The organism is Nonomuraea diastatica (genome assembly GCF_004349015.1).
Classification (GTDB): Bacteria; Actinomycetota; Actinomycetes; order Streptosporangiales; family Streptosporangiaceae; genus Nonomuraea; species Nonomuraea diastatica.
In genome coordinates this window covers 1-57,375 of record NZ_SMKP01000043.1, presented here as the reverse complement: position 1 = coordinate 57,375, position 57,375 = coordinate 1, and the positions used below count along the sequence as shown (strand labels likewise).

General features: G+C 70.2%; 51 protein-coding genes and 3 pseudogenes (1 of these 54 only partly in view). 31 read left to right on the top strand and 23 right to left on the bottom strand.

The annotated features are described in order from the left end of the window. The 5 genes from E1294_RS17320 to E1294_RS17300 form a co-directional block, all read left to right on the top strand. Positions 1-14, top strand: the end of a protein-coding gene (locus tag E1294_RS17320; RefSeq protein WP_246083070.1) for a glutamate ABC transporter substrate-binding protein. It extends 823 nt beyond the left edge of the window; only the last 14 of its 837 coding nucleotides appear in the window; its start codon lies off the left edge, out of view; it ends in the stop codon at positions 12-14. Between the two features lie 58 nt (positions 15-72). Further along, positions 73-741, top strand: coding sequence for an amino acid ABC transporter permease (locus tag E1294_RS17315; RefSeq protein WP_132509551.1), 669 nt, complete (start codon positions 73-75; stop codon positions 739-741). Then, positions 738-1,607 (top strand): amino acid ABC transporter permease, encoded by an 870-nt coding sequence (locus E1294_RS17310; protein ID WP_132509550.1) that lies wholly within the window; start codon positions 738-740, stop codon positions 1,605-1,607. The genes E1294_RS17315 and E1294_RS17310 overlap by 4 nt, the downstream gene beginning before the upstream one ends. 143 nt (positions 1,608-1,750) lie before the next feature. Continuing rightward, positions 1,751-2,596, top strand: a complete 846-nt coding sequence (locus tag E1294_RS17305) for a glutamate ABC transporter substrate-binding protein (RefSeq protein ID WP_132509562.1) — start codon at positions 1,751-1,753, stop codon at positions 2,594-2,596. 84 nt (positions 2,597-2,680) lie between these two features. After that, positions 2,681-4,453: a S9 family peptidase gene (locus E1294_RS17300; RefSeq protein ID WP_246083069.1), complete on the top strand. Its 1,773-nt coding sequence runs from the start codon at positions 2,681-2,683 to the stop codon at positions 4,451-4,453. Here the strand turns inward: E1294_RS17300 and rny are convergent. From rny to E1294_RS17280, 6 genes and pseudogenes are all read right to left on the bottom strand, one after another. Continuing rightward, positions 4,450-6,066, bottom strand: coding sequence for a ribonuclease Y (gene rny, locus E1294_RS17295; protein ID WP_132509549.1), 1,617 nt, complete (start codon positions 6,064-6,066; stop codon positions 4,450-4,452). The genes E1294_RS17300 and rny overlap by 4 nt on opposite strands. A gap of 592 nt (positions 6,067-6,658) precedes the next feature. Next, positions 6,659-7,387 carry a recombination regulator RecX gene (gene recX / locus E1294_RS57755; protein WP_342775059.1) on the bottom strand — a complete coding sequence of 243 codons (729 nt, stop codon included), beginning with the start codon at positions 7,385-7,387 and terminating at the stop codon, positions 6,659-6,661. Positions 7,388-7,769: 382 nt separating this feature from the next. Further along, positions 7,770-8,270: pseudogene (locus E1294_RS57215) on the bottom strand (recombinase RecA family protein); the annotation flags it as partial. A gap of 6 nt (positions 8,271-8,276) precedes the next feature. Then, positions 8,277-9,341, bottom strand: a pseudogene (locus E1294_RS57210) (LAGLIDADG endonuclease); the annotation flags it as partial. A gap of 3 nt (positions 9,342-9,344) precedes the next feature. Continuing rightward, a pseudogene (gene recA, locus E1294_RS57205) lies at positions 9,345-9,956 on the bottom strand (recombinase RecA); the annotation flags it as partial. A 398-nt stretch (positions 9,957-10,354) separates the two neighbouring features. Then, positions 10,355-10,972 (bottom strand): TetR/AcrR family transcriptional regulator, encoded by a 618-nt coding sequence (locus E1294_RS17280; protein ID WP_132509547.1) that lies wholly within the window; start codon positions 10,970-10,972, stop codon positions 10,355-10,357. Between the two features lie 83 nt (positions 10,973-11,055). Here E1294_RS17280 and E1294_RS17275 point away from each other — a divergent pair, with 83 nt between their 5' ends. Both E1294_RS17275 and E1294_RS17270 read left to right on the top strand, forming a co-directional pair. Beyond that, a complete protein-coding gene (locus E1294_RS17275) occupies positions 11,056-12,366 on the top strand; it encodes an aspartyl protease family protein (RefSeq protein ID WP_165977334.1) in 1,311 nt (436 codons plus the stop codon). Between the two features lie 125 nt (positions 12,367-12,491). Next, a complete protein-coding gene (locus E1294_RS17270; protein WP_132509545.1) occupies positions 12,492-12,764 on the top strand; it encodes a hypothetical protein in 273 nt (90 codons plus the stop codon). A gap of 5 nt (positions 12,765-12,769) precedes the next feature. On the opposite strand, the gene E1294_RS17265 is transcribed toward E1294_RS17270, so the two are convergent. Continuing rightward, positions 12,770-12,964 carry a DUF3046 domain-containing protein gene (locus tag E1294_RS17265; RefSeq protein ID WP_132509544.1) on the bottom strand — a complete coding sequence of 65 codons (195 nt, stop codon included), beginning with the start codon at positions 12,962-12,964 and terminating at the stop codon, positions 12,770-12,772. A 44-nt stretch (positions 12,965-13,008) separates the two neighbouring features. Between E1294_RS17265 and E1294_RS17260 the strand changes: the two genes are divergently transcribed. After that, on the top strand, positions 13,009-13,203 hold the full coding sequence (locus tag E1294_RS17260) for a hypothetical protein (protein WP_132509543.1): 195 nt from the start codon (positions 13,009-13,011) through the stop codon (positions 13,201-13,203). A 1-nt stretch (position 13,204) separates the two neighbouring features. Here E1294_RS17260 and E1294_RS17255 read toward each other — a convergent pair whose 3' ends face one another. Continuing rightward, complete coding sequence (locus E1294_RS17255; RefSeq protein ID WP_132509542.1) at positions 13,205-13,693, bottom strand: VOC family protein; 489 nt, start codon at positions 13,691-13,693, stop codon at positions 13,205-13,207. An 86-nt stretch (positions 13,694-13,779) separates the two neighbouring features. Here E1294_RS17255 and E1294_RS17250 point away from each other — a divergent pair, with 86 nt between their 5' ends. From E1294_RS17250 to E1294_RS17205, 10 genes are all read left to right on the top strand, one after another. Beyond that, positions 13,780-18,456, top strand: coding sequence for an ATP-dependent helicase (locus E1294_RS17250; protein ID WP_425465210.1), 4,677 nt, complete (start codon positions 13,780-13,782; stop codon positions 18,454-18,456). A gap of 213 nt (positions 18,457-18,669) precedes the next feature. Beyond that, complete coding sequence (locus tag E1294_RS17245) at positions 18,670-18,996, top strand: hypothetical protein (RefSeq protein ID WP_132509541.1); 327 nt, start codon at positions 18,670-18,672, stop codon at positions 18,994-18,996. Continuing rightward, positions 18,993-19,166 (top strand): hypothetical protein, encoded by a 174-nt coding sequence (locus tag E1294_RS17240; RefSeq protein ID WP_165977332.1) that lies wholly within the window; start codon positions 18,993-18,995, stop codon positions 19,164-19,166. The genes E1294_RS17245 and E1294_RS17240 overlap by 4 nt, the downstream gene beginning before the upstream one ends. A gap of 34 nt (positions 19,167-19,200) precedes the next feature. Next, the gene (locus E1294_RS17235) at positions 19,201-19,878 is read left to right on the top strand and encodes a GntR family transcriptional regulator (RefSeq protein WP_132509539.1); all 678 of its coding nucleotides are present in this window, start codon (positions 19,201-19,203) and stop codon (positions 19,876-19,878) included. 90 nt (positions 19,879-19,968) lie between these two features. Continuing rightward, positions 19,969-21,585, top strand: coding sequence for an ABC transporter substrate-binding protein (locus E1294_RS17230; protein ID WP_132509538.1), 1,617 nt, complete (start codon positions 19,969-19,971; stop codon positions 21,583-21,585). Further along, entirely contained in the window at positions 21,585-22,544 is a 960-nt protein-coding gene (locus tag E1294_RS17225; RefSeq protein ID WP_132509537.1) for an ABC transporter permease, read from the top strand. The genes E1294_RS17230 and E1294_RS17225 overlap by 1 nt, the downstream gene beginning before the upstream one ends. After that, complete coding sequence (locus tag E1294_RS17220; RefSeq protein ID WP_220447787.1) at positions 22,537-23,406, top strand: ABC transporter permease; 870 nt, start codon at positions 22,537-22,539, stop codon at positions 23,404-23,406. The genes E1294_RS17225 and E1294_RS17220 overlap by 8 nt, the downstream gene beginning before the upstream one ends. Then, positions 23,403-24,368 carry an ABC transporter ATP-binding protein gene (locus E1294_RS55840; RefSeq protein WP_132509536.1) on the top strand — a complete coding sequence of 322 codons (966 nt, stop codon included), beginning with the start codon at positions 23,403-23,405 and terminating at the stop codon, positions 24,366-24,368. Before E1294_RS17220 ends, E1294_RS55840 begins: the two co-directional genes overlap by 4 nt. Next, entirely contained in the window at positions 24,365-25,333 is a 969-nt protein-coding gene (locus tag E1294_RS55835) for an ABC transporter ATP-binding protein (RefSeq protein ID WP_246083068.1), read from the top strand. Before E1294_RS55840 ends, E1294_RS55835 begins: the two co-directional genes overlap by 4 nt. A 51-nt stretch (positions 25,334-25,384) precedes the next feature. Continuing rightward, positions 25,385-27,169: a gamma-glutamyltransferase family protein gene (locus E1294_RS17205; protein ID WP_220447788.1), complete on the top strand. Its 1,785-nt coding sequence runs from the start codon at positions 25,385-25,387 to the stop codon at positions 27,167-27,169. 3 nt (positions 27,170-27,172) lie between these two features. Here E1294_RS17205 and E1294_RS17200 read toward each other — a convergent pair whose 3' ends face one another. From E1294_RS17200 to E1294_RS17190, 3 genes are all read right to left on the bottom strand, one after another. Then, complete coding sequence (locus tag E1294_RS17200) at positions 27,173-28,258, bottom strand: carboxylate-amine ligase (protein WP_132509534.1); 1,086 nt, start codon at positions 28,256-28,258, stop codon at positions 27,173-27,175. 88 nt (positions 28,259-28,346) lie between these two features. Beyond that, entirely contained in the window at positions 28,347-28,997 is a 651-nt protein-coding gene (locus E1294_RS17195; RefSeq protein ID WP_132509533.1) for a M15 family metallopeptidase, read from the bottom strand. Between the two features lie 12 nt (positions 28,998-29,009). After that, entirely contained in the window at positions 29,010-30,158 is a 1,149-nt protein-coding gene (locus E1294_RS17190; protein WP_132509532.1) for an ROK family transcriptional regulator, read from the bottom strand. A 137-nt stretch (positions 30,159-30,295) separates the two neighbouring features. On the opposite strand from E1294_RS17190, the gene E1294_RS17185 reads away from it, so the two are divergent. The 4 genes from E1294_RS17185 to E1294_RS17170 all read left to right on the top strand — a co-directional run bounded on the left by E1294_RS17185 (position 30,296) and on the right by E1294_RS17170 (position 35,158). Next, positions 30,296-31,615: an extracellular solute-binding protein gene (locus tag E1294_RS17185; RefSeq protein ID WP_132509531.1), complete on the top strand. Its 1,320-nt coding sequence runs from the start codon at positions 30,296-30,298 to the stop codon at positions 31,613-31,615. 4 nt (positions 31,616-31,619) lie between these two features. After that, the gene (locus tag E1294_RS17180; RefSeq protein ID WP_132509530.1) at positions 31,620-32,624 is read left to right on the top strand and encodes a carbohydrate ABC transporter permease; all 1,005 of its coding nucleotides are present in this window, start codon (positions 31,620-31,622) and stop codon (positions 32,622-32,624) included. After that, the gene (locus tag E1294_RS17175; protein ID WP_132509556.1) at positions 32,624-33,475 is read left to right on the top strand and encodes a carbohydrate ABC transporter permease; all 852 of its coding nucleotides are present in this window, start codon (positions 32,624-32,626) and stop codon (positions 33,473-33,475) included. Before E1294_RS17180 ends, E1294_RS17175 begins: the two co-directional genes overlap by 1 nt. Before the next feature lie 240 nt (positions 33,476-33,715). Beyond that, positions 33,716-35,158 carry a glycoside hydrolase family 3 protein gene (locus tag E1294_RS17170; RefSeq protein WP_132509529.1) on the top strand — a complete coding sequence of 481 codons (1,443 nt, stop codon included), beginning with the start codon at positions 33,716-33,718 and terminating at the stop codon, positions 35,156-35,158. Positions 35,159-35,230: 72 nt separating this feature from the next. On the opposite strand, the gene E1294_RS17165 is transcribed toward E1294_RS17170, so the two are convergent. Then, a complete protein-coding gene (locus E1294_RS17165; protein ID WP_132509528.1) occupies positions 35,231-36,412 on the bottom strand; it encodes an ROK family transcriptional regulator in 1,182 nt (393 codons plus the stop codon). A 109-nt stretch (positions 36,413-36,521) separates the two neighbouring features. On the opposite strand from E1294_RS17165, the gene E1294_RS17160 reads away from it, so the two are divergent. Continuing rightward, complete coding sequence (locus E1294_RS17160; RefSeq protein ID WP_132509527.1) at positions 36,522-36,971, top strand: RrF2 family transcriptional regulator; 450 nt, start codon at positions 36,522-36,524, stop codon at positions 36,969-36,971. 125 nt (positions 36,972-37,096) lie between these two features. Here the strand turns inward: E1294_RS17160 and E1294_RS17155 are convergent, their stop codons facing one another. Beyond that, positions 37,097-38,278 (bottom strand): MFS transporter, encoded by a 1,182-nt coding sequence (locus tag E1294_RS17155; protein WP_132509526.1) that lies wholly within the window; start codon positions 38,276-38,278, stop codon positions 37,097-37,099. A gap of 84 nt (positions 38,279-38,362) precedes the next feature. Between E1294_RS17155 and E1294_RS17150 the strand changes: the two genes are divergently transcribed. Continuing rightward, positions 38,363-38,944, top strand: coding sequence for a TetR/AcrR family transcriptional regulator (locus E1294_RS17150; RefSeq protein ID WP_132509525.1), 582 nt, complete (start codon positions 38,363-38,365; stop codon positions 38,942-38,944). On the opposite strand, the gene E1294_RS17145 is transcribed toward E1294_RS17150, so the two are convergent. Next, the gene (locus E1294_RS17145; protein ID WP_132509524.1) at positions 38,931-39,326 is read right to left on the bottom strand and encodes a hypothetical protein; all 396 of its coding nucleotides are present in this window, start codon (positions 39,324-39,326) and stop codon (positions 38,931-38,933) included. The genes E1294_RS17150 and E1294_RS17145 overlap by 14 nt on opposite strands. A gap of 235 nt (positions 39,327-39,561) precedes the next feature. Here E1294_RS17145 and E1294_RS17140 point away from each other — a divergent pair, with 235 nt between their 5' ends. Beyond that, complete coding sequence (locus E1294_RS17140) at positions 39,562-40,350, top strand: DNA-formamidopyrimidine glycosylase family protein (protein WP_132509523.1); 789 nt, start codon at positions 39,562-39,564, stop codon at positions 40,348-40,350. Here the strand turns inward: E1294_RS17140 and E1294_RS17135 are convergent. The 6 genes from E1294_RS17135 to E1294_RS17110 form a co-directional block, all read right to left on the bottom strand. Continuing rightward, complete coding sequence (locus E1294_RS17135; protein ID WP_132333609.1) at positions 40,347-40,703, bottom strand: helix-turn-helix domain-containing protein; 357 nt, start codon at positions 40,701-40,703, stop codon at positions 40,347-40,349. The two genes, E1294_RS17140 and E1294_RS17135, sit on opposite strands and share 4 nt — an antisense overlap. A gap of 286 nt (positions 40,704-40,989) precedes the next feature. Next, positions 40,990-41,481 carry a CinA family protein gene (locus E1294_RS17130; RefSeq protein WP_132509522.1) on the bottom strand — a complete coding sequence of 164 codons (492 nt, stop codon included), beginning with the start codon at positions 41,479-41,481 and terminating at the stop codon, positions 40,990-40,992. A 7-nt stretch (positions 41,482-41,488) separates the two neighbouring features. Then, positions 41,489-42,061, bottom strand: a complete 573-nt coding sequence (gene pgsA / locus E1294_RS17125) for a CDP-diacylglycerol--glycerol-3-phosphate 3-phosphatidyltransferase (protein ID WP_132509521.1) — start codon at positions 42,059-42,061, stop codon at positions 41,489-41,491. Beyond that, positions 42,058-43,467 carry a 30S ribosomal protein S12 methylthiotransferase RimO gene (rimO, locus tag E1294_RS17120; protein ID WP_132509520.1) on the bottom strand — a complete coding sequence of 470 codons (1,410 nt, stop codon included), beginning with the start codon at positions 43,465-43,467 and terminating at the stop codon, positions 42,058-42,060. Before rimO ends, pgsA begins: the two co-directional genes overlap by 4 nt. A gap of 70 nt (positions 43,468-43,537) precedes the next feature. Next, entirely contained in the window at positions 43,538-44,290 is a 753-nt protein-coding gene (locus E1294_RS17115) for a helix-turn-helix domain-containing protein (RefSeq protein ID WP_132509519.1), read from the bottom strand. A 95-nt stretch (positions 44,291-44,385) separates the two neighbouring features. Next, positions 44,386-46,908: a DNA translocase FtsK gene (locus E1294_RS17110; RefSeq protein WP_132509518.1), complete on the bottom strand. Its 2,523-nt coding sequence runs from the start codon at positions 46,906-46,908 to the stop codon at positions 44,386-44,388. Between the two features lie 203 nt (positions 46,909-47,111). On the opposite strand from E1294_RS17110, the gene E1294_RS17105 reads away from it, so the two are divergent. Then, entirely contained in the window at positions 47,112-49,589 is a 2,478-nt protein-coding gene (locus tag E1294_RS17105; RefSeq protein WP_165977331.1) for a SpoIIE family protein phosphatase, read from the top strand. Here the strand turns inward: E1294_RS17105 and E1294_RS17100 are convergent. From E1294_RS17100 to E1294_RS17090, 3 genes are all read right to left on the bottom strand, one after another. Beyond that, positions 49,574-50,506: an aldose epimerase family protein gene (locus E1294_RS17100; RefSeq protein WP_132509516.1), complete on the bottom strand. Its 933-nt coding sequence runs from the start codon at positions 50,504-50,506 to the stop codon at positions 49,574-49,576. The two genes, E1294_RS17105 and E1294_RS17100, sit on opposite strands and share 16 nt — an antisense overlap. Before the next feature lie 12 nt (positions 50,507-50,518). Beyond that, positions 50,519-51,478, bottom strand: a complete 960-nt coding sequence (locus E1294_RS17095) for a LacI family DNA-binding transcriptional regulator (protein WP_132509515.1) — start codon at positions 51,476-51,478, stop codon at positions 50,519-50,521. A gap of 97 nt (positions 51,479-51,575) precedes the next feature. Next, positions 51,576-52,370: an NAD-dependent epimerase/dehydratase family protein gene (locus tag E1294_RS17090; protein ID WP_165977330.1), complete on the bottom strand. Its 795-nt coding sequence runs from the start codon at positions 52,368-52,370 to the stop codon at positions 51,576-51,578. Between the two features lie 231 nt (positions 52,371-52,601). Between E1294_RS17090 and E1294_RS17085 the strand changes: the two genes are divergently transcribed. The 5 genes from E1294_RS17085 to E1294_RS17065 form a co-directional block, all read left to right on the top strand. Continuing rightward, complete coding sequence (locus E1294_RS17085; RefSeq protein WP_246083067.1) at positions 52,602-53,816, top strand: ABC transporter substrate-binding protein; 1,215 nt, start codon at positions 52,602-52,604, stop codon at positions 53,814-53,816. Next, on the top strand, positions 53,813-54,742 hold the full coding sequence (locus E1294_RS17080; RefSeq protein WP_132509513.1) for a carbohydrate ABC transporter permease: 930 nt from the start codon (positions 53,813-53,815) through the stop codon (positions 54,740-54,742). Before E1294_RS17085 ends, E1294_RS17080 begins: the two co-directional genes overlap by 4 nt. After that, a complete protein-coding gene (locus E1294_RS17075; RefSeq protein WP_132509512.1) occupies positions 54,739-55,599 on the top strand; it encodes a carbohydrate ABC transporter permease in 861 nt (286 codons plus the stop codon). Before E1294_RS17080 ends, E1294_RS17075 begins: the two co-directional genes overlap by 4 nt. Before the next feature lie 67 nt (positions 55,600-55,666). Beyond that, a complete protein-coding gene (locus tag E1294_RS17070; RefSeq protein ID WP_246083066.1) occupies positions 55,667-56,434 on the top strand; it encodes an IclR family transcriptional regulator in 768 nt (255 codons plus the stop codon). A gap of 12 nt (positions 56,435-56,446) precedes the next feature. Further along, positions 56,447-57,375: 5-dehydro-4-deoxyglucarate dehydratase (locus tag E1294_RS17065; RefSeq protein WP_132509511.1), on the top strand; the 929-nt coding region annotated here is incomplete at its 3' end.

Sequence of the window (57,375 nt, the reverse complement as noted above, 5' to 3'; positions counted from 1 at the left end):
AGGGCTGCAGCTGATCACGTCGGCGACGGCGGCCGGCCCCCCGGCCGCCTGTCGCCCTTGCGGTGGAGCACGATGGACGAACTAATCACATACGCCCCCGACCTCGGGCTGGGGTTCCTGGAGAACGTCAAGCTGGCGCTCGTGGCCATGGTCGCCTCCCTGATCATCGGTACGATCCTGGTGGCGATGCGGGTCTCCCCCACGCCGGTGCTGCGCGCGGCGGGCACGATCTACGTCAACGTTGTCCGGAACACCCCCCTGACCCTGGTGCTGGCGTTCTCGGCGCTGGGCCTGAGCGACCAGCTCGGCCTGATCTTCTCCGACGAGCCCCGGTCCAACTCGTTCTGGCTCGTCGCGATGGGCCTGTCGCTCTACACGGCGGCCTTCGTGTGCGAGGCGCTGCGCTCGGGTGTCAACACGGTGCCGATGGGGCAGGCCGAGGCGGCCAGGGCGATCGGCCTGACGTTCAGCCAGTCCCTGACGATGATCATCCTGCCTCAGGCGTTCCGCGCCGTGGTCGCCCCGCTGGGCAGCGTGATCATCGCCATGATCAAGAACACCACGGTCGCCACTGCCGGCGGGTTCCTCGCCGACGCGGCGGCCGTGATGAAAGAGACGTTCGACCAGACCGGCGCGTCGATTCCCATCTTTCTCGGCATCGTCGTCGCCTTCATGGTGCTGACCATGCCGATCGGGTTCTTCACCGGCTGGTTGTCGCGGCGCCTGGCGGTGGTCCGATGAGCACTTCTGTCCTGTTCGACGCTCCGGGACCGCGCGGGCGGGTGCGCAACCACCTGCTCACGGCGATCAGCGTCATCGCCGTCGCGGCGGTCATCTACGGCGTCTACACCGGCTTCGACGCCAAGGGCCAGTGGGAAGGCAAGATCTGGCAGCCGTTCCTGCAGTGGGAGACGTGGGAGTTCTACATCATCCCAGGTCTGATCGGCACCTTGCGGGCGGCGGCGGTGGCCGCGGTGCTCGCGCTCGCCTTCGGCGCGATCTTCGGCCTGGCCCGGCTGTCGGACCATGCCTGGATCAGGGTCCCGGCCGGCGTGGTGGTGGAGGTCTTCAGGGCCATCCCCCTGCTGCTGCTGATCTTCTTCATCTTCTACCTGGCCCCGGTGCTGATGGGCGGCGGCGACTACGCGTTCATGGCGGTGGTCGTCGGCTTGATGCTCTACAACGGCTCGGTGCTCGCCGAGGTCGTCAGGGCCGGCGTGCAGTCCGTACCCAAGGGGCAGTCGGAGGCCGCCTACGCGGTGGGCATGCGGAAGAACCAGGTGATGCGGCTGGTGCTGCTGCCGCAGGCCGTCACGGCGATGATGCCGGCGATCGTCAGCCAGCTCGTGGTGCTGCTGAAGGACACCGCGCTCGGCTACATCATCGCCTACGTCGACCTGCTCAACACCGGCTTCAAGATCCTTCCTGCCCGGTTCTTCGGCTCGTTGATCCCGGCGGCGATCGTCATCGGCATCATCTACGTCGCGCTCAACATGGCCCTGAGCTACCTGGCCACCTGGCTGGAGAGGCGTAGCAGGCGCAGCCGCAAGACCGCGGCCAAGCCGATCACACCGGCCGTCGCGGGCATGGGCGAAGGCGCCGCCTGACGGTGTACGGGCGGCGAACGCGCCGCCCGTACACCGATAAATCCCCAAGAAAGTCCCACTTCTCCGTTGGAGGCGTTGAAAGACCGGCCTGCGCGCGGTATCCAGCCGACAAGCTCCTCTTATAGGAGATGATCGGGGTGACCATGCGTGGGGCGGCGCTCGCAGGAGCGGCCATGGCCGTGTGCCTGGCGGCGTGCGGCGGAAACGGCACATACTCCACCGTCGCAGAGAAGATCAGAGAGGGCGGCACGGTCACCGTCGGCACCAAGTGGGACCAGCCAGGCGTGGGCCTGAAGACCGGGCCCGGCGCCCCCGAGGGTTTCGACGTCGACGTCGCCCGCTACATCGTCCGCCACCTCGCGGGCGGTGAGGACGTACGCATCACGTGGCGCGAGGCGCCCTCCTCCGCCCGCGAGGCGCTGCTCCAGAACGGCACGGTCGACATGGTCGTCGCCTCCTACTCCATCACCATGTCCCGCAGGCCCCGGGTGACGTTCGCGGGCCCGTACGTTTCCGCATACCAGGACACGATGGTCCGCTCCGACGACACCTCCATCCAGAAGACGAGCGATCTGGCGGGCCAGCGCATCTGCCTGGCCAGGGGGTCCAACTCGTACCGGCGCATCGTCGACCCGCCGCCGGACGGCAAGCTGGACCTGCCCGCCATCCTCGTGCCCGCGGCGAACTACTCCGAGTGCGTACGCAAGCTGCTCGACCGCCAGCTCGACGCGGTCAGCACCGAGGACCTGACCCTGGCCGGATACGTCGAGCAGGACCCCAAGAAGCTCAGGCTGCTCAACGACCCGATCAGCGAGGAGCAGTGGGCCGTCGGCCTCAAGGAAGGTGAGATCGCCACCTGCGAGGCCGTCAACGAGGCGATCACCACGATGTGGCGGGACGGCACGGCAACCCGGCTGCTGCACAAATGGTTCGGCAAGACAGGGCTCGACCTGCCCACGGCTCCACCGCCGCCCGCGGGGTGCCCCTGATCCAAGATCCGGCCAGCACGCTCACCGATCTTCCGGCAGGATGCGGGTATGCCTTTCCGGCCCTCCCCCATCACGACCAGAGACGTGGCGAACGCAGGCGTGCGCCCGAGCTGGCCCACGGTCAGGGACGGCAGGGTGTGGTGGACCGAGGACCGTCCCGGGCAAGGCGGACGCACCACGATCGTGTGCCGCGCCGCCGACGGCACCTACCGTGAGCTGCTGCGGGCCCCGTGGAGCGCGCGCACCCGGGTGCATGAGTACGGTGGCAGGCCCTACACCGTGACCCCCGGCGGCGAGGTCATCTTCGCCAACCTGAACGACCAGCGCCTCTACATCCTGGCGGACGACGGTGAGCCTGAGCCGCTCACCGCCGACGGCTGCCGCTACGCCGACCTGGTCGTGCACGACGGCCAGGTGTGGGGCGTGCGCGAGCGGCACGGCGACGACGGCAAGGTGACCCGGGCCATCGTGTCGATCCCGCTGGACGGCTGCAACCCTCGCACATGGGTCACGGGCTGCGATTTCTACACCTCTCCCGCCATCTCCCCTGACGGGCGGCATCTGGCCTACATCTGCTGGAACCATCCGCTCATGCCCTGGAACGGCACCGAGCTGCGGGTCGTCCGCCTCTCCAGCGGCGAGGAATGGACCGTGCGAGGCGGGCCCGCCGAATCCGTGCTCGCCCCTGCCTGGAAGGACGACGCCCACCTCTACCTGATCTCCGACTCCTCAGGATGGTGGAACCTCTACGAGACCGGTCTGCGGGGCGGTGGCACGCGGGCGGTCCATCCCGCCGAGGAGGAGTTCGCGGCGCCGCCGTGGCAACTGGGCGGGCGACCGTACACCGTGCTCGGCGACGGGCGCATCGCGGTCCTGCACGGGCGCGGCGACCTGCGGATGGGCGTGCTCGACCCCGAGTCGGGCACGCTCACCGACCTCGACGTGCCCTGTTCAGGGTGGGACGCGGCGCTGGCAGCCGAGGGCACGTCGGTGGTCGGGGTCGGCTACTCCGCCACGCTCCCCCGGTCGGTCGTCCAGGTCGACACGGCGGCGGGCACGCACGTCGCGCTCGGGCAGGACGTCGCACGCCTGCCCGACCCCGCCTGCCTGCCGCTTCCCCGGGCGGTGGAGACGCCCGCCCCCGCGTTCCTCTATCCGCCGGACGGACCGGCAACCACCGGCGTCCCCCCTTACGTGATCTTCGTGCACGGCGGACCGACTGCCTGCGCCGACAGCGCGCTCGATCTGGAGAAGGCGTTCCTGACCTCGCGCGGCATCGGTGTGCTCGACGTCAACTACGGCGGCTCCACCGGCTACGGCAGGCCCTACCGCGACCGGCTGAAAGGGCAGTGGGGCCTGGTGGACGTCGCCGACACGATCGCCGCCGCACGATGGCTGGCCGACGAGGGCCTGGCCGACCCCGCCAAGATCGCGGTACGCGGCAGCAGCGCGGGCGGCTGGACCGTGCTGGCCGCCTGCTGCCGGTCCGACGTGTTCGCGGGCGGCGTCTCCTACTACGGCATCAGCGCGCTCGCGCCCCTCTCGGAGCACACCCACGACTTCGAGTCACGCTACGTGGAGTGGCTGGTGGGGCCGGAAGACCCGCAGGTCTACGCCGCCCGCGAGCCGCTCGGCCTCGTCGACGGCGTGACCTGCCCCATGCTGCTCCTGCAGGGGCTCGACGACCCCGTGGTGCCGCCCCAGCAGTCGGTCGCCTTCGCCGACGCGCTCTCCGAACGCGGCGTCCCGTGCACCTATCTCTCCTTCGACGGGGAGTCGCACGGCTTCCGCCGCGCCGAGACGCGGGCCGCGGCGCTCGCCGCCGAGCTCGCCTTCTACCAGCAGCTCTTCGCCTAACGGGCGAACTCGGTGGCCCTCGACTCCCTGACCACGCTGATGCGGATCTGCCCCGGGTAGGTCAGCTCCTCCTCCACCTGCTTGGCCACGTCGCGGGCGATCACCTGCGCCTGGATGTCGTCGACCGCGTCGGGCTTGACCATGACGCGGATCTCCCGGCCGGCCTGCATGGCGAAGACCTTCTCCACCCCGTCATACGACTGCGCGATCTCCTCCAGCCGCTCCAGCCGCTTGACGTACGCCTCCAGGGACTCACGGCGGGCTCCCGGACGGCTGCCGCTGATCGCGTCGGCGGCCTGCGTGAGCACCGCCTCGACGGTGCGCACCTCGACCTCGTTGTGGTGCGCCTCGATGGCGTGCACCACGTCCTCCTCCTCGCCGTAACGGCGGGCGATCTCCGCGCCGATCAGCGCGTGGCTGCCCTCGACCTCGTGCGTGAGAGCCTTGCCGATGTCGTGCAGCAGGGCGCAGCGCTTCATCAGCCGCTGGTTCATCTTCAGCTCGGCGGCCATGATGCCGGCGATGTGCGCGGACTCGATCAGGTGCTTGAGGACGTTCTGTCCGTAAGAGGTGCGGTAGCGCAACTGCCCGAGCAGCAGCGTCAGCTCGGGATGCATGTCGGTGATGCCCAGCTCGACCAGGGCGTCCTCGCCGGCCCGCGCGCACAGGTCCTGAACCTCCTGGCGGCTTCGGTCATGGGCCTCCTCGATGCGCTGCGGATGGATGCGGCCGTCCAGCACCAGCTTCTCCAGCGTCAGCCTGGCGGTCTCTCTCCGCACCGGGTCGAAACACGACAGCAGCACCGCCTCAGGCGTGTCGTCGATGATCAGGTTGACCCCGGTGGTGGACTCGAAGGCGCGGATGTTACGCCCCTCACGCCCGATGATCCGGCCCTTCATCTCGTCGCCCGGCAGGTGCAGCACGCTGACGACCGACTCCGCCGTCTGCTCCGCCGCCACCCGCTGCACGGCCAGCGTCACGATCTTGGTGGCCCGCTTCTCGCCCTCCTTGCGGGCAGCCCCCTCGATCTCCCTGACGATCAGGGCGGCCTCGCGCTTGGCTTGGTTCTCGATCTCCCTGACCAGCTCCGCCTTGGCCTGCGCGCCCGTCAACCCGGCGACCCGCTCCAGGATGACCCGCCGCTCCTGCTCGACCTGGAGCAGCTCCTCACGCCGGTCGGCCAGCTCGATCTCGGTCTCGGCGAGCTTCCTGTCACGCTCGGACTGCCGTCTGGCCTCCTCGTCCAGCCGCTGCTCGCGCTCGGCCAGCCTGGCCTCCCTGCGCTCCAGATCGGCCCGGAGCTCCTTGAGCTCGGACTTGAGGATCCGGGCCTCCTCTTCGACCTCGCGCCGCATCTGCGCCGCGCTCTCAGCAGCGCTCTCCGACCTGCGCAGGATCTCCTCGGCGTCGGTCTCCGCCTTGTGGCGGATCTCCCGCGCCTCCTCACGCGCCTGCTCGAGCTCCTCGTGAACGGCCTCCACCTGCTCGGAGCTCGGCTTGCCGGCACGTGGCAGAGGGCCGGAGGTACGGCGTATGACGACGAGGAGCGCGACGATCATCCCGAACGCGAGCACGAGCACCGCCACCATCAGCACCACGACCAGCGGCCCCATGTGCGCCCCGCCCTCCTCGCGTCGTCAACACCTCATAACGCGGCCACAAAACGGGAGGGGTCACAAGCACGCCACGGACAGCCCGGTCTTCGCCTGGGTCGATATCCAGCCAAGACTGACCGGGCGTCGGCTCGGAAAGCCGACACCTCGCCTGCCTCGACCGCCCAAGCTCGCTCGTCCGTCGTTCACCGGTATGGCAATCCGCACTGCGCGGAGTAACTCCTCACTGCCGTCGAGGTTATGCGTCGAACAGGTCACGAGCAAGCAAACGCGTCTCCAAGCGTGTCTTACGGACCCGCATCGCCACTTCCGCCACAAGATCCGGCATTGCCCCTGGGAACTGCCGGGATGCGGGAGTCCGGCTGACGGCCGGGCGACCATCCCATCAGAGAGCCCGGCTGACGGCGACGGTCACTCCGTCAGGGAGCTGACCCGCAGCGGCGGGCATCCCATCGGAGAGCCTGGCCGCGAGAGGACGGGCATCCCGTCAGAGAACCTGCCCCGCAGGGAGCGGACCATCCCGTCAGAGAGCCCAGCCGACGGCGACGGAACTCCGTCGGAGAGCCTGGCCCGCTAAGGGGCGGGCATCCTGTCAGGGGAAGTCTTCCTCCATGTCGATGCCCTCCTGCTCCAGGGCCTCCCGGATGACGCGGAAGGCCAGGCCCGAGGAGTAGCCCTTGCGGGCGAGCATGCCGGCGAGGCGGCGGGTGCGGGCGCGCGGGTCGAGGGATCGGGTCGCGGCCAGCTTGCGCTCCACCAGCCGGCGAGCGGTCTCGGCCTCCTGGTCGGGATCGAGGCGGTCGACGGCTTCGTTGACCGTGTCGGTGCCGACACCGCGATGGCGCAGCTCGGCGGCCAGGGCACGCTTGGCCAGGCCGCGCCCGTGGTGCCTGGAGTCGACCCAGGCCGCGGCGAACGCCTCATCGTCGATCAGCCCCAGCTCCGAGAACCGGCTGAGCACCGCTTCCGCGGCGTCGTCGGGCACCTCCCGCTTGCGCAGGGCTGCAGCGAGCTGGGCACGTGTCTTGGGAGCCATGGTGAGAAGGCGCAGGCAGATGGCCCGGGCCACCGACTCCGGATCGGCTGCCGGAGCGGCACCGGCCGGGCCCTCGGTGTCAGGGCTCTCGGTGTCAGGGCTCTCGGGCGACCATCCTTTCGTCCTCTCCGCACCGCGTCTGCCGGACCCGCTTGATGTGCTGGACCGGCGCCCCCGGCCCGATCGTTTCCTGCCGCCCTCGGCCTGCTCGCCGGCGAACCAACTGCTCCCGGCCAGCACCTCGGCATGCCATTCGCCGTCGTCAGGAGCCGAAGGTTTCTCCACCCGGCCGCCATCACGCGCACCAGCGCTGTCAGATCCCGGGGGCGGGGATCCGGTCGCACCTCGTCCCGGCTCTGCCGGGGCATCCTGGGCACGCTGGGCATCACGCCCAGGATCATCGCCGTCCGGGCGGGAGCGACCTGGCGGCGGAGGCGGGGAGCCAGGAACGCTGGAATCCACGGCCGGGCTCCCGGAACCCGTAGGGACGTCGCCGGACTCGGTGTCGGAGGTGCGCGGGCGGTTGCGCCACTCGTCAAGTGATGGCCAGCTGCCCGCCGCCGAGAGAGCGAGGTCGCGGCCACGCGGCGAAGTGGTGTTCGGCCAGGCGCCCCGGTTGTGCGGCTGGGACGCCTGCGGCCGGTCCGGGTTGTTCATAGGTCAACGATCAGACGTCACCCGGCTTGGGAGTGGACTTGGAACCACGACCGGAAGGAGCAGCCGCCGGGGCCGGGGCCGGGGTGGCGGCCTCGGCGGGAGTGTCCAGGCGAGGCCCCACACCCAGCTTGTCCTTGATCTTCTTCTCGATCTCGTTGGCCATGTCGGGGTGGTTGCGCAGGAAGTTGCGCGCGTTCTCCTTGCCCTGGCCGAGCTGGTCGCCTTCGTACGTGTACCAGGCGCCGGACTTGCGCACGAAGCCGTGCTCCACGCCCATGTCGATGAGGCCGCCCTCGCGGGAGATGCCCACGCCATAGAGGATGTCGAAGTCGGCGACCCGGAAGGGCGGGGCCATCTTGTTCTTGACGACCTTAACCCTGGTGCGGTTGCCGACCGCCTCCGTGCCGTCCTTGAGCGTCTCGATGCGGCGGATGTCCATCCGGACCGAGGCGTAGAACTTGAGCGCCTTACCGCCCGTCGTCGTCTCGGGGCTGTTGTGGACCATGACACCGTCGACGAAGTAGTTGTGCGTCCCCTCGATCTCGAGGTCGAACTTCCTCATGGAGCGGGCCTTCGGCTTGATGCGAATATCAAGGATCCGTGAGGGCACAAGCCGCGGCTCGGGGTCGGCGAACTCCGGCTCGACCGCGAACTGGCCACGGTAGCGAGGCAGGAGTTTGTAGGCCATGGAGGGGTGGACGTAGGGCGCCACCAGCTTCTGGAACGTGGCCGACGACGCCGTGTCGAACTGCAGGACGGCCACGCCCCGGGCCCCGCGATGCTGAACCTGCACGTTGAGGCCATAGGTGTCACACAGGTAGTCGCGCAGACGCTCCTGGGAGCCCTGACTCATCGCCTCGACGCAGAGCTCGATGCGACCGGAACCGCCTTCGGTGCGCTGCTGCAACCCTTCCGAACGGAGCGTGAACAAGCCATCGTCCATGTACCACACCGCCAGAGCCAGAGGTGTCAGCGCCTTGAGGTATTCCGAGGTGATGTGCTTCTTGCCGCCACCGAGATAGACCACCTGGCGCAGCTCATCGAGCTCGGGAAGGGGAGTGAAGCCGGCGAAGACCGCGCCCTTGGCCTTGGTGCTGCGGCTGTGGGGAATGTTGCCGAGCATCGAGCACTTCCAGGACAGATAGTCCTCCTGCTTGGCGCCATGCCCCATGCGGAATCGAACGCCGGTGCGGCCACGGCGATTGGGCGACAGGTTTCCATCGCCCATCAGCGATCCCAGGATGACCTGCCACTGCTTATCGCTGAGACGATGGGTCTCTGTGAGCATGACACGATCTCCCGCAATCAGCTCACCGGCGTCACGCCAGCCGCCCGGAGTGCGGATCTGGTGGTTTTCCGTCGCGGCAAACTGGGCCCTTCCGTTTCCGCCCGACTTGGCCACAGTGAACTGCAGGAAGCGCTCGGCATTGCCGTTGTCGAACCAGTTGACGATGCGGCGGGGAACGAGCTTGTCGGTCTCCGGGTCGTAGGAGAGAACCTCGACGTCCATCCTCTGATTGACAATCTTGCCGATTTTCTCCTGTGTGCCGTCGGCGAGCGTGACGCGCGTGCCGTACGACATGCAGCCAAACATCACACCTATTTTTTCGCGGAGCTGGTTGATGAAGATCGCGGTGGTGCCGGTGCTGCTCAGGGCACCGGCGATCTTGCGCAGCGCCTGGGACATGAGACGGGCCTGGAGGCCGACGTGGCTGTCGCCCATCTCTCCCTCGATCTCGGCCTTGGGCACGAGCGCGGCCACCGAGTCGATGACGATGATGTCGACGGCGCCGGACCGGATGAGCATGTCGGCGATCTCGAGCGCCTGCTCACCGGTGTCGGGCTGGGAGACCAGCAGGGCGTCGGTGTCGACCCCGAGCTTCTTGGCGTATTCGGGGTCGAGGGCGTGCTCGGCGTCGACGAACGCCGCGATGCCGCCGGCCCGCTGGGCGTTGGCCACCGCGTGCAGGGCGATGGTCGTCTTGCCCGAGGATTCGGGGCCGTAGACCTCGACGATGCGGCCCCGCGGCAGACCGCCGATGCCGAGGGCCACGTCGAGGGAGATCGACCCGGTGGGGACCACCTCGATGGGAGCTCGGGCGTCGTCGCCCAGGCGCATCACTGAGCCCTTGCCGAACTGTCGCTCGATCTGAGCGAGCGCGGTCTCGAGGGCCTTCTCGCGGTCGTTGATAGCCATGGAACTCCCCCTGGAGGGTCGTGGTCCGGTCAGTCGAGTGAAAGCTACGGCCTGCCACCGACATTTTTCTGGGACTGCCGGGGAAGACGTGGGCTCGGCGTGCTCCCATCGTAGCCGAACGGCTGTTCGATCACAGCAGGAACACGCCACGAGCCGCGCCCCGCCCTGAAGCCGATCAGCGCAGGTGACCCAAGGTAGGCCAGGACGTCCCGGCGACACCGGGATTTCCAGCACCACCAGGGCCGTCCACCCGGGCCGTCCACCCAGGCAGACCACCAAAGCTGTTTACCAGGGCAGGCCGGCAGGGCAGACCAGCAGCGGCGGCGCCGCGCCCGCCAGGAAAGCACAGCAGGGCCGCCCATTGGGGAAGCGCGGCGGCACGGCCGGTCACACCGCGATCAGGGATGGTCAGATCTCGGTGCGGTGAGGAGGCCGAGGGCCGTCGCGAACAGCTCCGGAGGACAGCGCTCGGGGGCCAGCAGGACGAGCAGGCGCATGCCGATGTCGAGGGACTTCAGTATGGCGTCGGCCTGCGCGTAGGGAAGCTCGGCCAGCGCGCTGCCCGGCGGCGACAGCGGGTGCCGGCCTTCGCTGGCGGGCGGGAACACCAGGTCGACGAGTTGCTCGCGTACGGCCGGATTCCGGGTCGCGTGGATCATGAGCTCCACGGTCATCTGGGCGAACGCCTCCTGGTCGCCCGCGCGCGCCCGCTCGGCCCAGTAGCGGGCGAACTCCTCCACCAACTCGCCGGAGTCGCGCCCGGAGTGGAGCAGGCGGTCCGCCTGAGCCTGCGCCTCCCCGTGGAGGCGGTACCGCATGACCTCGAGCAGCAACTCCTCCTTGCCGGCGAAATTGGAGTAGACGGCGCCCTTGGTGAGGCCCGCCTCGGCGGCGACCTCGTCGATGGAGGCGCCCTGGATGCCGCGCTCGGCGAACACCTTCTCCGCCGCCTCCAGCAGTTTGAGCCGATTGTGCTCCCGCCGCTCCTGCCGGGTGAGCCGTTCCGCCACCGCCATGACCACCTTCCCGTTGACATTCCCAAGAGTATATGAATACTAATCGGTATCCGAATACTGATCAGTATCTGAAAGGTGAAGACATGATGGACGGCAAGGTGACGGGCACGCGCCGGGCGTTCCTGGCGAACGCCGCCGGGGCGGCCGGGCTCGCGATCGCCGGCGCGACAGGAGCCGCGGACGGTGATCCCCTGGCCACCGCCCAAGGCGTGCGACCGCCACGAAAGGAACGGCTCATGAACCTCACGGACCTCATGGACAAGGCCGACGAACTCTTCGAGGCGGGCGACTTCGACGCCGCCGACGCCCGGTACAGGCAGGTCCTCGCCCGCGATCCCGACCACGTGGGCGCGCTCGCCCAGCACGCCTACATCGCGCTGCTGGCCAACCGCCTGCCCACAGCCGAACGGCTGCTGAAGCGGGTGCTGCGGCACGATCCCGGGCACCCGCGCTCGCTGAGCAACCTCGCCGACGCGCTGTGGCGCGGCGACGAGTACGCCGAACTGGCCGACCTCCTCCCCTCGGTCAAGGCGGACGCCCCGACCGCGACCCCGGAACAGCTGAGAAGCTTCGCGGGGCGCAGGCCGTACACGATCTCCGGCCCCGCCACCGCCCGGATCCCGTTCGCGGCGTCCGACCCCCTGCCGATGATCGAGGCGTCCGTCAACGGCGCCCCGCCCGCGCTGTTCTTCCTCGACACGGGCGCGCTGTTCGCACTCAACCAGGACTACGCCGACCGGCTCGGCATCCCCACGTACGGCCACACGACCGGCAGGACCGTCTACGGCGAGCACAAGGCGTACCAAGGGCGCGTGGACCGCCTGGCGATGGGCGATCTCCGCATCGGCGACCTGCCGGTCCACACGATCCCCGACACGATCCGGATCACCGCACCCGACGGGAGGGCCACTCAGGGAGCGATCGGCACGAGCGTCCTGTCGCGGTTCCTGTCCACCATCGACTACCCGGGCCGGGCGCTGGTGCTACGGCAGAGCACGCGCGCCCACATCCGGGCGCGGCACAGCGCGCCCATGTGGTTCCTTGGCGATCATTACCTGCTGTCCCACGGCACCGTGAACGGCCTCGACCGGATGGTGTTCTTCGTCGACACCGGCGGCGGCGACATCGGATTCACCGCGCCACGCTCCACCTTCGCCGCGGCCGGGGTCACGGTTCCCCCTGGTGACGGCCTCCACCAGGTGACCGTCCAGAAAGTGACGCTCGGCTCCGCCACCCGTCGTCAGGTTCCCGGCCTCATCGGCGCGTTTCCCGACTGGTTCGAGAACGGCTTCGGCTTCCGCATCGGCGGGCTGCCGACCCACGCGTTCTTCAAGCCGTACGCGCTCACCTTCGACTTCGGCCGCATGCGGATCCTCATGGATCCGGGGCGCTGAAAGCCCGCGCTTCGCGTGACTCCGCGATCTCGCCACGTGATGTTCACGAGGGTTGGCCCCGGCGTGTTGTCATGCGCGGTGAGCTGGGGAGACTTACTGCAGGGCGAGGGCTTGGAGGCGGCGACGTGGCGAGCGGCTTCACCGGGGAACGGCGCGTCCATCTGGAGTCGCTCGCCGAACTGCTGCCCGACGTGGGCCTGGTCAGCCGGTTGGTCGGCGAGGACGATCCGGTGTTGTGGGTGTGGCATCCGCACACCGGCCGCCAGACGATCATCTTCGCGACTCCGTCCGGCCAGGGCTGGCTCTTCCTGTGGTCTCCCGGCGGGCAGGGCAGGGCGGACGATCCGGAGAGCACGGCCGCCGCCCTGCGCCGGGCGCTGGACGCGGACCAGCCCTAGCCGCTTCAGCGCAGCTTGGGCGAGACATCCTCCACCTGGCACACGGCGCGCCAGACGGTCTTGGCGCTCTCACCGTCGGCCAGCGCCTGCGCCACCGTTCGCCCGCCGAGCGGGGCGAGCACGTAGTCGCGCGCCCATGACTCGGCGTAGGTCTCACCGAAGTGAGCGTTCATCCGTCTCCAGAACTCGGTCAGGCGCATGCACTCAAGTATGGAAGCCCGCCACGGGTGGGTAGGACATCCCCATGCCAAAGACCCCCAAGTCTTCACCCCCGAAGTCAGCCATCGCCAGGGCCAACCGGGCCAAACGCCGCCGGTTGCAGCTCGCGCTGCGCCTCGCCGTACAGATGGAGAAGGCGGAGCGTGCCGAGCGGCACGCGGGCATCAGGCGGTTACCGCGTGCGGGCAGGCCGCGAACGCGCAAGGCGTCGCGGCGCTAGGTCACATCACCCGCGCGCCGTACATCTCACCGAGATGGTCGGCGAGCAGCTCCAGGCGGGCGCCGTCGGGGTCCTTGAAGTAGATGGAGGCGCCGCTCTCGATCTGGTGCGGCACGCCGGCCATCTCCAGCTTCCCGCGCAGCCTTTCCCACGTGGCGGGGTCGACGGAGATCGCGATGTGGTGCAGCCCGCCGAGCACTTCCTGGTACGGCCCGAGGTCGAGGCCGGGGAAGTCGAAGAAGGCGAGCAGGTTGCCGTTGCCGACGTCGAAGAAGAAGTGGCTGGAGCCCTTGTAGTCGCGGTTCTCGATGATCTCGGTGAGCGGGAATTCCAGGAGTTCCTGGTAGAACGTTATGGTCCGTTCCACGTCGGACGACAGCAGGGCCACGTGGTGCAGGCCGCGTGCGCTGCTGGACGGCCGGTGCGGTAAGACGTAACGTCGCCTGAGCTCCGCACGGCGGGCTTCGATGGACGCGTAGTCAATGGTCACGGTCGCTCTATGTCCGCCATGGCACCCGCTCAATCACGCGCTGTCGTGCGAATGCGGTTTCTGTCGGTGACGCGAGGCAGTATGTGCTGGTGAGCTCGCTAGACCACTTCAGCCAGGTGACCAGGCAATGGTTCACCGGAGCATTCCAGGATCCCACCGCCGCCCAGGAGGGGGCGTGGGAGTCGATCGCGCGCGGCGACAACACCCTGGTCGTGGCGCCCACCGGGTCGGGCAAGACGCTGGCGGCGTTCCTGTGGTCGCTCGACCGTCTCGCCGCGACTCCGGTCGATGAGCGGGCCCAGAAGCAAGCCGCCCAGGGGCGGGCCCGGGAGCGAAACGGGCGCAAGGGCACGCGCGTGCTCTATGTGTCGCCGCTCAAGGCGCTGGCCGTCGACGTCGAGCGCAACCTGCGCGCGCCGCTGGCGGGCATCAAGCAGACGGCGCGGCGGCTGGGGCTGCCGGTGCCGGAGATCTCGGTGGCGATCCGCTCGGGCGACACCCCGGCGGAAGACCGCAGGCGGTTCGCCGCCAGGCCGTCCGACATCCTGATCACGACGCCCGAGTCGCTGTTCCTGCTGCTCACCAGCCAGGCTCGCGAGGCGTTGCGCGGGGTCGAGACGGTGATCGTCGACGAGGTGCACGCGGTCGCGGCCACCAAGCGGGGCGCGCATCTCGCGCTCACCCTGGAGCGGCTCGACGCGCTGCTCGAGCGGCCCGCGCAGCGCATCGGGCTGTCGGCGACCGTGCGCCCGGTGAGCGAGGTGGCGACGTTCCTGGGCGGGGTTCGCCCGGCCACCGTGGTGCAGCCGCCGTCGGAGAAGCAGATCGAGATCGAGGTCGTCGTCCCGGTCGAGGACATGACGGAGATGGAGGGCGGCAAGCCTCAGGAGGGCGAGGAGTTCGCACCCGAGCCGAGCGGCAGGTCGATCTGGCCGCATGTCGAAGACCGGCTTTTCGACCTCATCGGGGCGCACAGTTCGACGATCGTCTTCGCCAACTCGCGGCGGCTGGCCGAGCGGCTGTGCACCCGGCTCAACGAGCTGGCATATGAGCGCGAGCACGGCGCGGAGGCCGTCGATCTGTCGATCTGGGAGACGGGTCCGCCCGATCAGCCGCCCGCCGACGCCAGGCCTGCCCAGCGCACGCCCGCCGAGATGATGGCGCAGGCCGGGTCCGTCAAGGGCGTCGTGACGGAGATCGTGCGCGCTCACCACGGCTCGGTCTCCAAGGAGGAGCGGGCGCAGATCGAGGAGGCGCTCAAGTCGGGCCGGCTGCCCGCCGTGGTCGCCACCTCCAGCCTGGAGCTGGGCATCGACATGGGCGCGGTCGACCTGGTCGCGTGCGTGGAGGCGCCGCCGAGCGTGGCCAGCGGGCTGCAGCGCATCGGCCGGGCGGGCCACCAGGTGGGAGCGGTGTCCAAAGGTGTGATCTTCCCGAAATACCGCGGCGATCTGGTGCAGACGGCCGTGGTGGCCGAGCGGATGAAGAGCGGCGAGATCGAGGAGCTGCGCTATCCGCGCAATCCGCTCGACGTGCTGGCCCAGCAGATCGTCGCCATGACGGCGCTCGACGAGTGGACGGTCGACGAGCTGGAGTCCGTGGTCAAGCGGGCCGCCCCCTATGCCACGCTGCCGCGCGGCGCGCTGGAGGCCACGCTCGACATGCTGGCCGGCCGCTATCCGAGCGAGGAGTTCGCCGAGCTGCGCCCGCGCATCGTGTGGGATCGCGTGACCGGCACCCTGCAGGGGCGTCCGGGGGCGCAGCGGCTCGCGGTCACCAACGGCGGCACCATCCCCGACCGTGGCCTGTTCGGGGTGTTCCTGGTGGGCGAGCGGTCCTCAAGGGTGGGTGAGCTCGACGAGGAGATGGTCTACGAGTCGCGTGTGGGCGACGTGTTCGTGCTGGGCGCGACGTCCTGGCGGATCGAGGACATCACGGCCGATCGGGTGCTCGTCTCACCGGCGCCGGGGCAGCCGGGCAAACTGCCGTTCTGGCACGGCGACGCGCCCGGCCGCCCGGCGGAGCTGGGCAGGGCGATCGGGCGGTTCCTGCGCGAGCAGGCCCAGCAGGGCTCAACCGACCGGATGCGGGCGGCGGGGCTCGACGCCCACGCCTCGGGCAACCTGCTGGCCTACCTCAACGAGCAGCGCGAGGCCACCGGCTACGTCCCCGACGACCGCACGCTGCTGGTGGAGCGCTTCCACGACGAGCTGGGCGACTGGCGGGTGGTGATCCACTCCCCCTACGGCGCCCGGGTGCACGCGCCGTGGGCGCTCGCCGTCAACCGGCGGCTGCGCGAGCGTTACGGCGTCGACGTGCAGGCCGTGCACTCCGACGACGGCATCGTGCTGCGCATCCCCGACACGCTGGCCGAGCCCCCCACCGACGTGGCGGCGTTCGACGCCGAGGAGATCGAGCAGATCGTCACCGAGGAGCTGGGCGGGTCAGCCATGTTCGCCTCCCGGTTCAGGGAGTGCGCGGGGCGGGCGCTGCTGCTGCCGCGCCGCACGCCGGGCAGGCGCAGCCCGCTGTGGCAGCAGCGGCAGCGGGCCGCCCACCTGCTGGGCGTGGCCTCTCAATACGCCTCGTTCCCGATCGTGCTGGAGACGATGCGCGAGTGCCTGCAGGACGTCTTCGACGTGCCAGGCCTCGTCCAGCTCATGCGCGACATCGCGGCGCGCAGGGTGCGGCTGGTGGAGGTGGAGACCTCGCAGGCCTCCCCGTTCGCGGCGTCGTTGTTGTTCCACTACGTGGGCGCGTTCATGTACGAAGGCGACGCGCCGCTGGCCGAGCGGCGGGCGCAGGCCCTGGCCCTCGACACCTCGTTGCTGTCCGAGCTGCTCGGACAGGCCGACCTGCGCGAGTTGCTCGACCCCGACGTGATCTCCGACAGCGAGCGCGAGCTGGCCCGGCTCGACCGGCCGCTGCGCGACGCGGAAGACCTCGCCGACCTGCTGCGCTCGCACGGGCCACTGGTGGCGCCCGACGTGAGCGTGCGCGGCGGCGACCCGGCCTGGTTGCAGGAGCTGGAGCGCGCGCGGCGGGCGATCAGGGTGCGCGTCGCGGGCGAGGAGCAGTGGGCGGCCATCGAGGACGCGGCGCGGCTGCGTGACGCGCTCGGCGTGCCCCTGCCGGTGGGGGTGCCGCACGTGTTCCTGGAGCAGGTCGCCGACCCGCTGGCCGACCTGGTGGCACGGCACGCCCGCACGCGCGGGCCCTTCCACGCCGGCACGGCCGCGGCCAGGTTCGGGCTGGGCGTCGCCGTGGTGACGGACGCGCTGCGGCGGCTTGCGGTGACCGGGCGGGTGGTCAGCGGCGAGTTCCGGCCCGGCGGGCGGGGCGAGGAGTGGTGCGACGCCGGGGTGCTGCGGATGTTGCGCCGCCGGTCGCTGGCAAGGCTCCGCAAGGAGGTCGAGCCGGTCACGCCGGAGACGCTGGCCGTGTTCCTGCCCGCCTGGCACGGCATCACCGGCTCGGGGCCGGCCTCGGCCGAACGGGCGGGAGCGGCCAGGGCGATGGACTCCCTGGTCCGCTCCATCGAGCAGCTCCAAGGGGCGGCCGTGCCCGCGTCCGCGCTGGAGACGCTGGTGCTGCCCGCGCGGGTGCCCGGCTACCATCCGGCGCTGCTCGACGAGTTGACGTCGTCCGGCGAGGTGATGTGGGCGGGGCAGGGCTCGCTGCCCGGCGGTGACGGCTGGGTGTCCCTCTTCTTCACCGACACCGCGCCGCTGCTGCTCCCCGAGCCCGCCGAGATCACCATGACGCCCGTGCACGAGAGCGTGCTGGAACTCCTGGGCGGGGGTGGCGCGCTGTTCTTCCGCGGGATCTCCGACCAACTCGGCTCGCTCGACGACACGACGCTCGTCGCCGCGCTGTGGGACCTGGCGTGGGCGGGGCGGGTGTCGGGTGACACGCTCGCGCCGTTGCGGGCCACCCTCGGCACCGGACGGCCCGCCCACCGGCCCGCCACCACGCGGCGGCGCCGGGCGGTGCTGCCGAGCAGGAGCGGGCCGCCCACGGTGGCCGGGCGGTGGTGGTTGCTGCCCGAGCCCGCCCCCGACGCGACGCAGCGGGCCAACGCCCAGGCCGAGGTGCTGCTCGAACGGCACGGGGTGGTGACGCGCGGGGCGGTGACCTCCGAGCGGCTGCCCGGTGGGTTCACGCCGATCTATCAGGTGTTGCGGGCGTACGAAGAGAGCGGGCGGTGCCGGCGAGGCTACTTCGTCGAGGGGCTGGGTGGTGCCCAGTTCGCGCTGCCCGGGGCGGTCGACCGGATGCGCGCCATGGCACCGGGCATCGCCCCGGCCGCGTCCGGCTTCGGGGCGGGAACCGGGCTCGGGGCGGGAACCGGGCTCTGGGCCGCTTCCTCGGGTTCAGGGCGGTCGGGCGACTCCGGGGGGCGGGCCGTGGTGCTCGCCGCCGCCGACCCGGCCAGCCCGTACGGCGCCGCGCTCCCCTGGCCGCAACATCCCGGCGACGTCGGGCACAAGCCGGGCAGGAAGGCCGGGTCCCTGGTGGTCCTGGTCGAGGGTCATCTGGTGCTCTACGTCGAGCGGGGTGGCAAGACCCTGCTGTCGTTCACCGACGACACGCGTCTGCAACCGGCCGTCGACGCCCTGGCACTGGCCGTACGCGACGGCGCGCTGGGCAAGCTGACCGTGGAGCGGGCCGACGGGGCCGCCATCGCCGACTCGCCGCTGGCGGCCGCGCTGGAGGCGGCCGGTTTCCACCCGACACCCCGCGGCCTGCGCCTGCGTGCCTGACCGCGCCCCGGCATTCCTCCGGCGCAGCGCCCCGGGTGGCGGTCAGAGGACGACATCTCCGGGCGGATGGGCGCGCCCCGGACACGGCAAGGGCCCCCGGAAGGCCGGGAGCCTGACGGCCTGTACTCTCCTGCCGGGCCAAGCGCCGCGCGAGGGCGGTCGCCGGGTAGGGACGCTTCCGCCCGGCTCGCGCGGGCCGCGAAGATGGGTCGCGTGGGGCGTCTGAAACGTTCACGCACCGATCTCAGCACGGGCAGGAACCTTGAGATCTATCTGACGGCACTCATCGCGCTCGCGGTGGGCGTGCTCGGCGTCTTCAGCGTCGACAACGCGCAGGTCCTGCTGATCGATCCGCAGGGCACGGTGCCGGAGGAGGCGGCCAGGAGGAGCACGATCCCCGGCCGGTCCGAGGTCTTCGAGCACCGGGTCAGTACCTGCTGCGCGATCTGGTCGGCAAGGGCGACGTCGAGGTGCGGTTCCTGCCGTTCGTGCCGGCGTTCGGGCTGGTGGTCCTGGATGCCGGCGATGGCGACGGGGTGATCCACGTCGAGCTCGGGACGCACCGGTCGGCGGGCCGCGATCCCGTCTTCACGCTCACCCCGCGCCGTGACCACTTCTGGTACGAGCACTTCAAGGGAGAGTTCGAGCGCATGTGGGAGGTCAGCCAGGTGGCGGAGGCGGCCGACTGGAGTCCACGCGGGGAAGACTGACCTCGCAAGGGAGCTGTATACGATAAGTCGTCAAATGACTGGTATGACGCTGGGCGCGGCCCATCAGACGTTACGCGACGAGGTCACCAAGGAGCTGCGGCGCCGCATACTCTCCGGGGAGCTCGCCCAGGGCGAACGGCTGGTCGAGGACCGGCTGGCCGCCGCGCTCGGCGTCTCGCGCAACCCGGTACGCGAGTCCATCCGGGTGCTGGCCGCCGAGGGATTCATCGAGGTCGTCCCCCGGCTCGGTGCCACGGTCGCCCGCCTGTCCGTCGAAGAGGGCGAGGAGCTCTTCGACGTGCGCATGGCGATCGAGGGGCTCGCGGCCCGGCTGGCGGCGCGCAAGCGCGATCCGGCCTCCGCCGAGCGGCTGCGCCACGTGCTCCAGCAGGCCAGGGATGCGGTGGACGGCGGGCGCCTGGAGCAGGTGGCCGACCTCAACACCGCCTTCCACCTGGCCGTGGGCGAGGCCGCGGGCAACTCCTACCTGAGTCTGATGATGAAGCCGATGCTCCAGCGGGCGCAGTGGGTCTTCAGCCAGACCGCCGCCGCGCGGGGCCCGCACTCATGGTCAGAACACGTAAGCCTGCACGAGGCCATCGCCGCGGGCGACGAGGACGAGGCGCAGGCCAGGGCGATCGCGCACGTGGCCGCGGCCAGGAGATCGTTCCTGGTGGCCGTGGGCCGTACGACGAAACACCCGAACGATTAGAAAACGGTCAGATAACAACACAGCGTTATGAAACACTTATGAAATGTCAGGTCTTGTATACAGTCTCCTAAACGTCCCTACGGAGGCCCCATGAGACCGTCCCCCAGGCTCGTCGCGGCGCTCGCCGTTCTCCCCGTAGCCCTGTCGGCATGCGGCGGAGGCGGATCCACCGGCACGCCCGCCGCACCTCCATCCATCGCCGACGCCACCACCGACAACCGGCCGGTCAAGGCGGGCGGCACGCTCAACATCGCGCTCAACGCCGACCCCGACGCACTCGACCCGAGCTCCGCGACGACACTGGTGGGCCGCGAAGTCTTCGCGAACATGTGCGAGAAGCTCTACGACATCGACGCGGCCTCGGCCCTGGTGCCGCAGCTGGCCGCCGCGCTGCCAGAGGTCTCCGATGACGGCAAGGAGGTGACGATCAAGCTGCGCGAGGGCGTGAAGTTCAACGACGGGACGCCGCTCGACGCCGAGGCCGTCAAGAAGTCGCTCGACCGGCACCGCACCTGGAAGAAGTCGGCGCGCCAGGCCGACCTTGCTCCGGTCGACAAGGTCACCGTGGTCGACCCCGCCACGGTCAGGCTCACGCTTTCGCAGGCGTTCACCCCGCTGACCGCGCAGCTCGCCGACCGCGCCGGAATGATCATGTCGCCCAAGGCGCTGGACGAGGCGGGCGACAACTTCGGCGCGAGCCCCGTGTGCGTGGGACCGTTCACGTTCGCCGGCCGCACCTCCGGCAGCCAGATCGTGCTGGAGAAGGCGCCCGACTACTACGACGCGGCCAAGGTCAAGCTCGACAAGCTCGTCTACAAGATCATCATCGACCCCAACGTACGGGCGGCGAACCTGAAGTCCGGCGACGTGCAGGTGGCCGACCAGCTCGCCACCACCACGGTCAAGGGTGTGCAGGCCGACCCCAACCTGAAGGTCGTGGCGGGCGGCGGCCTCGGCTACTACGGCGTCACGATCAACGTCGGCAACGCCAACGGAGCCACGGAGAAGGCCGGCGAGGTGGACACGGCGCTGGGCAAGAGCCCGCAGCTGCGCGAGGCGTTCGAGCTGTCCCTCGACCGCGAGCTGATCAACAAGACCGTCTACAACGGCCTGTACGAGGCCGACTGCTCCCCTCTGCCACTGGACAGCCCCTACCGGGTTCAGGACCTGCAGTGCTCGAAGCGCGACCTGGCCAAGGCCAAGCAGCTCGTGCAGGCGTCCGGGGTGCCGACGCCGATCCCCGTCAGCCTCAACACGCCCAACGACGCCACCAACATCCGCCTGGCGCAGGTCATCCAGCAGATGGCCAAGGAGGCGGGCTTCAACGTGAGCGTGAAGACGGGCGAGTTCGTCAGCAACCTGGAGCAGGGCAAGGCCGGTGACTTCGACGCCATGCTGGTCGGCTGGTCGGGCCGGGTGGACCCGGACGGCAACCTCACCGGCATGGTCACCAGCCGCGGCGCCAACAACTACAGCGGCATGTCCGACCCGGGCATCGACGACCCGGTCAAGGATGCGGCCGCCGAGTCGGACACCGCCAAGAGGGCGGAGCTCTACAGCAGCGCGACGAAGAAGATCGCCGAGCTGCGCGGGATCGTGTACCTCTACCACAACAAGTACTACCTGGGCATGAACAAGAACGTCGCCGGAGTCCAGTACTTCAAGGACGGCCTGCCGCGCTTCGTCACCGCCGGGTTCACCGCCTGATGCTCTGGTTCATCCTCCGGCGCTGCGGATCCGCGGTGATCGTCATGTTCCTGGGCAGTGTCCTGATCTTCCTGGGGATCAGGGCGCTGCCCGGCGACCCGGCCACCGTCATGGCCGGCCAGGAGGCCTCACCCGAGGTGGTCGAGGCCATCCGGCAGGAGTTCGGCCTGGACAAGCCGTTGCCCGCACAGTACCTCGACTACATCGGCCAGACCCTGACCGGCAACCTCGGCCGTTCCACGCAGGACCAACTCCCGGTGATCGACATCATCGCCGAGCGGTTGCCGGTGACGCTGGAGCTGTCCGCCCTGGCCATGCTGGTCGCGATCGTCATCGGCGTGGGCGCGGGCATCGTCGCCGCGGTGCGCCGCGGCAAGGTCGCCGACTACGTCGCCACCGGGTTCGGCCTGGCCGGGTTGTCGGTGCCGCACTTCTGGCTGGGCCTGCTCGCCATCCTGCTGTTCGCGGTCACCTGGCGGGTGCTGCCCGCCTCCGGATACGTGCCCTTCACCCAGGACCCGGCCCAGAACCTGCAGCGCATGATCCTGCCCGCCCTCGTGCTCGGCACCGGCTTCGCGGCCATCCTGATGCGGCAGACCCGCTCGGCCATGCTGGGCGCGCTGTCGGCCGACTACGTCAGGACCGCGCGGTCCAAGGGCCTGTCGGAGGTCAAGGTCGTGGGCACGCACGCGCTGCGCAACAGCCTGACGACCGTCGTCACCGTGCTCGGCCTCCAACTCGGCGCCCTGATCAGCGGCGCCGTCGTGACCGAGCAGATCTTCGTGATCCCCGGGTTCGGCAAGCTGACCGTGGACGCGGTGCTGACCAGGAACTACCCGGTCATCCAGGCCGTCGTGCTGATCACCGTGATCGGCTACGTCGTCGTCAACCTGCTGGTCGACATCGCCTACGCCTTCCTCAACCCGCGGATCAGGCTGTCGGGGGGCTCCCGTGACTGAGCAGCAGGCCGTCGCAGCGGGCCGGGCCGCCCGCAGGCGCAGGTTGTGGCGGCGCTTCCGGCGGCGGCCGATGCCCATGGCCGGGCTGGTGCTGGTCGTGGGCTTCGTGCTGCTGGCCCTGGCGGGGCCGCTGGTCACCGGCGACCCGGCCGCGCAGGACTACCTGGCCACGCTGGCGCCGCCGTCGCCCGCGCACCTGATGGGCACCGACGACCTGGGCAGGGACGCGTTCGCCAGGATCGCGCACGGCGCGCAGGTGTCGCTCCAGGCCGGGGTGTTGTCGACCCTGCTCGCGATGGCCGTGGGCATCCCGATCGGGCTGGTCGCCGGGTTCTACCGGCGCTGGCTCGACCCGATCGTGATGCGGCTGGTGGACGTGACGCTGGCGTTCCCCTTCCTGGTGTTCGCGGTGGGCCTGGCGGCGATCATCGGGCCGTCGCTGAAGGGCGTGGTGCTGGCGCTGGGCTTCTCCCAGCTGCCCGCCGTCATCCGCATCACCCGGGGCGAGGTGCTGGCGGTCAGGGAGATGGACTACGTGGCCGCGGCCGTCGCCGACGGCGCCGGCGACGGGCACATCATCTTCAGGTACGTGCTGCCCAACTGCGCCAGCCCGCTCATCGTGCAGGCCACGGTGGCGATCCCGGCGGCCATCATCGGCGAGTCCACCCTGTCGTTCCTGGGGCTCGGCGTGCAGCCGCCGACGGCCTCGTGGGGTGTGATGCTGACGACCGCGCAGCAGTACCTGAGCGACGCGCCGTGGCTGGCCGTCTGGCCCGGCCTGATGATCGCGCTGGCCACGCTCGGCTTCAACCTGCTCGGTGACGGGCTGCGCGACGTACTGGACCCGAGGAGCGGCCGATGAGCCTGCTGGAGATCACCGACCTGACCGTCGAGTTCGACACCGAGGACGGCTTGGTGCAGGCGGTCAGGGACATCTCGCTCACCCTGGACGAGGGCGAGATCCTGGCGCTGTGCGGCGAGTCCGGCTGCGGCAAGTCGGTCACCGCGATGTCGGTGCCCCGGCTGCTGCCCCCGGAGACGACCCGGCTGTCCGGCTCGGTGAAGCTGGACGGCCGCGAGCTGACCACGCTGCCCGAGCCGGACATGCGGCACGTACGCGGCAAGGACGTCTCGGTCGTCTTCCAGGAGCCGATGACCTCGCTCAACCCGTCGTTCAGCGTCGGCTACCAGATCACCGAGGTGCTGCGCAGGCACGAGGGCCTGTCGCGGCGGGTGGCCGGCGACCGCGCGGTGGAGCTGCTGGAGCTGGTCGGCATCCCGGCGGCGGCGCGCAGGATGAAGGAATATCCGCACCAGCTGTCCGGAGGCATGCGGCAGCGCGTGATGATCGCGATCGCGGTGGCCTGCTCGCCCCGGGTCCTGATCGCCGACGAGCCCACCACGGCGCTCGACGTGACGATCCAGGCGGGCGTGCTGGACGTGTTCCGCGACCTGCGCGACCGGCTCGGCACGGCGATCATCCTGATCACGCACGACCTGGGGGTGGTGGCCGACATCGCCGACCGGGCCGTGGTCATGTACGCGGGCCGCGCCGTGGAGCAGGCCACGGTGACCGAGCTGTTCGCGAACCCGCGCCACCCGTACACGCTGGGGCTGATGAAGGCCCTGCCCACCGCCGCGGTCGGCGGCCGGCTGGCGGAGATCCCCGGCATGGTGCCCTCGCCGCTGTCCGACCCCGACGAGTGCGCCTTCCACGACCGCTGCCCGCGCGTCCAGGTCGACTGCCGCGTCTCGCGGCCCCCGCTCGTACGCCAGGCGGAAGGCCATCTGGCGGCCTGCTTCCACCCCGGAGGTCAGTCGTGATCCTGCGCATCGACAACCTGGTCAAGCACTACGGCCAGGTGCGCGCCGTGGACGGCCTGTCGCTGGAGATCGGCCAGGGCGAGGTGCTCGGCCTGGTCGGCGAGTCCGGCAGCGGCAAGTCCACGGTGGGCAAGTGCGTGCTGCGCCTGACCGACCCGACCGCGGGCACGATCGAGCTGGCCGGCCGCGACATCACCCGCCTGTCGCGCCGGGCCATGCGCCCGCTGCGCAGGGACGTGCACATGGTCTTCCAGGACCCCTTCTCCTCGCTCAACCCCCGCTTCACGATCGAGCAGATCGTCGGCGAGCCGCTGCTGCGGCACAAGGTGGCCGACCGCCGGGGCGCCTCCGAGCGGGTGTCGGCCATGCTGGAGAAGGTGGGGCTGCGGCAGGAGATGCGCTCGCGGTTTCCGCACGAGCTGTCCGGCGGGCAACGCCAGCGGGTGGGGCTGGCCAGGGCGCTGATCCTGGAGCCGAAGCTGGTCGTGGCGGACGAGCCGGTGTCGGCGCTCGACGTGTCCGTGCAGGCGTCCGTGCTCAATCTGATCACCGATCTGCAGCGGGACATGGGCTTCTCCTGCCTGTTCATCACGCATGACCTGTCGGTCGTGGAGTTCCTGGCCGACCGGATCGCTGTCATGTACCTGGGCAAGATCGTGGAGTCGGGCCCGAAGGCGGAGATCTTCGCCGCGCCGCGGCACCCGTACACGCAGGCGCTGCTGTCGGCGGCCCCGGTGGCCGATCCGGTGCGGCAGCGCGAGCGGCGCAGGATCGTGCTCGGCGGCGACGTGCCGAGCCCGGTCGATCCGCCCTCCGGGTGCCGGTTCCACACGCGGTGCCCGCTGGCGTACGACGCCTGCCGCACCGACGAGCCCTCCTTGACCGACACGCGGGGCGACGGGCATCCGGCCGCGTGTCACCTCATCACGGCGGACCGCATCCCCGACGCGGCCGCTCATCGCTAGAAGGAGAATGGTTTGTTCACCACCAGGCCCGAGCTCTCAGGTGATTTCGGCATGGTCGCCAGCACGCACTGGCTGGCTTCGGCCGCCGGCATGGGCGTGCTGGAACGCGGCGGCAACGCCTTCGACGCGGCCGTTGCCGCCGGGTTCGTGCTGCAGGTCGCCGAGCCCCATCTGAACGGCCCGGGCGGTGAGGTGCCGATCCTGCTGTGGAGCGAGGCCGACCAGAAGGTGTCGGTGGTGTGCGGCCAGGGCGTGGCGCCCGCCGCAGCCACGATCGGGCACTACACCGGGCTCGGCCTGGACGTGGTGCCCGGCACGGGGCTGCTGGCGGCGACCGTGCCGGGGGCGTTCGGCGGCTGGATGCTCATGCTGGAGCGCTGGGGCACCTGGTCGCTGGCCGACGTGCTGGCCCCCGCGATCCACTACGCCGAGCACGGGGTGCCGGTGCTGGAGCGGATCTCCGCCACGGTCGAGTCGGTCGCGGAGCTGTTCACCGAAGACTGGCCGACGTCGGCGGCGACGTGGCTGCCCGGCGGCGCCGCGCCCGCGCCGGGGTCGAAACTGGCCAACCCGGTGCTGGCCGCCACCTACCGCCGGCTGGTGGCGGAGGCCGAGTCTGCGTCGAGCACGCGCGAGGGGCAGCTCGCCGCCGCCAGGAGGGCCTGGTACGAAGGCTTCGTCGCCGAGGCGATCGCCGAGTTCAGCACCAAGACGGCCTGGCGCGACAGCTCGGGCGAGGTGCACGGCGGGCTGCTGACCGGCGACGACCTGGCCGGCTGGGCGGCCTCCGTCGAGGATCCCGTGACCTTCGACTACCGCGGGCACACCGTGTGCAAGACAGGGCCGTGGGGGCAGGGTCCGGTGTTCCTGCAGCAGCTCGCGCTGCTGTCCAGGTTCGACCTGGACGCGATGGGGTACCTCAGCGCCGACTACGTGCACACGGTGACGGAGGTCGCCAAGCTCGCCTTCGCCGACCGCGAGGCCTGGTACGGCGATGCCGACGTGCCCATGTCCGACCTGCTCGGCGAGGCGTACAACGCGGAGCGGTGCGTCCTCGTCGGCCATGAGGCCAGCCTGGAGCTGCGGCCGGGCGCTCCCGGCGGGCGGGCGCCCAGGTTGCCCGACCTCCCCGCGCCCGGCACCTCCAGCAGCGCGCCCGGCATCTCCGGCGCGCGCGCCCCGCAGGGCGTCGGCGAGCCCACGGTGGCCAAGAGCGCGGGCGGCGTGGAGGTGACCTCCGCCGACGGCACGGTCAGGGGCGACACCTGCCACGTCGACGTGGTCGACCGGCACGGGAACATGGTCTCGGCCACACCCAGCGGCGGCTGGCTGCAGAGCTCGCCCACCATTCCCGCGCTGGGCTTCTGCCTGGGCACGCGGGCGCAGATGTTCTGGCTGCAGGAGGGCCTGCCGGCCTCGCTGCGGCCTGCGACGCGGCCGCGCACCACGCTGTCGCCCTCGTTCGCGCTCAGGGATGGCCGGCCGTGGCTGGCGTTCGGCACCCCGGGCGGCGACCAGCAGGACCAGTGGAGCCCGAACTTCTTCCTCTCCGTCGTGCACGGCGGGCTGAACCTGCAGGAGGCCATCGACGCCCCCATGTTCCACTCCGAGCACTTCCCCAGCTCGTTCTTCCCCCGCGGCTCGCGCCCTGGCGTCCTGCACGTCGAAGACCGCCTCGACCCGGGCGTCGTCGCGGAGTTGCGGCGGCGCGGGCACGAGGTCGAGGCGCAGGGTCCGTGGGCGCTGGGCCGGCTCAGCGCGGTCGCCCGTGACGGCGCCTTCCTCAAGGCCGCGGCGAACCCGCGGGGCGCGCAGGGCTACGCCGTCGGCCGATGACGGCTAGGCGACCGTCGCCTCGATCAGGTCGTCCACCACCTCGGCCAGGTCGTTGCCCCTGGAGTGCACCCGGCGCTGGCGCATGGCTCCCGAGCCCTGGCGCAACAGCCGGTCCAGACCCTCCTGGACGAACGTCAGGTCGCCCGCCTCGGCCAGCGCCGGGCGTACGTGCTCCAGGAGGCGCCCCGCCATCACCGGGGCGGGCACGAGCGTGCCGTGCCGCACGTCCATGCTGTCGCCCAGCAGCCCGTCGCGGGCGGCCCGCCAGTAGGAGGCGCGCAGCACCTCGGCGGGGACCGGCAGCCCTCTGTCGCCGCGCCCGACGGCCTCCAGGGAGGTCACGACCAGGGCGCGGATGAGCCCGATCAGGGTGAGGCTGTCGGCCACGTCGAGGGGCACGTCGGCCACCCTGATCTCCACGGTCGGCAGGCGCGGCGACGGGCGGGCGTCCCAGTAGACGGTCTTGGCGTCGAGCAGCGCGCCCGACTCCGCCAGCGAGCGCAGCGCCAGCTCGTAGTCGCGGTACGACGGGAAGTACGGGGGCGCGCCGGAGACCGGCCAGCGCCCCCAGCTGATCACCCGCCAGGACGCGTACCCGGTGTCGCGCCCCACGAAGAACGGCGAGTTGGCGGCCAGCGCGATCAGCGTGGGCAACCACGGCCGCAGGTGGTTCCCGACATAGACCGCGTGCTCCTCGTCGGGGACGTCCACGTGCACGTGCAGGGCGCAGATGCTGATCTCGTCCTGCAGCGCGCGGTAGAGCACCCTGCCCTGGAGGTAACGGTCGTCGTCGGTGAGCGGCGGCTGCATGACGTTCCCCAGGACGGGGATGCCGCTCGCGACGACGGCCAGCCCGCACGAGCGGGCCGCGTCCGCCACTTCCTTGCGCACGGTGCGCAGTTGCGAGCCCAGCTCGCTCAGGTCGGCGGACGGCGGCGTGCGTGCCTCCACCTGGAATCGGGTGATTTCTTGCACCACGTCCAGCACATCCGTGGCCGCGGCCAGGACTTCGGCCGCTCGGGGAGCCACGTGGCGGGTGCGGGGATCGACGATGAGGTATTCCTCTTCGATCCCGATCAACGGAACCATGCCCACACCTCGTTGGGGAGTCCAAAAGCCTCCGTACGAAGTTGTGCCCGTACCGTGCCCTGGGGGAAACCCGTCCGACAGGTGCTTGTCAGATGGGTCCGTAGAGGGCGTATGAGGTGCGTGTGGCCATGGCCCAGTAGCGGTCGCCGTAGGACCAGTGCCACCACTCCGTGGGGTAGTTGACCAGGCCGACGGGCTCCAGCGCGGCGGCGAGGAGCTTGCGGTGGGCGCGGGCGTCGTCGGAGATGGTGGGGGCGGCGGTGTAGCAGGCGCCGTCGCTCTGCTCGGGGTTGTCGTTGACCTGGGTGCCCATGTCGTATTCGGTGCCGTTGGGGGCGCACAGGGTCAGGTCGACGGCGGCTCCGGCGGTGTGGGGGGCGACCTCGACGGGGGACACGTAACGACTCGCCGCGATATAAGACTCGTCGGGCGACATGTCGGGGAACGCCGCCTCCAGCTCCGCCCGGTACCCGTCGAAGATCCGCCGCTGCGTCGCGATGGGGCGGTAGCCCTCGACGATCAGCAGATGGTAGCCGTCGGGCAGCAGGCCTTCCGCCTTCTCCAGGCGGTCGAGCAGGCCGGATCGCAGGTGGGCGTACGCGCCGTCGTCGTCGGCCATGCGCGTGTCCACGCGCAGCCGCCCGCGTACGTCGGTCAGTGGTTCGCCGCACTCCTGCACCGGGACGGAGACGACGCGGGGGTCCGAGATGAGCACGACATCGTTCGGGGACTGCCACATGGGCAGAAATTCTCACACAGTGTCGGAGAAAACCTGTTCCCGGGCCTGCTCCAGAGCCGCCACCAGGGCGCCGCGCAACACCGGGTTGCCGGCGACCCCGGTCGTGACCACGGTGGGCCGGCTCGGGCACACGCGCGCCACCGCCTCCTGCACCTTGGCGGCCAGCCGCGCACCGCCCGCCCTGCCGACGTCGCCGCTCAGCACGATCAGCCCGGGATCGAGCACGACGGTCACGGCGACCGCGCCCACGGCCAGCCGCCCCGCCACCTCGTCCAGGTAGCCCTCGTCGCCGCCGCGCACCAGGTCGGGCACGGTGTTGCCGATGAGCCCGCGCCTGTCGGCCAGCCCGCGCAGGGCGTCGTGGCCCACCAGCCGCTGGAACGAGCCCGACTGCGGCTGGGAGACGTCGGCGGGCAGCGGCTCGCCCGGCACCGGCAGCCAGCCGATCTCGCCCGCTCCCCCGGTGATGCCGCGGTGCAGCTTGCCGCCCAGCATGACGCCGAGCCCCTGGCCGATGCCCGACCAGATCACCACGAAGTCGTCGTGCCCGGCGGCCGCTCCGTACTTGTGCTCGGCGAGGGCGACCAGGTTGACGTCGTTCTCGATCGTCACCGAGGCGCCGAGCGCCTCGCGCAGGCTGGCCAGCACGCCGACGTGCCAGGCCGGCAGGTCGTACGACCAGCGCACGTCCCCGCTGACCGGGTCGACCACGCCTCTGGTGCCGATGACGAAGGAGCGCAACCGGGACAGGCCGATGTTCGCCGCCTCGCAGGCCCGCCGCACGGCCGCGTGCACCGCCTCGACCGGATCGCGACCGTCCGAGGGGTTGAGTGTGATCTCGACCACGGTTCTGCCTGTGATGTCCGCCACACCGACCCTGAGGCTGTCGGGCAGGACCTCGAGCCCGGCGACGTACGCGCAGGAGGGCACCACGGCGTACAGGGCGGCGTGCGGGCCCCTGCCGCCGGCCCGCTCCCCCGTGACCTCGACGAGCCCCCGCTCTTCGAGCCTGACGAGGAGCTGACCTGCGGTGACCTTGGACAGGCCGGTCCGCTGGCCGAGCTCGGCGCGGGTGAGGGGACCGTCTCCGATGAGCAGCTCGAGCGCCGCTCGATCGTTCAGCCGGCGCAGCAACCGAGGGGTTCCCGGGTCTCGGCTCATCGACGTGTCCCCTCTCGTCACGATCGGCTAACGAGCGTTTTTTTAAGGAAAGTTTCTTGTTAGTTTATCAGCATCGTTCGGCATTGACGATCAGCCTGGTGCGGACCGTAGGCCGGCACCCGGGAAGGGAGAACCCTGTGAGGATCGCGAAGATCACAGCCACTACGGTCACCACGGCCGCCCTGGCCCTGGGCCTGGCAGCGTGCGGATCCGGCGAGACGCCTGAGTCCTCACCGAGCGCGGCCGACGCGAGCGGGCCCAAGTACGCCGGCAAAACCCTGACCTTCTGGCGCCTGGGCGACAGCAACCCCGAGGCCCAGAAGTACACCGACGAGCTGGCCGCCGAGTTCGAGAAGCAGACCGGCGCCAAGGTGAAGGTCGAGTGGATCCCGTGGCAGCACGTCAACGACAAGTTCACGGCCGCGGCGGCGGGCGGCGCCGGCCCCGACGTGACCGAGATCGGCAATGACCAGGTCCCGCTCTGGCAGAGCCAGGAGGCGCTGGAGCCCATCACGGACATCGTGGCCTCGGGGGACCAGACCCAGATCCCCAAGAACCTGATGGGCCTGGAGACCATCGACGGCGAGACGTACGCCGTGCCGTGGGGCGGCGGCAGCCGCGCGGTGCTCTACCGCGCCGACTGGTTCAAGGAGCTCAAGATCGAGGTGCCCAAGTCCTGGGACGAGCTCGTCGCCGCAGCCAAGAAGATCCAGGCCGAGAAGGGCTCCGACGTCGACGGCTTCGCCTTCAACGGCGGTTCCGACGCCAACCACCTGCTCGGCGCCCTCGCCTGGACCGCCGGCGGCGAGTACGCCGTCAAGGAGGGCGACACGTGGGTCGGCAAGCTGACCGGGCCGGGCTTCAAGACCGGCTTCGCCCAGTACACCGGCCTGGTCACCGACGGCCTGTCCAGCAAGTCGCGGCTCAACCAGAACACCACCGAGATCCGCACCCGCTTCTCCAACAACAAGGTCGGCATGTACCTCACCGCCGCGTGGGACCTGGCGACGATCGAGGAGGAGAGCAAGGGCAAGATCAAGGGCGACAAGCTCGCGTTCTTCCCGCTCCCGTCGCAGGCCGGCGGCGAGGCGCAGTCCTTCCTCGGCGGCAACGACATCGCCGTCTGGGGCACCGCGAAGGAGAAGGAGGCGGCCAAGGAGTTCGTGAAGCTGGCCTCCGGCAAGGAATGGGGCGTCAAGTACGCCACCGACGGCGGCCTGCTCCCCGTCTATCCCGACGCCCTCGCCAAACTGGCGGAAGACCCGGTGCAGGCGCCGTTCGCCGCCGCCTTCGCCAAGGCCAAGGCCTTCCCCGCCGACCCGCAGTGGACCGAGGCCAACGAGACCAAGGCGGTGCTGCAGAACGCCGCCCGCAAGGTCATCGAGGGCAAGGCGTCCGCCGACGAGGCGCTGGCCGCGGCCAACAAGGAACTCGAAGACATCCTCAACGCCTCCTGAGCCTATGACGAACACGTCAACACTTTCCCGGGGCGGAGGCCGCTCCTCCGCCCCGGGGTCGCACCGCCCGCGCCCGCCGCGGAAGGCCAGTGGCCTGCCCGCCTGGTCCATCCCCTACGTCCTGCTGATCCCCGGCCTGCTGGTCATCGGCGCGCTGCTGCTCTACCCGCTGATCCAGATGGCGATCATGGCCTTCCAGAAGGTGGGCCTGGTCCAGATCTCCGGCAAGAAGCCGGCCACCTGGGTCGGGTTCGACAACTTCACCGGCTTCGTCGACAACGACATCTTCTGGTCCTCGCTCCGCAACACGGTGGTGTTCGCCGTGATCGCGGTGCCGCTCACCCTCGTCCTCGGCACCGCTGTCGGCGTGCTGCTGCACCGGCTCGGCAAGAAGATGTCGTTGTTCGTCATCATCGGCATCATGTTCGCCTGGGCGGTGCCGCCGGTGGCGCAGGGCGTGATCTGGCGCTGGTTGTTCGACGCCGAGGCGGGCATCGTCAACTGGGCGCTCAACCTGCTGCCCGACTGGCTCTCCACCGCCCTCTTCAGCCGGGCCGACTGGACCGGCGAGCCCTGGCTCAACGACGCCTGGTCCATCTACATGGTGCTGATCATCTGCGTGGTCTGGGCAGGCTTCCCATTCGTGGCCGTCTCGGTGCTGGCCGGGCTCAAGGGGGTCCCCGCCGAGCTCTACGAGGCCGCCAAGGTCGACGGCGCCGCCCCGTGGCGGACGTTCTGGAGGATCACGTTCCCGCTGCTGAAGCCGGTGTTCGCGGTGCTCACCGTGCTCTCGATCATCTGGGACTTCAAGGTCTTCTCCCAGCTCTACGTGCTGGCCGGCACGAGTAACCGGGAGGCCTACAACCTGTCGATGTACGCGGTGACCGAGGCGTTCAAGGCCCCGCCGAAGATGGGCTCGGGCGCGGCCATCGCTCTCGTGCTGACCGTGATCCTGCTCATCGTCACGGCGGCCTACATCCGGCAGATGTTCAAGCAGGAGGACACGTGATGACCCCGCTGGCCCGCAAACGCCTGGGCAAGGTCACGCTCAACACGCTGGGCGTGCTGGTCTTCGTGGTGGCCACCTTCCCCGTCTACTGGATGGTTTCCACCGCCTTCAAGACCAACGACCAGATCTTCACCACCGAATTCATCCCGTTCCCGACGCACTTCACCTTCGAGCACGTGCAGCGCGTGCTCTCCGAGGGCGTGGCCGGCCACTCCATCTGGCTCTACATGCGCAACAGCGCCATCGTCGCGCTCGGCACGATTCTGATCGGAGCGGTCTTCGCGCTGCTCTCGGCCACGGCGGTGGCCCGCTTCAGGTTCAAGGGCCGCACGCCGTTCCTCGCGCTGCTGCTCGTCGTGCAGATGATCCCCGCCGAGGCGCTGGTCATCCCGCTGTTCCTGAGCGTCAAGCGGCTGGGCCTCTATGACCAGCTGCTCGGCCTGATCGTCACGCAGGTGGCACTGACCCTGCCGTTCGGGATCTGGATGTTGCGCACGTTCGTCGCCGCGGTGCCCAAGTCGCTGGAGGAGGCCGCCTGGATCGACGGGGCCAGCCGGTTCACCACCTTCTGGAAGGTGCTCTTCCCGCTGGTGGCTCCCGGGCTCGTCGCGACCAGCATCTTCTCGTTCATCACGGCGTGGAACGAACTGATCATGTCGCTTTACCTGATCAGCGACCCGACCAAGTACACCATGCCCGTCGCCCTGCAGTATTTCTTCGGGCAGAAGGGCACCGACTGGGGCGCCATCATGGCCAGCTCCACGATGATGACCCTCCCCGTCGTCATCTTCTTCCTCGTCGTGCAACGCCGCATGGTCTCCGGCCTGGTCGCCGGGGCCGTGAAGGGCTGACATCCGCTTCCCTACGGCACGCCCGTGCCGTATTCCGCCCTGCCTGAGAACTGTCGACTTCCTCCCCACGGACGAATCGGGAGATCCCAACCGTCACCGGCTGCACCTTCCTGCTTCGCGGGCGACTGCTCCCGGGACGTTTTCGCCCGGACCGCCAACCGCCGGTCCACCCACCGCTACACGGCGGTTCGTTTCCTCCCCAAGGCGTAAGCCGGGGGTCTCCAACGAAAGGAAGGTCCGATGAGCCAGAGTGATCGGGGGCTGCGCCGCCTCGCGGCCGGCACACTGCTCGCCGCTTTCCGGGGCACCACGGCGCCCGAATGGGTGCTGCGCGAGCTTGAGCACGGTCTTGGCGGTGTCACACTTTTCGGCTTCAACGTGGGCGAGCCCGACCAGGTGCGCGACCTGACCACCACGCTGCGCGCCGCCGGTGAGCCCGTCATCTCGCTCGACGAGGAGGGCGGCGACGTGACGCGGCTGGCGTACCACGTCGGCAGCCCGTACCCGGGGAACGCGGCGCTCGGCGCGGTGGACGACGTCGAGCTGACCCACCGTGTGCACCGGGCGATCGCCGCCGAGCTGGCCGCCTGCGGCGTGAACCTGAACATGGCGCCGAGCGCGGACGTCAACACCGAGGCGGACAACCCGGTGATCGGCACCAGGTCGTTCGGCACGGACGCGGAGCTGGTCGCCAGGCACACGGTGGCGGCCGTACGGGGTCTGCAGGCGGGCGGCGTGGCCGCCTGCGTCAAGCACTTCCCCGGCCACGGCGCCACCCGGGTGGACTCCCACCTCGCGGTGCCGGTCGTGGACGTCGGCCTCGATGTGCTGCGGGAGCGGGAGCTGACCCCGTTCCGCGCGGCGATCGGCGCCGGGGCCAAGTCGGTGATGACCGCGCACGTGGCGGTGCCGGCGGTGACGGGTGACGCCCCCGCCACGCTGTCCGGGGCCGCGCTGACCGGGCTCTTGAGGGGCGAGCTCGGCTACGACGGCGTGGTCGTCACCGACGCGCTCGACATGCACGCCATCACCAAGAGCGTGGGCCTGGCCGGGGGCGCGGTGCTGACGCTCGCGTCCGGCGCCGACCTGCTCTGCCTCGGCCCGCTGCCCACCTACGACGACATCCAGGCGATCATCGCGGAGATCGTCACCGCCGTGCGCGAGGGCCGCCTGCCGCTGGAGCGGCTGGAACAGGCCGCGGAGCGGGTGGCGGCGCTGCGCGCCTGGTTCGGCGCGCCCCACGAGGCTGCCGCCGAGCAGAACGGCGTCGGCCTGCACGCCGCCCGCCGCGCCGTACGGCTGACCGGCGCACCTGAACCTCTGGTCGAGCCCCTGGTGATCGAGGTGGACACGCCGCCGACGATCGCCGTGGGCGACGTGCCCTGGGGCGTGGGCCCGTGGCTGCCCGACGCGGAGATCGTCAGGGTCGGGCCCGCGGCCGCGGACCTCCCCTTGCTGCTGGCCAAGGCCGCGAACCGGTCGCTGGTCGTCGTGGTCAAGGACGCGCACCGGCATCAGGCCAGCCAGGACCTGGTCTCCGCGCTGCTGGCGGCCCGCCGCGACACCACGGTCATCGAGATGGGGCTGCCCGTGTGGCGGCCCGGCAGCGCCGCCTACATCGCGACGTACGGGGCGGGCAGGCCCAACGCCCAGGCCGCCGTCGAGCTGCTCAGCGGGCGTTAGCTCAGCCCTTGGGAGGACGGCCCCCAGGACGTCCGCCCCAGGTCGGCCCCGGTCGGCCTCGGGAGGTCGGTCCTAGGAAGTGAGCAGGGCCTCCCGAGCCTGGTCGAGCGCGGCCAGCACGGCGCCGCGCAGCACCGGGTTCTGGCCGGTCACCGTGGTGGTGACGACCTGGGGGCGCACCGGGCAGATGCGGGCCACCGCCTCCTCCACCCGAGATGTGAGGGCGGCGCCGCCCGCGTGGCCGACCTCCCCGGCCAGCACCACCAGGCCGGGGTCGAGGATCACGCACACCGCGGCCACGCCCAGGGCGAGCCGGTCGGCGATCTCGGAGAGCAGCGGCTCGCCCTCGGCGCCCGCCGCCACCGCGACCTGGACGCACTCGCCCGCGCTGCCGGCCGCGAAACCGTGGCCGCGAGCCAGCTCGGTCACCGCCTCGGCGCTGACCAGCGACTGCAGGCCGCCCGCCAGCGACGGCAGGCGCCCCGGCATGGTGCGGATGTCCTCGGGCAGCGGGACGCCCGGCACCGGCAGGTAGCCGATCTCGCCCGCGCTGCCGGCACGCCCCCGGTGCAGCTTGCCGCCGAGCATGACCGCGAGGCCCAGTCCGCGGCTCGCCCACAACAACACGAAGTCGTCGATCCCCTGCGCCGCGCCATCGACACGCTCGGCGATGGCGGCGAGGTTGACGTCGTTCTCGATGGTCACCTCGCGCCGCAGGCCTCCGGCGAGGGCTTCGTGGATGCCCTCGTGCCAGCCCGGCAGGTCGAACGAGAAGCGTACGTCGCCGCTGCGCGGGTCGACGACGCCAGGGGTGCCGATCACGACGCCGCGCAGCCTGGCCAGGCTGACCTTGGCGCTGCGGCAGGCCTTGGCGATCGCATCGTGCACCACGGAGACCGGGTCGTCGTTGCCCTTGGGGTCGACGGTGACCTCGGCGATGGTGCGGCCGTGGATGTCGGCTACCGCGGCGGAGATCAGCTCGGGCCCGACCTCCAGGCCGGCGACGTACCCGCTGGAGGGGATCACGGAGTAGAGGGCGGCGTTGGGGCCGCGCCCGCCGGCCTGGGTGCCGACCACCTCGACCAGGCCGCGCTCCTCCAGCCTGGCCAGCGTCTGCGAGGCCGTGACCTTGGACAGGCCGGTCAGGTCGCCGATCTGCCCGCGCGTCATGGGGCCGGTGGCCAGCAGCAGCTCCAGCGCGGCCCGGTCGTTGATCTCCCTCAGCAGCCTGGGCACACCAGGGCGTCGCTCCACGCGGAAATCCCACCCGTCAATCGAAAAGGTTGTTAGAAGTTTAGCGCCGGGCGCCCGTTCTGACGGCCTTGCGACCTACCAGTCTTGACCAGGAGGGATAATCAAGAACATGCGCCTTTCCGCTCGTGTCGACTACGCCCTCCGCGCCGCCGCCGAACTCGCCGCGGCCGGTGCCGGCCCGACTACTGTCGGCGAGCTCGCCAAAGAGCAGGACATGCCCCCCAAATATCTGGAGAACATCCTGCTGCAGATGCGCCGCGCCGGGTTGGTGCGCGGGCAGCGGGGGCCGGAGGGCGGTTATGTGCTGGCCCGCGCCGCCGCCGAGATCTCCCTGGCCGACGTGATCAGGGCGGTGGACGGCCCGCTCGCCAACGTGCGCGGCGAGCGGCCCGAGCACGTCGGCTACCGCGGGCCCGCGGAGTCGCTGCAGCAGGTGTGGATCGCGCTGCGGGCCACCGAACGATCCATCCTGGAGGAGGTCACGCTGGAGCAGGTCGCCTCCGGCGCGTTGCCTGAGCGCATCCGGCTGCTCGCCTCCGACCCCGCCGCCTGGGACTGACCGCCCACCTCAGGCCCGCGGACCCAACCTGACGCGTCAAGCGCACGCAGCCGGCCCGCCGCCTCAACCTGACCGCCCGCGCAGGCCCCGCAACCGGCCCGTTGCCTCAACCTGGCCCGCCCGCGTCAGGCCCGCAGCCGGCCCGCCGTCCAGAACAACGCGAGCGCGGTCAGTTCGGCCACGGCCGCGGCGGCGGGCAGCCAGCCGCTGCCGTGGGCGTCGAGCACGAGCCCGCCGAGCGCGCCGCCACCTGACACCCCGACGTAGACGGCGCTGCTGTTGAGCGCGAGCGCCTGCGGCGCCGCGGAGCCCGCCATCGCGAGCAGCCGGGTCTGCGCGGGTGGCGGTATCCACCACGACACGGCCGCCCACACCATTAGCAACGGCAGGAGCGAGAGCAGCGCCATCGGCCGCAGGAACCAGCAGGCGGTGAAGGCCGCCATCACCGCCGTGAATCCGGCGATCCCGGCCATCAGCGCCCGGTCCGCGCCCCACCGGTCGGCGGCGCGCCCGCCGAGCTGCCCGCCCACCAGCCCGGCCAGCCCCGCCATGGCGAAGATCCAGCCCAGCTCGGCGGGTCCGGCCCCGGCCAGATCCCGCAGGAACGGCGCAAGATACGTCATCAGCATCATGCTGCCCAGCACGATGGCCACGATCCCGAGCAGGCCGACCAGCACCCGGGGCCGGGCCAGCGGAGCCAGGCGGCGTCCCATGGGCATGGCCTCCCCCGGGGGCGGCTCGGGCAGCGTGAGCCTGGTCGCTATGAGCGCGGCGAGCCCCAGCAGCCCGCCGACCCCGAAGGTGGCCGGCCAGCCGAACGCGCCGCCCACCCAGGTGCCGATGGGCACGCCCAGCATCAGGGAGCCGGTCAGCCCGCCCATCACGAGAGCCAGGTAGCGTCCCTGGCGCCCTTCCGGGGCCATGGAGGTCGCGATGGCGTACGCGGCCGGCACGACGGCCGCCGCGGCGAGCGCCGCCAGCACCCGCAGGCCCATGAGCACGGCGTACGAGCCGGCGAACGCGGCCGCCCAGTTGGAGGCCACGAAGAGCGTCAGGGCGCCGGTGATCAGCCCGCGTCTCGGCCAGGTGGCGGTCACCACGGAAGCCACGGGCGCCCCCAGCGCGAACGCCAGCGAGAACACGGTGACCAGCTGCCCGCCGGCCGCCTCGCTGACGCCGAGGTCCGCGGAGATGGCCGGCAGCACGCCCGCGATCACGTAGTCGTCGGTGGCGAAGGCGAACGTGGTGAACGCCAGCGCGAGCAGCCATGCGGGCACGCGGGCACGCTGCCGCACGTCAACGGACATGGGGATCCCCTTGATTAAGGTAACAGTCGTTTCCCAGATAGGGTAACAGTCGTCACCTCAATGACGTCAAAGGGATATCAGCCCATGGCCAGGACCGCCGACCCCAACCGCCGCGCCGAGCTGCTCGACCAGATCGTCGACTATCTGGCGGGACACGGCCTCTCGACGCTCTCGATGCGGCCGCTGGCCGAGCATCTGGGCAAGTCCACGCGCGTGCTGACGCACCACTTCGCCGACAAGGACGAGCTCCTCTCGGCCACCATGGCCCGCCTGGACGAACGGCACCGCGCCTGGTTGCGCTCGTTGCCCGGCTGGGCGGGCTCCGACAGCGTGGGCACGATCATCCGCCGCACCTGGGACTGGCAGTCCTCGGAGGACAATCTGCCCATCGCGCGGCTCGTCCACGAGATCGAGGGCCTGGCGGCGGGCGGGCGTCTGCGCGGCCACGTCCCGCGGCTGCTGGCGGACCGGTCGGAGTTCGTGGCGGGACTGCTGCGCGAGCGGGGCGTGCCGGAGGCCGACGCGCTGCGCATCTCCACGCTGGCCAACTCGGCGTACACAGGACTGCAGATCGACTTGCTCACCACCGGCGACCGCGAGCGCGTCGAGGAGGCTCTGGATCAGCTCTGCGGCCTGGTGGACGAGTGGGTCGCTACTTCCGGGTGAACCAGAGCAGCTCCTTGCCGTCCAGAGCCAGCACCTTCACGACCCCGCCCGACGCCCCGTGCACCACGCTCCCGGCGTCCGCGCCCCACGCGTACCTGGCCTGCTCCGCGCCCGCCACCCGCGTGACCTCGACCGTGCCGGTCACCGGGTCCACGACCGCGAACCCCATGGTCCTGGCCGACTCGCCGGCCTCGACGACGGTCGCGAGCAGCCGCCGCCCGTCAGGAGACCACGCCGGCCGGAACACAGCGGGTGCGGGAGATGGTGGCGTGGCGGGCTTGTCGACGGTGCGCAGGTCACGGTCGCGGCCGGTGGCGCGCTCGCGCAGCCGGATGGTCCCGAAGTCCTTCCGCTGGAGCCGCGTCGAGGACAGGGAGGCCACGTAGCCGCCGCCCGGCGAGACGATCGGCTCCTCCAGGCTGCCGAAGAAGGAGAAGCGCCGCGTAGACGCCGGAGCCCAGCCGTCCAGTCACCCGGTGACCGGCCACCTCGTCAAGATCGTCGTCGCGTAAACCCGAGATTTCTGGCATGCCGCAGTCAGCCTTTCGCCACGTCTGCTCCCCGATCTTCATTATCGTCGCCGAGAGGACGAAACGGGCGCTTCCTAGACTGGAAGGATGCCTGAAGGAGACGCCGTCCACCGCACGGCCGGCCGCCTGCGAGGTGCCCTGGACGGGCACGTGCTCACCAGGTCGGACTTCCGCGTGCCCCGGCACGCCACCGCCGACCTGACCGGGCGCGCTGTCGTCACCACGGTGTCGCGGGGCAAGCACCTGCTCACCCGCGTGGAGGGCGGCCTGACCGTGCACACCCATCTGCGGATGGAGGGGAGCTGGGTGGTGATGCAGGCCGGGCGGCGAACCCCGCCCGGCGACCTGGTCAGGCTCATTCTGGCCAACGAGCGCTGGCAGGCGGTGGGGCTCAGGCTCGGCATGGTGGATCTCGTCAGGACGGATGAGGAGGCACGTCTGGTCGGGCACCTCGGCCCAGACCTGCTGGGGCCGGACTGGGATCCGGATGAGGCCGCGCGAAGACTGCGAGCGGAGCCCGGCAGACCCGTCGGGGAGGCGCTACTCGATCAGCGCAACCTGGCCGGGATCGGCACGATCTATCGAGCCGAGACCCTGTTCCTGCGCGGGATCTGGCCGTGGCGGGCGGTCGGGGAGGTCAAGGATCTGGAAGGGCTCGTGTCACTGGCGCAGCGGATCATGGCCGCCAACGCACATCATCGAACTCCTGCGGGCACGGTGACCACAGGTGACCACCGCCCAGCGAACCGGACGTGGGTCTACGGCAGGGCGGGGAGGCCCTGTCGCCGATGCGGCACCCGCATCAGCCGCGGGGAAATGGGGACAGGCCCACAGGAACGGCTGATCCTGTGGTGTGCCGGCTGCCAACCGCGTTAGGCGGCCACCATGTCCTTGACTTCGGGGAACACGGATTCGGGGATCGACCCGGGGACCGACTCCGACAGGGGCAGACGCTCGTGCTCGGGCACGTCGGCAAGCACGGGGGCAGCCTGGAGCTCCGCCAGCGCGAACTGATCGGAAACTTCACGCAACACCTGCGAAAGGGGCACGCCGAGTGCGCCGCAAATGGATGCGAGCAGCTCGGACGAGGCCTCCTTCTGCCCGCGCTCCACCTCGGACAAGTAGCCGAGCGAAACACGTGCGAGGGTGGACACCTCGCGCAGCGTGCGTCCCTGCCGCACCCGCAACCGCCTCAGCACGTCGCCGAGCAGCTGACGCAGCAGAATCATCTGTCGCTCCCTCCCCGGCGCGGATGTCTTCACCACGCCCCGCGCGATCGGTTCGTGCCGCACATTGGTCTTCTTCGCTTCGTACATACTCCTCGCCGTCATCACTGGGCGCGGCCGGCCAGGGACCGCCGCTCGTGGCGCGTCGCTCGACTCATCAGGCCCGCCTGCCGGGCGCTCGGTGCTTGCAGTTGGCTCACGGACCTCACTCACAGCTCCACCGTACCCGTATCCACCGACACGGCGTCAGACCGTGCGTCGGATGTTCGCTCGGGACGTAACACAGTAATCACCCGGAATGTTCCCCTATGTTCGCCTTCAGCACACCTGACAGGAGATCAACCGCCTCGTCCACCGTCTCTACCCTGATACGTTCGCGCGACCCTCGCAGGGTCAACGCCCGGGCCGAAATCTGCCCGCCGGGCCCGCAGACGGCCGTGTAGACGGTGCCGACGGGCCGTCCGTCCTGGGGCTCGGGCCCCGCCACCCCGGTCACCGCCAGCCCGTACGTGGCCCCGCACACCCGCGCGACCCCCGCCGCCATGGCCGCGGCCACCTCGGGATGCACCGCCCCCTCACGGCGCAGCAGATCGCCGGGCACGCCCAGCAGCTCCTGCTTGAGATCGGTGGCGTAGGAGATCACCCCGCCCACGAACGCCTCGGAGGCACCGGAGACGGACGTGATGGTGGCTCCGATGAGCCCGCCGGTCAGCGACTCGGCGACGGCGACCGTGGCATTCTGAACCACCAGCAACCTCAGGACCCCGGCTACGTCCGCCATCGATCGATCACTTCCCGCGCGCTCGTTTGGCCACCAGGCGCAGCCGGCTCGCCCTGACGACATAGTCGACGCCCGTGCCCACCGTGACGACCACCGCCGCCCCCATCACCGCCCACCTGACGGGATCGGGCACGAAGGGCAGCAGATAGAGCACGATGGCGGCGATCTGCAGCACGGTCTTGACCTTGCCACCGTAGCTGGCCGGGATGACGGCGTGCCGCAGCAGCACGAACCTGAGCGCCGTGATGCCCAGCTCCCTGCCGAGGATCACGACCGTGACCCACCACGGCAGCTCGCCGAGGATCGACAGGCACACCAGGGCCGCGCCGGTGAGCGTCTTGTCGGCGATCGGGTCGGCGATCTTGCCGAAGTCGGTGATGAGGCCGTAGCGCCGGGCCAGCTCGCCGTCGAGATGGTCGGTGATCGAAGCCACCGCGAAGACCGCCAGCGCGGCCACCCGCCAGCCCGTGCCCGGCAGGAACAGGCAGACGACGAAGAAGGGGACGAGCACCAACCGGAGGACCGTGAGGACGTTGGCGATGTTCCACGGGCTTACCACGCGGCGCTCGTCCCTCTTCATGGACCGGCCTTGATGCGCGCGATCAGATCGACCCCCTCGGCGTCGACCACGACCGCGCGCACGATCTCTCCCCGGACCAGGCCGATGCCCTGCACCGTGACCGAGCCGTCGACTTCGGGGCCCTGGTGGGCGGCCCGGCCCTCGTAGCCGCCGTCGCCCAGGTCTTCGTCGATCAGCACGTCGACCTCGGTGCCGATGCGATCTTCAGCACGTTGCGCGGTCAGCTCCTCGGCCAGCTCGGTGAGCGCCCGCACGCGCTCGTCGACGACCTCCTGAGGGAGCTTGCCCGGCAGCTCGGCCGCCTCGGTGCCGTCTTCGTCGGAATAGCCGAACACGCCGATCACGTCGAGCCTGGCGGCCTCCAGGAAGGCGACCAGCTCGCCGAACTCCTCCTCGGTCTCGCCGGGGAAGCCCACGATGAAGTTGGAGCGCACACCCGCCTCAGGGGCGCGCTCACGGATGGTCTCCAGCAGCCCGAGGAAGCGCTGGGGGTCGCCGAAGCGGCGCATCCGGCGCAGGACGGAGCCGCTGGCGTGCTGGAAGGACAGGTCGAAGTAGGCGGCGACGCCGTCGGTGCCGGTGATCACGTCGATCAGGCCGGGACGCAGCTCGGCCGGCTGGAGATAGCTGACCCGCACCCGCTCGACGCCCTCCACGGCCGCGAGCTCGGGCAGCAGCTTCTCCAGCGCCCGCAGGTCGCCCAGGTCTTTGCCGTAGGACGTGGAGTTCTCGCTGACCAGGACGAGCTCGCGCACGCCCCGGTGGGCCAGCCAGTCGGCCTCGGCCAGCAGGTCTTCCGGCTTGCGTGAGACGTAGGAGCCGCGGAAGGCGGGGATGGCGCAGAACGTGCAGCGCCGGTCACAGCCGGAGGCCAGCTTGAGCGAGCCGACCGGGCTCTCGTCGAGCCGCTTGCGCAACACGCGCGGGCCGCTCGCGGGCGCCAGGCCCGCGGGCAGGTCGCCGTGACCGGGGATGTTGGGCATGGGCGCGCTGGCACGGTCCACCGGCGAGATGGGCAGCAGGGTGCGGCGGTCGCGTGGTGTGTGCGGCTTGAGCGGCCGGCCGGCGACCACGTCGTCGAGGCGGCCGCCGATCTCGGCGTAGTCGTCGAAAGAGATCACCGCGCTGGCCTCGGGCAGCGCGTCGGCCAGCTCGTTGCCGTAGCGCTCGGCCATGCAGCCCGCCGCCACCACCTTCGCACCGGAGTCGGCGGCGGCCAGCAGCGTGTCGATGGAGTCTTTCTTGGCCGACTCGATGAAGCCACAGGTGTTGACGACGACGACATCGGGGTCGTCCTCGCCCAGCTGCCAACCGGCAGCCTCAAGTCGCGCGGCCAGCTCCTCGGAGTCGACCTCGTTGCGCGCGCAGCCCAGAGTGATCAGCGATGCGGTTCGGCGGGATGACATGGTGAACACTACGGTATCGGGAGTTGGCCACCACCCGATGCACAGGCTCCCTCAGGTGGCTCCCGCGTGACTATCGCGCCTGAGTTTTGGGCGGGCCGAACGACCGCCGCACCGCCTCCCCCGTGTCGCCGAGCCCGGTCACCTTCTTGCCGTTGACCTGCACCGACACAGCCCCAGCGTCGGCGATCAGCACGTTCACCTTGCCCTCGGCCCGCCAGGTCGACGTCTTTCCCGCTTTGAGCGTCCCCGCGAACAGCTTGCGGCCCTCGGCGTCGCGGACGTTCACGTACGACGACCGATTGGCTTTGATCCGGAGCGTCACCATGCCCTTCTTGGCGGGCTTGGCGCGCGGCATCTCGGTGATGGGCGTGTTGGGCGGAACACTGGGCTTGGCCGACGCCGCACGCACGTCGGCCGTGCGCACCTGGTCGCTCGCGTCCCCCAGCACCCGCATCAAGCCGAACACCATCACGATCGCCAGCGCCACCCCCAGCGCCGCCGTCCAGTTGGGACCCCGCCGCTCCGGCAGGTTGATCTTGCGGTCGGCCTGGAAGACGGCCGACGCGGCCACCGGCTCGGGCGCGCCGCCATGCTGCTGGTCGAAAAGGTGGACAGTGGACTCGGGGTCGAGCCCCACAGCCCGGGCCACGGCCCTGATGTGCCCTCTGGCGTAGAAGTCACCGCCGCATTGGCCGTAATCATCCTGCTCCATGCGATGAATGATCGTCTCGCGAATATTGGTGGTCGCGCTGACCTGCGCGACCGTCAACCCAGCCGACTGCCTGGCGGCCGTCAGCACGGCCCCGATGCTCTGATCCTGCACAGCGAACGCCTCCCCATGGCGCCTGGACTAACCACCACGACGTTGCGTAGTGGTTCATATTCAACCAGTTACCGCTGGGCATGCACGCATTGGGGTCATTCGCCACGCAGGTCGGCCAGCAATCCAGGCAGATCATCCGGTTTCACCAGCACTTCTCGCGCCTTGGATCCCTCGCTCGGACCGACCACGTTGCGGCTCTCGAGCAGGTCCATCAGCCGCCCGGCCTTGGCGAACCCGACGCGCAGCTTGCGCTGCAACATCGAGGTGGAGCCGAACTGGGTGGTGACGATCAGCTCGGCCGCCTGGATCAGCAGGTCGAGGTCGTCGCCGATGTCCTCGTCGATCTCCCGCTTGACCGGCGCGGCGGCGACGTCCTCACGGTATTCGGCCTGCATCTGCGCCTTGCAGTACGCGACGATCTCGGCGATCTCCTTCTCCGAGACGAACGCGTTCTGAATGCGGATCGGCTTGCTCGCGCCCATCGGCAGGAACAGCGCGTCACCCTGGCCGACCAGCTTGTCGGCGCCCGGCTGGTCGAGGATGACCCGCGAGTCGGTGAGGCTCGACACCGCGAAGGCCAGCCTGGACGGCACGTTGGCCTTGATGAGGCCGGTGACCACGTCGACCGACGGCCGCTGCGTGGCGATCACCAGATGGATGCCCGCCGCGCGGGCGAGCTGGGTGATGCGCACGATCGAGTCCTCGACGTCGCGCGGGGCCACCATCATCAGGTCGGCCAGCTCGTCCACGATCACCAGCAGGTACGGGTACGGCTGGTAGACCCGCTCGCTGCCCGGCGGCGGCTGCAACTTGCCCGCCCGCACGGCCTTGTTGAACTCGTCGACGTGCCGGAACCCCGACGCGGCCAGGTCGTCGTAGCGCCGGTCCATCTCGCCCACCACCCATTCGAGGGCTTCGGCGGCCTTCTTCGGGTTGGTGATGATCGGCGTGATCAGGTGGGGGATGCCCTCGTAGACACTCAGCTCGACCCGCTTGGGGTCGACCAGCACCATCCGCACCTCGTCGGGTGTGGCCCGCATCAGGACGCTGGTGATCAGCCCGTTGACGCAGACCGACTTACCGGCGCCGGTCGCGCCCGCGATGAGCAGGTGGGGCATCTTGGCGAGGTTGGCGACGATGGTGCGGCCCTCGACGTCTTTGCCCAGGCCGACGATCATCGGGTGGTGGTCGGCCTGCGCCACCTGGGAGCGCAGCACGTCGCCCAGCGCCACCAGGTCCTTGTCGGCGTTCGGGATCTCGACCCCGATCGCCGACTTGCCCGGGATAGGCGACAAGATCCTGACATCCGCGGATTTGACGGCGTACGCGATGTTCTTGGTGAGCGCCGTGACCTTCTCCACCTTGACCGCGGGCCCCAGCTCGATCTCGTAGCGGGTCACGGTCGGCCCTCGCGTGAACCCGATGACCTGCGCGTCGATGCCGAACTGCTCCAGCACGCTGGTCAGCGCGTTGACCACGGTCGTGTTGGCCTTGGTCTGCGGTTTCGGCGGCGTGCCCGGCTTGAGGTGCTGCAGGTCGGGCAGACTGTACGGCCCCGCCTGCGGCGACAGCACGAGCTGCTCCACCTTGCGCGGCGCCGGCGTCGGCTCGGGGGGCTCCGGCTTGCGCTCCAGGTCGGGCGGGGGCGCCGTCTCCTCGTCCGTCAGGCCGGGCACGATCTCCGGGGAGTGGTCGGCGTGTTTGTCCTTCTCGGCCAGCACAGGCGTGTCGTACGGCTTGACGAGGTCGCCGCCCTCGCCGTCCTCCGCCTTCTTGGGCCTGGACCGCTTCTTGGCCGGCGTCTTGGACGTGGAGTCCTTGGGCTCGGCGTCGGCGTGCCGCTCGAACAGCAGGTGCTTGAGCTCGGCCAGCCGCTCGGGAACGCGGTGCACGGGGGTGGCGGTGATCACCAGCACGCCGAACCCCGACAGGATCAGCAGCAGCGGGATAGTGATCCACGGCGGCAGGATGCTCATCGGCGGCGCCGCCACGATGAACCCGATCATGCCCCCGGCCTGCGACACCTTGTCCATGCCCTGGCCCTCGCCCGCCGGGTAGGGGGTGCCGTTGGCCACGTGAATGACGCCGAGCACGCCGATCAGCAGGGCGGCCCACCCGATCACCATGCGCCCGGTGTCGGCGTTCTGGTCGGGATGGCGCAGATAGCGCCAGGCCAGCAGGCCGAGCAGCAGCGGCAGCGCCCAGGCCAGCGAGCCGAACACGCCGCGCGCGGCCGTGTTCACCACGCTGGAGACCGCGCCGTCGGAGGTGCGCCAGGTCATGGCCGCGACCACGATGCCGGCCCCGAGCACCGCCAGCCCGACCCCGTCGCGCCGGTGCGCAGGATCGAGTTCGCGGGCGTTCTTGCCCAGCGCGCGGGCGGTGCTGCCGATGCCGTTGGCGACCAGCATCCACAACCCGACGACCAGCTTGCCGATCATCGTGAAGACCCAGCTGATCGGGTCCTGGTGGGTCGCGGAAGGCTTGCGGCCGGTGGCGGCTCCCTTAGCCCTGGGCCGTCCCGCCGACGAGCCTCCGCGCTTGGCGGAGGTCGAGCGAGACGAGGTCGACCGCTTCGCCGGCCCCTTCGATGCGCTTTTCGGCGTACGGGTGGCCATGATGCCAAAGGTACGTCGGAGACACCGCGGAACGCGCGGAGGCTCGCCGGTGTCGTGGCATTCCGGCACCTCAAACCTGACGGGATCCCGAAACCTCCCCCTCTTCAGCAGGGGATCATCGACAACCGGAGGTGGCGACGCCGCCGGTCTGCCACTCTGAGAGTGACCAAGGTGCCACATCGAGTGATGTTCTAGGACGCAGAGTGGACACGACCCGGGTGTCGAGCACGGCCTTCGACGGCACACCCCATGCTCCGGCCCACGCGCGCAAATTCGTCCGTCAGGTCCTCGGCGAGTGGCATCTGAGCCACCTCGCCGAGGACGCCGTGCTGCTGACCAGCGAGCTCGTCACCAACGCGGTCGTGCACGCGGGCACCGGGATCGAGCTGACCTGCCGGCTCGACGCGGACACCGGCGCCGCGAAGCTGGAGATCGAAGTCGACGACCACCTGCCCGAGCGGACGATCGACGAGGCCGGCGTCATGCCCGCCGTGACCCCTGCGGACGAGGTGCGGCCGTCCGGGCGTGGCCTCGCGCTCGCGGGCATGCTGGCCGACGCCTGGGGCGTCACGTACACGAGGACCGCGAAGCGCGTCTGGGTGCGCCTGGAGCTCGCGGACGGCGGCGACGGGCAACAGACGGTGACCGGCCCGCCGGTCCCGGCCCCGGCCGCCGTCGACACCCTGCACGTGGGTGTGGTGGTCACCGACGGCGACGGGCTCGTGCGGTCGTGGAACTCCGAGGCGCGGCAGCTGCTCGGCTGGGGGCCTGAGCAGACGATCGGCCGGCCGCTGGCCGACCTGGTGGCCTGGCGCGGCCACGGCCCGTACGCCCTGTCGCTGACCGACACGCTCGGCCTGGGCCGCTGGCGCGGCGAGGCGCGCATGCGGCACGCCGACGGCCGGTTGGTGCCCGTCTATGTCTCCCACCTGCGCACTCAGGGGCGTGCGCAGGATCGCCGGTCGATCTGGATGGTGGTGGCGGGCGACCACCGCTACGTCCTGACGCCACCGCCCGCGCCGCGCCGGGAGGCGGGCCGGCGCATCAAGGACCTGCTCGACCAGGACATGCCGTTCCCGGAGCTGCTCGACACGATCGCCAGGATCGTGCAGATGTCCAGCGGCGGCGACGCCGCGTACCTGCTGCTCCCTGCGGAGGGCGGCAGCAGGTTCGGCGTGGCGGCGGGCGCGGGCGCGACGGCGGGGCTGGTGGGGGTGCTGGCCACCGGCGTGTTCGGCGCCGAGCGCAAGACGCCCACGACGATCGAGGACCTGCTGGCCGGAGACGTCGAGCTGGCCGAGCAACTGCGCGCCCGCTCGCTGGCGTGCGCGCCGCTGCTCCTGGCGGGCGAGGTGACCGGATACCTCGCGGTGACGGCGGAGCAGCCCGGCCGCTTCGACCATGAGCTCACGGTGAGCCTGCAGCACATCGCCGACCAGGTCGCGGTGCCGGTGCAGCGCGCGCGGCTGGCCGAGCAGGACCGCGCGCACCGGCACCGGCTGTCGTTCCTGGCCGAGGCGGGCGAACTGCTGGCGGGCGTGCACGACGAGGAGCTGATCGCGGCGCTGACCGCGCAGCTCGTCGTACCCAAGATCGCGACCTGGGCGGCGGTCTACCTGACCGACCTCGCGGGCATGACCAGGCTCGCCCACGTCTGGCACAGCGAAGAACGCCACAACGCCGCCCTGCGCAAGTCGTTGCCCGCCATCCCCCGCACTGCCCTCGACGAGGTGAGCTGGCCCGCCGGCCCGGAGGCGGTGCTGTCGTTCCCGCTGCTCACCCAGGGCAGGTCACACGGCGCGCTGGTGATCGGCCGCGCGGAGCCGACGCTGCCGCTGGAGGTGGCCGACCTGCTGGCCGACCTGTGCCGCCTGGTGGCGCTCAACCTGCACACCGCGATGCTCTACGCCCGGCAGGCCACCACGTCGCGGGTGCTGCAGCGCAGCCTGCTGCCGATGCGCGTGGCGCCCATGCCCGGCCTGGAGTCCGCCGTCGTCTACGAGCCCGCCGAGGAGGGCGCGGACGTCGGCGGCGACTTCTACGACCTGTTCACGGTGGGCGACCACTGGTGCTTCGCGCTGGGCGACGTGTGCGGCAGCGGCCCGGAGGCGGCCGCGGTGACCGGGCTGGCCCGCCACGCCGTACGCCTGCTGGCCAAGGAGCACTACACGGTGGCCGACATCTTCGACCGGCTCAACCAGGCGCTGCTGGAGGAGGACGAAGAGGGCAGGTTCCTCAGCCTGCTGTGCGGCGAGCTGACCCCGCTCCCCCAGGGCGGCGCGCTGTGCACGATCGCCTCGGCGGGGCATCCGCCGCCGCTGCTGCTGCGCGCGGACGGCCTGGTCGAGGCGGTGGCGACGCCCCAGCTGCTGCTGGGCATCGAGGCCGGCGCCAGGTTCTACGTCGAGACGTTCGAGCTGGCGCCCGAGGAGGTGCTCCTGTGCGTGACCGACGGCGTGACCGAGCGGCGCGACGGCGCCCGGCTGCTGGACGACGGCAACGGGCTGGCCGAGCTGCTCGCGGAGTGCCGGGGGCTCAGCGCCCACGCGGTGGCCGAACGGGTGCGGCACGTGGTCGAGACGTTCGCCCCCGAGCCGTCGCAGGACGACGTGGCCCTGCTGGTGATCAGGGCTGGTGATCAGGGCCGCCGCCGTCCCGCGCTCGGTCAGATGAACCGGTAGGTGGTGGACGAGGTGCGGATCTCGCCCGGCCTGAGCACGGTGGAGGGGAACTGCGGCTGGTTGGGCGCGTCGGGGAAGTGCTGGGTCTCCAGGCACAACCCGGCGAACGGCCCGTACGGCGTCGCGACGCCGTCCAGCATGCTGCCGCTGTAGAACTGCACGCCGGGCTCCGTGGTGGTGACCTCCATGCTGAGCCCACCGGCGGTCACCCTGATGTCGCCGTCGAGCACGAAGCAGTGGTCGTACGCGCCGTCGTAGCGCTCACCCACGGCGTGCGGCTCGGTGAAGTCGAACGGCGTGCCCTTGACCGGCGCGAGCTCGCCCGTGGGGATCTTGCCCTCGTCGACCGGCAGGTAGTGCTCCGCCTCCATCTGGATGACGTGGTCGAGCACGTCGCCGCTGCCTTTGAGGTTGAAGTAGGAGTGGTTGGTCAGGTTGACCACGGTCGGCGCGTCGGCCTTCGCGGCGTAGTCGAGCCGGATCGCGTCGTCGGCCAGCGTGTACGTGACCGTGGCGGTCAACGCGCCCGGATAGCCCTGGTCACCGTCGGGGCTGGTCAGCGCGAGCATCACCGACGAGTCGGTGCGGCCGGCGATGGTCCACACCCTGCGGTCGAAACCGTCGGTGCCGCCGTGCAGGCTGTGGGCGCCGTTGTTGATCGGCAGGTGATGGTCGACGCCGTCCAGGGTGAAGCGCCCGTTCGCGATGCGGTTGCCGTAGCGGCCGACGACGGCGCCGAAGTAGCGGCTGCGGGTGAGGTAGTCGTCCAGCGTGTCCAGCCCGAGCACGACGTTCACCCCGGACACCTCCAGGGAGCGCAAGATGGCGCCGTAGGTGAGCACCTCGGCGCGCAGTCGTCCCGATGACAGCTCCACACGCTCGACCTGCCCGCCTGACGGCAGCGTTCCGAAGATCATTGCAGTGCTCATTTACTGGGCCCTTCCCGTGGACTCGCGGACGATGAGGGCGGTGTCGAGGGTCACGGTCGCGCCCTCGCCCCCCGATTGGAGCAGCAGGTCGACTGCCATCCTCCCGGCCGCCGCCGCCGGCATGGCCACCGTGGTCAGCTTGGGCCTGTTGAGCCGCCCGGGCAGGATGTCGTCGAACCCGATCACACTTACCTGGTCTGGTACCCCTATCTCCATCGCCGACAGTCCCTCGATGAGGCCAAGCGCGACGAGATCGTTGTAGGCGAGCACCGCGGTCGCCCCACAGGCGGCCACGTCGGCCGCCACGGCCAGGCCGCCGGCCTCCGTCGGCTGGTTGGGGCCGAAGAAGATGAGGTCCAGCCCTGGCGCCTCGGCGGCCACGCCCTGCATCTCGTTGCTGGTCCACGAGCCGATCGGGCCGGACACGAGGGCGATCCTGCGGTGGCCGAGCCCGGTCAGGTGCTCCAGCGCGTGCTTGGCGCCCTGGGCGACGTTCATGAGCACGGCGGGCATGCCCTTGATGCGCCGGTTCACCACCACGAACGGCACGTCTTCGGCCAGGCGCTCGATCATCCGGTTCGACAGCCGGGGGCTGCACAGCAGCACGCCGTCCACCTGCTTGGTGAACGTCCTGATCAGCTCCTCCTCGACCCGCGGGTCCTCGTCGGTGTCGGCCACGAACACGTGGTAGTCACGCCCTCTGGCCTGCGCCTGGGCGGCCTTGATGAGCGGGGGGAAGAACGGGTTGGCGATGTCGGCGACGACGAGGCCCATGTTGAACGTGCGGCCGGTCGTCAGCGCCCTGGCCGCACGGTTGGGCCGATAGCCGAGGTCGTCGGCGGTGGCCAGCACACGGCTCCGGGTGGCGGGGTTGACCAGGTGGGGCGCGGAGAACGTGCGCGACACGGTGGACACGTGGACGCCGCAGGCACGGGCCACGTCCTTGATCGTCGCCGCCATCGCCGTCCTCCCTTGCAAACGGTTGCCAGACTAAACCTTGACCTTCACGCCCGTGGCCGTCAAGGTTCTTGCAACCGGTTGCCGGGCTACGCAGGGTTCACCAGATGCCGCCGAGTTCGTTGAGCGTGAACACGCCACCGGCCCGATCATGCAGCGGCTCCGACAGGTCGGGCTCGCCCTGCTCGGCGATGAGCGCGGCGGCCTGGGCCTCGGAGTCGTCGCGGGAGACGTACCCGATGGCCTTGGCCTCCTCCAGCGACCACCAGCGGCGGGTGTTGCCGGAGACGCCCCAGACCACGTGGTAGCCCGGAGCGGTGAGCCCGGCCTCGACCAGGCGGGTCAGGTCGTCGGGCGAGATCCAGGTAGCCAGCCCGCGCGTGTCGGCCGACGCCTCGTTGCAGGTGCCGAGCCTGATCACGGTCACGTTCATGCCGAACCGGTCGTGGTAGAGGCTCCCCAGGGCCTCCATGACGACCTTGCTCACGCCGTAATAGGTGTCGGGCCGGGGGAAGGCGTAGTCGGGCAGGTCGGCGCCGCCGGCCGGCCTGGTGTGATATCCCGCCGCGTGGTGGCTGCCCATGAGCACGAGGTGCTCGACGCCCTCGTTGCGCGCCGCCTCCATCAGCACGTGCATGCCCTCGATGTTGGCCCGCACGATGTCGGCCCAGGGCCGCTCCCTGCTCTGGCCGCCCAGGTGGAGCACCGCATCCACGTCCTTCATGGCCTCGGCCACGGCGGCCGGGTCGGCGAGATCGGCCGCCACCCATTCCTCGCCCGGGCCCGGCTCGACGGGATGCAGGTCGGAGAGCCGCAGAGTGCGCCCCTCGCGGGCGAGTCGCGGGCGGAGCAGCGTGCCGACTTTTCCCGCGGCCCCTGTCATCAGAATGCGCATGTCCCTTGGTGTACACGATTCTGGCAGAAATTCACATCCTTGAATATTGACCGTGAACGGGATGAGTGATTACGGTCACAGGCACATATCCATGTGCACGACTCATGTCCACGTATGTGAACGGGAGGCGGTCTGATGTCACGACGTCTGCTCGGGACCGCGATCATCGCGTCCCTGGCCGTTACGCTGACAGGCTGCGGTTCCGGGGGATCAAGTTCAGAAGACAACACCTTGGAGATCTGGATCAGGCAGGCGGCCGATTCCGACTCTGCCAAGACCGCACAGAAGCTCGCCGACGCATTTACCAAGGCCAGCGGCACACCCACGAAAGTCGTCGCGATATTCGACGACTTCGAGACCAAGCTGAACCAGCAGGCGGCTCAGAAGCAGCTTCCCGACATCGTCATCAACGACACCGCCCAGATCGGCGCCATGCAGTCGCAAGGCTGGCTCCAGGAGGTCGACAAAGCCTCACTGGCGGGCGGCGACCAGGTGTCGGAGCTGGCGTGGAAGGCCGCCACGGCCAGCGACGGCAAGATCTACGCGGCTCCGTTCTCCGCCCAGGCGTTCGCACTGTTCATCCGTAAGGACTGGCGGGAGAAGGTCGGCATGGAGCCGCCCGAGACGTGGGAGGACCTGGCCAAACTCGCCACCGCCTTCACCGAGAAGGACCCTGACGGCAACGGCAAGGCCGACACCAGCGGCTTCGTCATCCCCGCCGGCACCAAGCGCGGCTACGCCTCGTGGTACGCCTCCTCGCTCATGTACGCCAACGGCGGCGACTTCATCAAGGCGAACGGCCCCGGCAAGTTCACCGCCACGATGAACGACCCCAAGACCGTCGAGGCCGTCCAGTACCTGCAGGACCAGTTCTGCACGACCAAGACCGTCAACCCCGGCGCGGTCAGCAACGACACGACCGTCACGCACGAGGTCTTCGAGAAGGGGCAGGGCGGCATCTACCTGACCGGCCCGTACGTGCTGGCCAGGTTCGTCGACAGCATCGGCACCGACAAGATCGAGGTCGTCCCGGTGCCCAAGGGCCCGTCCGGCGGCCCCGGCACGCTGGGCGAGGGCGAGAACGTCTACCTCATGGCCGGCTCCCAGAACCAGGAGGCGCAGAAGAAGTTCGCCGAGTTCGCCATCTCCGCCGAAGGCCAGCGGATCGGCATGAACAAGGACGCCAACGGCGCCATCGTCCGGCTGCCCGTCAACACCCAGGTCGACATGGCCGCCGAGCGGCAGGATCCGCGGTGGAAGGTGTTCCAGGACTCGTACGAGCACGCCGTGTACGCCCCGCCGGTGCCCAACTGGGCGCCGATCCGCCAGGACTCCGCCGACTCCATCAACGCCGTCTGGGCCGACTGCGGCGCCGACGTCAAGGCCAAAATGGAGGAGCTGAACACCAAGCTCACCCAGGAACTGCAGAGCCAGAAAGCGTCATGACCTCCACACTCACGCCGGCGCGGAGCTCGGCGGCGCCCCCTCACCGCCGCACCAGGTCGGTGCGGTGGCGGGGGCCGGTGATCGCGTGGTTGTTCCTGGCGCCCGCTCTGGTGCTCTTCCTGTACTTCAAGTTCATCCCGATGTTCGTGGGCCTGTGGAAGAGCCTCTTCAAGGTCCAGACATTCCTCGGTGACGAATGGGTCGGCCTGCAGAACTACCAGACGATCATCTCGGACGACGAGTTCGCCTCGGCCATCTGGCACAGCATCGTGCTGGCGCTCGGCACCACGGTCGGCTCCATCGTGCTGGGGCTCGGTCTCGCGCTGCTCATCGAGGGGCCGGCGCGATACCTGTGGTTCGTCAGGACGGCCGCCTTCCTGCCGGTCGTCACCACGATGGCGGCCGTGGCCGAGGTCTGGCGGATCATGTTCCACCCGGCCGACAGCGGCATGCTCAACATCATCATCGGCTGGGCCGGGATCGATCCGCAGCCCTGGCTGGCCAGCGAGGACTCCTCGCTGTGGTCGATCATGATCATGAGCATCTGGCGCGGCACGCCGTACGACATGATGATCTTCCTGGCCGGGCTGGTGGGCGTGGACCGCACGCTCTACGAGGCGGCGGCCGTGGACGGGGCCTCCACCTGGCGGCGGCTGCGGCACATCACGCTGCCGGCGCTGCGTCCGGTGTTCTGGATCCTGTTCACGCTGGCGGCCATCCGCGGGCTGCGGGTGTTCGTCGAGGTGTACGTGCTCACGAACGGCGGCCCGAACGGCTCCTCCGAGGTGCTCATGACCCTGATCTACAAGCTCGGGTTCCAGAAGAACGAGCTGGGCGTCGCCTCCGCGGGCGGGATCGTGTTGTTCGCCGCCACGCTGGCGCTCACGGTGGTCGTGCAGATGTTGCGCAGGAGGCAGACGACATGAGGTTCGACAGCGCTCTGGGCCTGGAGTCGCGCAAGGGCCCGCTGGCTATCGCCGGAAAGACCCTGATTTATGGCCTCATGGTGGTGGTTTTCACCGGGCCGCTGGTCGCGCTGCTGATGAGCTCCTTCAGCAAGACCCTCGACCCGACGTCCTTCTCCCTGTGGCCCGACGAGTTCACCTTGGAGAACTTCGTCCAGGCCGGGGAGAAGAACGTCTATCTCTACCTGTTCAACTCGTTCGTGGTCGTGGGCTTCGGGCTGCTGCTGCAGATGCTGGTCAGCGTCTTCGCCGCCTACGCCCTGGCGCGCAAGAAGTTTCGCGGCATGACGTTCGTGATGCTGCTCATGCTCGCCACGATGATGCTCCCCGAGGAGATCATCGCGATCCCCCTCTCGCTCGTCCTGGCCGACATGCCGCTGCTGAACCTGAACCTCATCGGCACCTATGCGGGCATGATCCTGCCCGTCGGCGCCTGGGGCTTCTCCATTCTCGTGATGACGGAGTTCATGAAGGAGGTGCCGGTCGAGCTGGAGGAGGCCGCGCGCATCGACGGCGCGGGCGAGCTGCGCATCTTCGCCACGATCATCGTGCCGCTGTGCCGCCCCGCGCTCGGCGTGATCGGCGTCTTCGGCTTCACCATGATCTGGGACCAGTATCTGCTGCCGTTGATCGTCGCACCGGCGTCCGACATGTGGACACTGCCCATCGCGCTGCGCTCGCTCCGCTCCGACGAGGAGGTGGGAATCGGCGTGCTGCTCGCCGCCTCATTGCTGGCGCTGCTCCCGTCGATCATCGCGTTCCTGGCTTTCCAGCGGCAGTTCATGCGTGGCCTGACAAGCGGCGCGGTCAAGGGTTAGGCGTCCACGTATATGGACGGTATCCCATATCCTGAATGTTTGAAGCCGCCGAAGGATACGAGATGGGATGAGTATGGAGCCCCAGCTGGTCAAGTCCGCCGAGCGGACGGTACGCATCCTCGAAGCCCTGGCCGACTCGCACCACAGCATGACATTGTCGGAGCTCCAGCAGCGCACCGGATTCCCCCGCAGCAGCCTCCACGCCCTCATGCGGACGCTGGTCGAGCTCAACTGGGTGGAGACCGACTCGGCCAGGTCGGCGTTCGGGATCGGGCCGCACGCGCTCCTGACCGGCACCGCGTACCTCGACAAGGACCCCGCGCTGCCATACGCGCAGGAGACGCTGGAGGACCTTCGGGACGAGATCGGGCAGACCGTGCACTTCGCCCGGCGGGACGGCGCACACGTGCTCTACCTGGCGACCAGGGAGTCACGCGACGCCGATCACGTGATCCCCCGGGTGGGGAGGCGGCTGCCCGCGCACGTCACGGCGCTCGGACAGGTGCTGCTCGCCCAGCTCACCGACGACGAAGTCATGGCGCTCCTGCCGGAGCCGCTGGTGGGGCTGACCCACCAGACGATCACCGACATGACCAAACTGACCGGCGAACTCGACCAGGTCCGCACGCGGAGCTGGTCGTACGAACGCGAGCAGGGCACACCCGGTGTGGCCTGCGTGGCCGTGGCGGTCGACTACCGCATCCCGGCCACCGACGCGATCAGCTGCTCCATGCCCGCCGAACTCGGACCCGCCGACGTCGAGCAGATCACCGAAGCGGTGATCAAACACACCCGCAAGCTGGCTGCCACTCTTCGCAGGGAGGGCATCCGCTAGAAAGGACTGTTGATGCGGCTAGATGGTGTTCTCTTCTTCCCGGTGACGCCCTTCGGCGCCGACGGCGGCCTCGCCGAACCCGCGCTGGCCCGGCACGTCGCCGCTGGGGTCGCGGCCGGGGCGGGAGGAGTGTTCACCGCGTGCGGCACCGGTGAGTTCAGCGCCCTCGACCTCGACGAGTACACCAGGGTCATGGCCGTTTCCGTCAGGGCCGCCGACGGGCGCGTGCCCGTCTTCGGCGGCGCCGGCGGCCCGCTGCCCGCCGCCAAGGCCATCGCCCGAGCGGCGGCCGCCCAGGGTGCCGACGGGCTGCTGCTCATGCCTCCCTACCTGGTCACCGGCCCCGCCAGCGGCCTGGTCCAGTACGTCCGCGAGGTCGCCGAGGCCGGCGGCCTCCCCGTGATCATTTACCAGCGCGGCACCGCCCGCTTCACCCCCGGGGCCGTCGCCGAACTGGCCAAGGTGCCCAACGTCATCGGTTTCAAGGACGGGCTCGGTGACTTCGACCTGCTGCAGCGGATCATCCTGACCGTGCGGAGTTCGACGGACAAGCCCTTCACGTTCTTCAACGGGCTGCCCACCGCCGAACTGACCGTGCCCGCCTATCGAGGGCTCGGGGTGAACCTGTATTCGAGCGCCGTGTTCGCCTTCGCGCCCGAGATCTCGCTGGCCTTCTACAAGGCGGTGACGGGCGGGGACGAGGTGCTGGTGCAGCGGCTGCTCACCCACTTCTACCTGCCGCTGGTGGAGCTGCGCGACCTCGTGCCCGGCTATGCGGTCTCGCTGGTCAAGGCGGGGGTGCGGATCCGGGGCCTGGATGTCGGAGGCGTACGGCCGCCGCTGGTGGATCCCTCGCCCGAGCATGTGGCGTCGCTGGAGCGCCTCATCACCACCGGCCTGGAGATCGCCGGCGAGCGCGTCATCACCAGCGAGCACACGCT

Coding starts and splice junctions, on each gene's coding strand:
- E1294_RS17315 (WP_132509551.1), top strand. CDS start 73: ATGGACGAACTAATCACATACGCCCCCGACCTCGGGCTGGGGTTCCTG.
- E1294_RS17310 (WP_132509550.1), top strand. CDS start 738: ATGAGCACTTCTGTCCTGTTCGACGCTCCGGGACCGCGCGGGCGGGTG.
- E1294_RS17305 (WP_132509562.1), top strand. CDS start 1,751: ATGCGTGGGGCGGCGCTCGCAGGAGCGGCCATGGCCGTGTGCCTGGCG.
- rny (WP_132509549.1), bottom strand. CDS start 6,066: ATGGGGCCGCTGGTCGTGGTGCTGATGGTGGCGGTGCTCGTGCTCGCG.
- E1294_RS17280 (WP_132509547.1), bottom strand. CDS start 10,972: ATGGCGGTGGCGGAACGGCTCACCCGGCAGGAGCGGCGGGAGCACAAT.
- E1294_RS17275 (WP_165977334.1), top strand. CDS start 11,056: ATGATGGACGGCAAGGTGACGGGCACGCGCCGGGCGTTCCTGGCGAAC.
- E1294_RS17265 (WP_132509544.1), bottom strand. CDS start 12,964: ATGCGCCTGACCGAGTTCTGGAGACGGATGAACGCTCACTTCGGTGAG.
- E1294_RS17260 (WP_132509543.1), top strand. CDS start 13,009: ATGCCAAAGACCCCCAAGTCTTCACCCCCGAAGTCAGCCATCGCCAGG.
- E1294_RS17235 (WP_132509539.1), top strand. CDS start 19,201: ATGACTGGTATGACGCTGGGCGCGGCCCATCAGACGTTACGCGACGAG.
- E1294_RS17230 (WP_132509538.1), top strand. CDS start 19,969: ATGAGACCGTCCCCCAGGCTCGTCGCGGCGCTCGCCGTTCTCCCCGTA.
- E1294_RS17225 (WP_132509537.1), top strand. CDS start 21,585: ATGCTCTGGTTCATCCTCCGGCGCTGCGGATCCGCGGTGATCGTCATG.
- E1294_RS55840 (WP_132509536.1), top strand. CDS start 23,403: ATGAGCCTGCTGGAGATCACCGACCTGACCGTCGAGTTCGACACCGAG.
- E1294_RS17205 (WP_220447788.1), top strand. CDS start 25,385: ATGGTCGCCAGCACGCACTGGCTGGCTTCGGCCGCCGGCATGGGCGTG.
- E1294_RS17200 (WP_132509534.1), bottom strand. CDS start 28,258: ATGGTTCCGTTGATCGGGATCGAAGAGGAATACCTCATCGTCGATCCC.
- E1294_RS17195 (WP_132509533.1), bottom strand. CDS start 28,997: ATGTGGCAGTCCCCGAACGATGTCGTGCTCATCTCGGACCCCCGCGTC.
- E1294_RS17190 (WP_132509532.1), bottom strand. CDS start 30,158: ATGAGCCGAGACCCGGGAACCCCTCGGTTGCTGCGCCGGCTGAACGAT.
- E1294_RS17180 (WP_132509530.1), top strand. CDS start 31,620: ATGACGAACACGTCAACACTTTCCCGGGGCGGAGGCCGCTCCTCCGCC.
- E1294_RS17175 (WP_132509556.1), top strand. CDS start 32,624: ATGACCCCGCTGGCCCGCAAACGCCTGGGCAAGGTCACGCTCAACACG.
- E1294_RS17170 (WP_132509529.1), top strand. CDS start 33,716: ATGAGCCAGAGTGATCGGGGGCTGCGCCGCCTCGCGGCCGGCACACTG.
- E1294_RS17160 (WP_132509527.1), top strand. CDS start 36,522: ATGCGCCTTTCCGCTCGTGTCGACTACGCCCTCCGCGCCGCCGCCGAA.
- E1294_RS17155 (WP_132509526.1), bottom strand. CDS start 38,278: ATGTCCGTTGACGTGCGGCAGCGTGCCCGCGTGCCCGCATGGCTGCTC.
- E1294_RS17150 (WP_132509525.1), top strand. CDS start 38,363: ATGGCCAGGACCGCCGACCCCAACCGCCGCGCCGAGCTGCTCGACCAG.
- E1294_RS17140 (WP_132509523.1), top strand. CDS start 39,562: ATGCCTGAAGGAGACGCCGTCCACCGCACGGCCGGCCGCCTGCGAGGT.
- E1294_RS17135 (WP_132333609.1), bottom strand. CDS start 40,703: ATGATTCTGCTGCGTCAGCTGCTCGGCGACGTGCTGAGGCGGTTGCGG.
- E1294_RS17130 (WP_132509522.1), bottom strand. CDS start 41,481: ATGGCGGACGTAGCCGGGGTCCTGAGGTTGCTGGTGGTTCAGAATGCC.
- pgsA (WP_132509521.1), bottom strand. CDS start 42,061: ATGAAGAGGGACGAGCGCCGCGTGGTAAGCCCGTGGAACATCGCCAAC.
- rimO (WP_132509520.1), bottom strand. CDS start 43,467: ATGTCATCCCGCCGAACCGCATCGCTGATCACTCTGGGCTGCGCGCGC.
- E1294_RS17110 (WP_132509518.1), bottom strand. CDS start 46,908: ATGGCCACCCGTACGCCGAAAAGCGCATCGAAGGGGCCGGCGAAGCGG.
- E1294_RS17100 (WP_132509516.1), bottom strand. CDS start 50,506: ATGATCTTCGGAACGCTGCCGTCAGGCGGGCAGGTCGAGCGTGTGGAG.
- E1294_RS17095 (WP_132509515.1), bottom strand. CDS start 51,478: ATGGCGGCGACGATCAAGGACGTGGCCCGTGCCTGCGGCGTCCACGTG.
- E1294_RS17090 (WP_165977330.1), bottom strand. CDS start 52,370: ATGCGCATTCTGATGACAGGGGCCGCGGGAAAAGTCGGCACGCTGCTC.
- E1294_RS17080 (WP_132509513.1), top strand. CDS start 53,813: ATGACCTCCACACTCACGCCGGCGCGGAGCTCGGCGGCGCCCCCTCAC.
- E1294_RS17075 (WP_132509512.1), top strand. CDS start 54,739: ATGAGGTTCGACAGCGCTCTGGGCCTGGAGTCGCGCAAGGGCCCGCTG.
- E1294_RS17070 (WP_246083066.1), top strand. CDS start 55,667: ATGAGTATGGAGCCCCAGCTGGTCAAGTCCGCCGAGCGGACGGTACGC.